Origin of the sequence: Thioclava atlantica, from assembly GCF_000737065.1 — a bacterium.
Classification (GTDB): domain Bacteria; phylum Pseudomonadota; class Alphaproteobacteria; order Rhodobacterales; family Rhodobacteraceae; genus Thioclava; species Thioclava atlantica.
On the sequence record NZ_AQRC01000006.1, the window covers coordinates 1 to 54,978 of the forward strand.

Here is a 54,978-nt window from a genome sequence, read left to right on the forward strand (position 1 = left end):
GACCACGGAAGGCGCGTTTTATCGGCTTAGCGTAGGATTTAGCACCGTCCGGCAGCAGACCCCATGGTATCGTCGGCAGGCCGCGAGGGTCTGGTTCGTGCCTGAGGTCTGTCCATTCGTGCAATGGGTCTTTGCAGGTTTCGTCAATTCTCGTGCGAAAACGGACAGCCTATGTCTATCCCAAGCCCGGCGGCGTCTGTCGATGCCCGCCGCGGCCAGAACCACTTGGCAGATACAGGAGATCACTATGCGGACTGTAAAATCTTTCACCACCGTTGCTGTCGCTCTCGCCCTCGCGCTGGGGTCAGCTGGCATTGTCGCCGCGCAATCCCATGATCATGACAGCCATGGCTCGGGGGCTATCGAGATCACGCTGAACGATGGCGCCAAATGGCAGGGCGATCAGAACATGATCACCGGCATGACCGCGATTCACGGAACCATGGCCGCGAACCTGGACGCGATCCACAACGGCACCCTGCCTGCCGATGCCGCGAATGGGGTCGCTGCCGATGTCCAGAAGCAGGTCGATTTCATGGTCGAGAACTGTGTGCTGGAACCCGAGGTAGACGAGCAGTTCCATATCGTCCTTGGTGAGGTGATGACCGGCATCTCGGCATTGGAGGCCGGCGAGGTCGAGACTGGCGCGGTGACGATTGTTCAGGCGTTGAACGCCTATGGCGAGCATTTCGAGCATCCCGGCTGGCAGATGATCGACTGACGCCACGGGCGCAGGCATGGGCCGGCGCGGGCGTCACGCCTGCGCCGGCCTTGTCTTGCACGGGCAGCGCCCCTCCAGCAGGTCGGCATCGGCCGCCAGGGCCGTCGCCATGAAGTCCAGAAACAGGCGGATGCGCGCGGTTTGGCGCAGATCCTCGTGAATCAGCAACCACAGGTCCAGCATGAAGTCCTCGGGCAGCGCGGCGGCGCGGATCAGGCTGGGGTCGCAATCGGCGATCACGCAAGGCAAGGCGGCAAGTCCGATCCCCGCCTTCGCACCGGCATGGGCGGCGATGATCGAGTTTGTCCGGTAAACCTGTCGCGCATCCGGCCACCAGCGGGCCAGGCGGCGGCTGAGCGGACCATGGGCCGAGCCGTAGCCGATCCAGTCGCCATCGGCCGGATCGTCCGCCCCCCGCGCATGAAGGCCCGCCGCACCATAGACAGCGAAGGCAAGCCGCCCGACACGCCGCCCGACCAGCGTTTCCTGCCCCGGATTGCCCAGCCGCAACGCGACATCGGCCTCACGCCGGGTCAGGTCCAGCACCGTATCCGCCACCACCACCTCGATCTCGATCTCGGGCCATTCGGCGCGGAAGGCGGCGACGTGGCGGGGCAGCACACCCACCGCCAGCAGGTCGGTCGTGGTGATGCGGATCGTCCCAGTGGGCCGCTGGTCCTGTCCGGTAACCTTCAGCCCCAGCGCGGTGATTTCTTCCTCGATGCGGATGACGGAATCGCGCATCTCCTTGCCCGCCTGGGTCAGAGCATAGCCGCCGGGCAGCCGGTCGAACAGCCGCACCCGCAACCGCGCCTCGAACGCGCCGATGCGGCGAAAGACGGTGGAATGGGTAACGCCAAGGCTGCGCGCCGCCCCTGAAAGCGACCCCGCCCGCGCCACGGCCAGAAACAACCGCAGATCGTCCCAATCCTGCGCCTGTGCATTCATGCAATGATCCCTTGTCGAAATTGCCACTCCTGATCCTGAAAGGACAGCATATCTTGAGTTCACAAGCAATGACCGCCCCACCGGGCGGCGACATGAAAGGAACCAGCCATGACCAAGACCATCCTGCGCAGCGACGAATTTTCCTGCCCCTCCTGCGTCACCAAGATCGAGAAGGCGCTGGCGGCAACTCCCGGCGTGACCGCCGCCAAGGTGCATTTCAACACCGGCCGCATCGAGGTCGAGCATGACCCCGCATCCGCCCCGGTCGAGGCCCTTGTCTCGGTGGTGAAATCCACCGGCTACGAGGCCCGCCCCGCCGCATTCTGACCCATCCCTTCCAGCCCGGCCGTGCCTGCCCGCGCGGCCGGGCCTTCACATCACGAGGCCCCGCATGTTGACCCCTATCCTGACAATTCTTCACCAGTCGGCCAGCCGCAGGAAGTGGCTGACCATCATCAGCGGCAGCCTGATCGTGCTGGGCCTGATCGCCCTTTACGGGTTCGGCCTGCGCGGGCTCTGGGCGGCATCTATGCTGGCGGCGGCCTTTATCGCCGGCTCTGACATCGCCTGGCGGGCGTTCCACGCGCTGCGAATTCGCCATTTCTCGATCGAGTTGCTGGTGACCGTTGCGGCTATTGGCGCGCTGTTCATCGGCGAATATTGGGAATCGGCCGCCGTTACTTTCCTGTTCAGCTTCGGCGCCTGGCTTGAAGCCCGCACCCTGCGCCAGACCCGTGGCGCGCTGGCCGATCTGCTGAAGGCCGCGCCCGAGGTCGCCACCGTGATCCGCGACGGCCAGCCGGTCGAGATTGCCGCCAGTGCCGTCCAGCCGAATGAGGTCGTGCTCGTGCGCGCCGGAAACCGCATCCCCGTCGATGGCGAGGTGATCGACGGTAACGCCGCCGTGTCCGAGGCCGCCATCACCGGCGAGCCGATCCCGGCCGAGAAAGCCCCCGGCTCCCACGTCCATGCCGGCACCATCGCGGAAAATGGCGTGCTGCGCATCCGCGCCACCGGCATCGGCGCCGATACCACGCTGGCCCGGATCATCCGCCGCGTCGAAGAGGCGCAGGAGGAACGCGCCCCCAGCCAGCGCATGATCGAGCGTTTCGCCCAATGGTATACGCCCGGCATCATGGTGCTGGCGCTGGGTGCCTGGGCGGTGACGCAGGATATTCGCCTCGCGCTGACCCTTCTGGTGGTGGCCTGTCCGGGCGCCCTGGTGATCTCGACGCCGGTCTCCATCGTCGCCGGCATCGGGCGGGCGGCGCGCTCGGGCATCCTCATCAAGGGCGGGCAGCATCTGGAAAGCGCCGGCCGCATCGACATGCTGGCGCTGGACAAGACCGGCACCCTGACCGAGGGCCGCCCCAGCCTGGTCGAGATCGTGCCTCTTGGCGGCATCGATCGTGCCGAATTGCTGCACTGGACGGCGATCGCCGAATCCGGCTCGGACCACCCGCTGGGCCGCCCGATTATCGAGGCCGGCCGTGCCGAGGGCGAGATTCCCGCGCCCGAGACGGTCGAGGAAGTGGCTGGCATGGGTCTGGTGGTCCACCACGACGGGCGGCAGGTCGCGGCCGGCAACCGGCGGCTGTTCGACCGGCTGGGCATCGGTTTCGACGCCGAGGCCGAGGCCGCGCTGGCCGGGGTTCTGGGCCGCGGGCGCACGCCGATCATCGTGGCGCTGGACGGGCGCATCGCGGGCATCTTCGGGCTGTCCGACCAGCCCCGGCTTTCGGCCCAAAGCGCCATCGCCCGGCTGCGCGATATCGGGGTGGGGCGCATCGCCATGCTGACCGGCGACCAGCCGCAGGCCGCCCACGCCATCGCCGCCGAAATCGGCATCGACGAGGTTCATGCCGGGCTGCTGCCCGAGGACAAGCTGGAGTTGATCCGCCACTTTCAGGCCGAGGGCCGCCATGTCGCCATGATCGGCGACGGCATCAACGACGCCCCGGCGCTGGCTGCCGCCGACACCAGCATCGCCATGGGGGCCGTGGGCTCGGACGTGGCGATCGAGACCGCCGACATTGCGCTGATGGCCGACGATCTGGAGAAACTGCCCGAGGCCATGGCGATTTCCCGCGCGACGCTGCGCAATATGCGCCAGAACTTGGCCATCGCGCTGCTGACTGTGGCCGGGCTGCTGGCGGGCGTGTTCAACGGCGATGTGCATATGGCCGAGGGCATGCTGATCCATCAGCTTTCGGTACTGGTGGTGATCGCCAACGCCATGCGCCTGCTGCGCGTCCCGCGCGGTCCCGGCGGACGCCGGCCTGCGCAGGCAGCGGTGCCCGCGACCGCCTAGGCGCTTGTGCCTCATCGACAATTCCGCTCCCGTGTCCATGGCGCGGGGGCGTTTTCATGGGGGATGACATGACCGATAGCAATGATGTTCGGGACATCCGCGAGGTTCTGGATTTCTGGTTCCCCGAGGGCCGCGCGCTGGACATCGACCCCGACCGCCATGCCAAGCTGTGGCGCTGGCGGATGCATGGCGGCGCGGACGGTGAGATTGCGGCGCGGTTCGGCCCGCTGACCGAACGCGGCGCGGCGGGGGCGCTGGATCATTGGGCGGCAACGCCCGGGGGCAGGCTGGCGCTGATCGTGGTGCTGGACCAGTTCCCGCGCTCGCTGTGGCGGGGCAGCGCGCTTGCATATGCGCAAGACCCGGCAGCACTGGCGCAGGCGCTGGCGGGGCTGGAAAACGGAGACTGGGCGGCACTTGGCCTGCCGTGGTTCCAGATCGCCTTCACCCAGCCTCTGGGCCATGCCGAGGGGCCGGACCATCTGGCCCGGATCGACCGGCTGATTGCCCTGCGGCGCGACATTGCCGCCCGCGGGCCGTCGGCCTTGCGCCCGCTCTATGCCTCGCTGGTCGATCAGGCCGGCAAGGTGCGCCGCGTCATCGCCAGCTTTGGCCGCCACCCGCATCGCAACGCCACCCTTGGCCGCAACTCGACGCCCGAGGAGGAGGCGTATCTGCAAAGGGGCGATTTCCCCCATCTGCGCGCCTTTCGGGACTAATGCCCCGCCGGTCAGGCCGGCAGCGCCGCGCCCGGCAATGCCTGTCCGCCCGCCGGTGCCTTGGGCCGGCGGATCGGGTCCGACAGCAGCCGCAGCCCGTTCAGCACCACCAGCACCGTGCCGCCTTCATGGCCGATCACCACCAGCGGCAAGGGCAGGTCGAAGAACAGCCCGCCGATGACCAGAACCACCATGGCGCCGATGGCAAAGGTCAGGTTCTGCCGGATCACCCTTGAGGTTCGGCGCGACAGGCGCTGCGCATCGGCCAGCCGCTCCATATCCTCGGAGAGCAGCGCCACATCGGCGGCCTGAAGCGCCACCTCGGACCCCGCCGCGCCCATGGCGATGCCGATATCGGCGCGGGCCAGCGCCGCGGCGTCGTTCACCCCGTCGCCGACAAAGGCGACCTTGCCGCTGTCGGTCAGCGCACCGACCGCGCGAACCTTGTCCTCGGGCAGCATTTCGGCGTGGATCTCGTCGGGGGCAAGGCCAAGCTGCGTGCCGATGCGCAGTGCGACCGGGCGGCGGTCGCCGGTCATCATCACGATGCGGCGCACGCCCCCCTTGCGTAAAGCCGCCAGCGCCGGGGCCGAACTGCCGCGCGGCGCATCGGCGACGGTGACCGCGCCCAGCACCTGCGCGCCACGGCCCAGATATACCACGGTGTCCGCGCCTTCGGCCAAGGATTGCAGGGCGGGGTGATCCAGCGGGGCGCCCATCGCCTGCGCAAGATAGGGGTTGCCGGCCCAGACCGGGCCAGAGGCATCGCGGCCTTCGATGCCGATGCCGGGCCTTGCGTTCACATCCGTCACCGCGACCGGCTGCAAGTCGCGGGCCAGGGCCTCGCGGTGGATGGCGGCGGCGATGTGGTGTTCGGAATGCGCCTCCAGCCCGGAAAGCAGCGACAGGAAGCCGGCCTGATCGCCGTCCAGCGCGACCAGCCGCGTCACCGCAGCGCGGCCGGTGGTCAGGGTGCCGGTCTTGTCGAAGGCGAAGATATCGACCTCGGCCAGCGTCTCCAGCGCGCCGCCGCCCTTGAACAGAACACCGCCCCGCGCCGCCGCCGACAGCGCCGACAGGATGGCGGCGGGAACCGAGATGACGATGGCGCAGGGGCTGGCCGCGACCAGCAATGTCGCAGCCCGGTAAAGCGCCTGTTCCCAGTCGTGTCCCAGGAAATAGAAGGCGGCGAAGGCGAGCATCGCGCCCGCCATGACGGCGACCGTGTAGCGTTGCCCGAACCATTCGCTGAACCGCTCGGACGGGGCGCGGGCGGCCTGCGCCTCGGTCACCAGCCGGATCATGCGGGCGATGGTGCTGTCGCTGACGCTACGCGTGACCTCGACATCCAGCACGCCATCCAGATTGATCGTGGCCTCGAACACTTGCGCGCCGGCCTCTTTCGACACGGGCATGGATTCGCCGGTGATATTGGCCTCGTCGATGCCACCGCGCCCGGTGACGACCACGCCATCGCTGGGCACCCGCGCACCGGGGCGCAGCACCACCACATCGCCGACGGCCAGCACCTCGGCGGGCACCTCCTCGACGGTGCCGTTGGCGGTCTTGCGCAAGGCGGTCTCGGGGCGCAGCGCCATCAGCGCCTCGATGGCGCGGCGCGCCCGGCCAAGCGCGCGCTCCTCCAGCGTGGTCGAGATGCTGAACAGCGTCAGCAGCACCGCGCCCTCGAACGGGGCACCGACGATTGCGGCGGCAATGGCGGCGGCGATCATCAGCAGGTCGATGTCCAGCACCCGCTCGCGCCACAGGGTCGAAAGCGCGCGCCAGCCGGTCGGCAGGCCACCAGCCAGATAGGCAAGCACCAGACCCGGAAGCTCGATGGGTGCCCATGCCTCGCCCGGCAGCCACCGCCCGGCAGCCGCCATTGCGAGGCCCAGCACGGTGGCCAGCGAAAGGGCCATGGACAGGTCGATGGAAGAGGATTTGGTCATGTCAGGGTCCTGGCTGGCACGACTGCGGCATGGGGCCGCAGTCGCTGGCTGGCTTGGGTTTATGCCTTGATCAGTGGGTGCGGCGGCCGCGAAAGGCAAGTGCGGCAATCGTGATCCAGATGCTGCTGCGCAGGATCATCGCGCCCATGGTGCGCGCCTCCCATGCGCCCCCCGAGACCACATGCCACAGAAAGGCGGTAAAGACCGCCACTGTCGCCAGCGCGATGCCCAGCGACAGCATCGGTGCCCAGCCCGCGCCGCGCCACAGGCCGATTCCAGCCAGAACATAGGCGAACCCGGCAAGGAAGTTGAACCACAGAACGAAGGGCACCGCTGCACCCATATCGACGCCGCCGAACAGCGCCCTGCCGCCCGAAACGATGGTCAGGAGGCCAAAGACCGTCGCCACGGCGGCGGTAATGGTCAGGGTGCGCGATCTTGTCGTCATGTCTTCCTCCGGGGTTTGGGGATCGGCCGGGTGGGTGTGACCCGGCCCGCCATGGGTCATGGGGTGCGATACGCGGAACGGACCGCGCCTCAGGGCCGGCCAAGCATGCGCCGCAGCACATCGGTCTTGAGCCAGAAATGATGGTAAAGCGCCGCGAGGATATGCAGGATGACCAGCGGAACCAGGACCAACCGCGCGATGGAATGGGCATCGCCGATTGCCTCGATGCCGGTCATCCAGGCGGCCGCGCCGGAAAGCACCATCAGGATCAGCAGGAGGTTGAGGGCCGCATGCGTGCCCGTTGCCAGAGCCTTCAGGGCCGGGTGCTCGCCTTCCGGCAGGCCCGGAACGCCGCGCCGACGGCGCAGCACCAGCCGCCACAGGACGAGAACCAGGATCAGCGCGCCGGCAACGGCATGGGGATTGATCGTCGGCTGGTTCGGCAGCGTGCCGTCCATCCGCCCGTCCCATGCCCCGACGATGCCGTCATGCATGAAGATCTGGAAAAAGACGAGGGTTGCAATGACCCAATGCAGGATGATCTGGGGTCTGGAATAGGATGTCGGTTGCATCTTGGTTGTGCCTTTTCAAGGACGGGTGAAGTTGCAGGATCGGGGTGCAGGGTCTTGTGGTCATGTCTGCCTCCCCGCAAGCCCGTCACGCGCTGACCAGATGGCCGTCGCGCAGGTGGATCAGGCGGTCGAAGCGGTCGAAGATCTTTTCGTCATGGGTGACGGTGACGATGCAGGCCTCCTGCTCGACGGCCAGTCGGCGCATGAGGTCCATCACCAGCCCGGCGCGCGCGCCGTCCAGCGCGGCAGTGGGCTCGTCGGCAAGGATGATGCGGGGGCGGTTGGCCAGCGCGCGGGCAATCGCCACGCGCTGCGCCTCGCCCCCCGACAGCAGCGCGGGCTTGACCATCGCGCGATGGCCGACCTCCAGATAATCCAGCAATTCACGCGCCCGTGCCCGGCCTTCGTCAGGGGGCCAGCCGGCAAGGTCCAGCACCACCGAGACGTTTTCCTGCGCGGTCAGGAAGGGCAGCAGGTTATGCGACTGGAAGATGAAGCCGATCTTGTCCAGCCGCAGCCGGCGCAGATCACGCCGCAGCCATTTGCCGTCGAACACCGGCTCGCCATCCAGCACCACGCGGCCCGCCGAGGGGGCAAGGATGCAGCCGATGACGTTGAGCAGCGTCGTCTTGCCCGACCCCGATGGCCCCAGCAGGGCGATCACCTCGCCGGCGCGCACCGTCAGATCGACCGCGCGCAGGGCATCGACGCGGGTTTCGCCCTCGCCGAAATGCTTGGCCACGCCTGTGACTTCGATCAGGGTGTCGCCAAGCGCCATCTCAGCCCCCCAGCGCGGTGGCCGGATCGACCTTCATCGCCGCCCGCACGCCAAGCGCCGAGGACAAGAGGCAGACGGCGGCGATGATCCCGGCTAGGACCATGGCGTTGAACGGCTCCAGCACGACGCGGCGGGGGAAATAGTCCTTGACCGTCAGGATCAGCAGCAGCCCGATCCCCCAGCCCGAAGCGCCAAGGATCATCGCCTGCTGCACGATCAGCCCGATGATGGTGCGGTCGGGCGCGCCGATCAGCTTCAGCGTGGCGATCTGCTTCAGCTTTTCCATGGTCATGGTGTAGATGATGAGGGCGATCACCACGGCGCTGACGGACAGCAGAATGCCGAGGAACAGCCCGATCTGGCGGCGCGCCTTGTCGACGACCGAGGCCAGCAGCAGTTCCTCCTGTTCGGCCTGGGTCATGGCGGCGAGGTGCTTCCATTGGCGCACGGTCGCGGTCAGCAGATCGACATCGGCGCCCGGTGCCATGCGGGCAATTATGGCGGCGACCGATGCGGACTTGACGGAGACAGCCCCGCGCGCGGCCTGCACCCGCTGGGCGGCGGGGTCGAGTTCAGTCTGAAGCGCCATCGCGTCGGCCAGCGTCACATAGACCGCCGGATCCCCGCCCGAGTTCATCGCCCCTTCGACCAGCCCGACCACGGTAAAGCGGTTGCGCCCGAGCCGGATCGTCTCGCCGGGCAGCAGGCCGGTCTTGCGGTCGGCCACCAGTTCGAAATGACCGGCGCCGATGCCGCGCCCCTCGGCGATCGCCTGCGGCCCGCCGGGGCGGCCCGGCTCGTAGCCGACGACATAGAGTCGCAGCGTGCGCCCGGCATGAGGCGCTTCGAGGTTCTGATAGTTGACCGCGCCGGCCTCGGCCACGCCGGGCATCCGCGCCACCGCGTCGCGCGTGTCGGCGGGGATGCTGGAGGCTTCCGCGAACGGTCCCTTGGTGCCGGCCTCCACCACCCAGACATCTGCGGCAGGTGCCTTTACCACCGCCAGCGCGTCCGAGACGAGGCCGTTATAGATACCGATCATCGCCAGCACGACCGTCATCAGCAGCCCCAGCCCGAAACAGGTCAGCACGAACCGGAACAGGCCATGGCGGATGTCCTTGAGCGCGAGGTTCATGGCGCCTCGCTGGTACGGGCGCGCCGGCCCTCGGCCGCGCCTTTGGGCGGGCCGGCGACGATGGTGGCACCTTCGGGCAGGCCGCCGGTGACCTCGACCCGGCCGCGGTCATCGCGGGCGCCGAAGGTCAGCCCCACCCGCGCAAGGCGGCCGTCCTGCACCGTCCAGACCATGCCGCGATGGCCGTCGAAGCCGGTGATGGCGACTTCGGGAACCATCAGCGCGCTGTCCCTGTTGCCGGTGGTGATGCGCACCTCGGCCTGTTCGCCGAGGAACATCTCGGCGGGGCAGTCGGAGCAGGTCAGCCAGACGCGGCGCTCCTCGTTCACCCGGTCGCTTTCGATGCCGATGCGGGCGATGGAACCGTGGAACTCGGCCGAAGGCTGGGACCGTAGCCGGATCGTGCCCGGCTGGCCTATGGCAAGCTGGCCGGCGCGCTCCTCGTCGACATAAGCCTGGATCCAGATGGTGGCCGGGTCGATCAGGGTGAAGATCGGATCGCCGGCCTTCACCACCGTGCCCGCCTCGGCATGGCGGGTCACGACCTGTGCATCAAAGGGCGCGACCAGCCGGTGGTGGGCGAGCAAGGCTTCCTCCTGCCGCAGGGCCGCCGCCGCATCCGCGCCTTGCGCCTGGATCACTGCGACATCCGCCTCGGCCACCGCCAGATCGGCGCGGGCCACGTCCTCGTCGCGCTGCGTTTCCTCCGCGCGCTGCGCCGAGGCGACATCCCGCTGCACCAACCCTTGCTGGCGCCGGTTCGCCGCCTCGCGCTCGGCCAGCACGGCGCGGGCGCGCACCACCGCCGCGCCGGCCTTGGCAAGATTGGCCTCGTTCGCCGCCACCGCCGCGCGGGCGCGCGCCACGCGCGCTTCCTGCTCTGTGGAATGAAGTACGGCAAGCTCCTGCCCTTTAGTCACGCTGTCCCCAGCATCGGCGGAAAGCCGGGTCAGCGCGGCGCCCACCTCGAAGCCGACACGGCTGAGGATGCGCGCCTCGACGGTGCCGAGCCCGTAGATGCGAAGGGTCACATCGTGTACGGGCTGAACGACCGTCACCGTCAGCGGGCGCTCCGTGAAGAACAGGAAGCCGACCCCAACGGCGGCCGCCAGCACCACGCCCAACAACGAGATGCGCCGCATCGTCTATTCTCCTCGCACAGCCAGAAGCCGGCATTGCACGTCGAACAGCCGCAATCCCTCCTCGCGAAGGTTGAAATCGCGCGCGCCGAGCGCCCAGCGGATTGCCACCCCCTGCACGAGTGCGGTCAGCAGCACCGCCACATCGTTTGCGGCGACGTCGTCCCAAAGCACGCCCGCCTGCTGCCCGGCGCCGACCTCCCGCGCAAGCAGGCCACGAAAGGCCGTGAGCCTGCCGTGAAACGTGGCGCGCAGTTCCGCATTGGTGACGTTCAGTTCACGTGAGAACAGCAGCATCGGCAGGGCGGGGGTCGCAGCGATCTGCGCGAATTGCGCGGCAATCAGTGCGCGCAACCGGATAACCGGCGCGTTGCCGAGGTTGAGAGCTTCGTCCCAGGCCGTTGTCATCCGCTCGGCGACATGCTCGGCCACGGCCTGCCACAGCGCCGCCTTGGTCGGAAAATGCCGAAACAGCGCCGCCTGCGTGACGCCGATCTGCGACGCGACGGCGCCTGTCGTCACCCGGTCCGGCCCGATCCGGTCGGTCAGATCGAGCACGGTGGCCACGATCTCGGCCTTGCGGAGTTTTGCTGACTTGCGCACGGGGCGCCTCTTTGGTTAGTAAGCGATCACAAACAAATTTAAGCGGACTCACGCGATGCGTCAATTATCGGGCGTCACTTTCTGCATGTATTGATTGTCACGACACTGGGGGCCAGATGGGAAGCTCGTTTCAGAGCATCCTCCTCTGACAAATCATAGATCGACGCCGATCAGCAAACCCACCGATGTTTAGCCGGGACTAACCGGCAACCCTACGATAGTAGTTTTCTGCTTTCTCCGCTTTTTAAGAGGGCGCATGTTCATCCGTGACCGCAAATGAACGAACAGCCTAGACGCTCGCTGACCGTGACTGAAGAACGCTGCCGCATCTAGTCACCCAGTCACCGCGTGGTACCCAACGCGAGGAGACCATCATGGCAGACAACAGATTTCTTACACCCGAGGAGGTTTCTCAGCGCTATCGCGGAACAGTTTCGCCCGGAACCCTGCGGAACTGGAGATCCATGAAGATTGGTCCATCGTTCGTCAAGATTGGCAAAGCGGTACTCTATCCTGAGAGCGAGCTCGATGCCTGGGACGAAAAGAACAAAGTGAACTGCCGTGTTTTGGCTCGAACCGACGTGCAGGTAGAGGATCAAGCGTGATGATCATACTAGAGCACGACCTACATACCCCGAACGACGTCCCCACCTACTCTCAAAAAGTATTAATATATAGCATATTCAATATAATAGTAGATTAAAATGGGTGATGCACAATCATCCCTCGGGCGACCCGACGCCTTCGCAGGTCGATATCACGCTCACGCAGCAGATCGCGCAGGCGGCGGACCTGTTCGGCATCGTTCTGCACGACCACCTGATACTGGGAAAGGAAACCGAGGTCAGCCTCCGGGCGGAAGGCTATGTCTGAGCGTCATTGCGCCGCGGTCATCTCGCGGGAAATGCCCCGAAGCGGAAGCATCATGAGGCCTCCGTCGGCGGGGCAATCGGGCAGCGCGAGCGTGACCGGTGTGGCGCTTTGCGCGATCCCGCCGGTCACGTTCCAGATACGGCCTTTCTGCTCGGTCCCGCATGTGTCGGGACGCACGGAGGCCTGAACCTCGAGTTGCAGATCGCCGAGCGAGGCGGGCGCCGTGTAGATCTCGAGCCGCTGATCATCATCGGTGAGATAGCTCAGCATATAGCCCCCGAGCGGCGTGTCGGGCGTGCGTGGCGCGGTGATATTGACCGGGCTTGCCGCAGCCGGCGCGGTGCCGTTCTCGTAGACATTGAGATTGAGGCCACCTGCCGCCGCAGTTTCCAGAATGGTGCGGTTGACCTTGTCCACGCCGGAGACTGTCACCGCCTCATGGGCAATTTCGCGCCCCTGCGCGCGGATCGAAATCTCCAGATCGCGCGAGAAGGCGGGCAGGACCGAGGACCACTGCCCCGCCGCATCGGTCTTCGCGCGGATTTTCAAAGACCCGGCATGAACCGAAAGCGTGGTGTCGCTCTGGCACGGTGCCGAAACCGAGAGCAAAACGCGCCCCGCTCCGACGCTCGACGCGCTCAGATCGGCCGGTGCGCAAGTGGCACTCGGGCTGGCGGACGGCATCGGCTTGGTCGTCATCGCGGCGAGGAGGAAACGATCGGCGGAGCCTTCCTCGGCCACGGGGATCGCACCTACGCCCCGGTCACTGGCGATATTCGGCGCCGGAGGGTTCGTGAGGTAGGTCTTGTTGATGAGCTGCACGCGGACAGGCGTCGCGAGCGGCTTGGGAGCCTCCACTTCCGCGCGCACCCGCAGCAGCCCCGCCAGCTCGCCCTTCGGCGGCGGCGTCGGTCCCACCGACTGCATCACATGCCCGGTCGCTGCCGCGAGAAAAAACGTCGCGCCGATCATGATAATCTTGCGAATGTTCCGCATTGCCGCCCCTGAACTCTCCTCCGCAAAAGAGAGTTAATGGCAGAAAGCGGCAAAGCTGCGGCGCGAATGGGGAAATGTATCTGAAATGTGAAAGCCTTGCCCCGCGCCGATCTCGCAGCATTGCAAGGGCTTGGGACAAGATATGGAAAAGGCGGCCGAAGCCGCCTCATCTTCGCCGTATTCTGGTCAGACGAGCTGACCGTGGCAATGCTTGAACTTCTTTCCCGAGCCGCAGGGGCAGGGGTCGTTGCGCGACGGAGCGCCCCAGGTGGCCGGGTCGTTCTCGTCGAAACCCGGCAGCGGTTCGCCCGCCACGACCGGTTCGGACGGTGCCTCTGGGGCCGCTTCCTCGGGCGCCATCTGCGCCTGCATCTGCTCCTGTTCCTCGGCGGTCAGGGGGCGGATGCGCGAGAGCTGCTGGGTCACGTCGGCGCGCAGACCGTCGAGCATGATCTCGAAGAGCTGGAAGCTCTCGGTCTTGAATTCCGACAGCGGATCGCGCTGCGCATAGCCGCGGAAACCGATGGTCTGGCGCAGCTGGTCGAGCGTGACGAGGTGCTCGCGCCACTTCGCGTCGATGATGTTCAGCAGCACCTGCTTCTCGATCATCTGCATCGTCTCGGCGCCGAAAGCCTCGGCCTTCTCGGCCATCACCTTGTCGCTCTCTTCCTCGAGGCGCTCGGCGACGACATCCTGATCGACGCCCTCTTCCTCGGCCCATTGCGCGATCGGCATGTCGATGTTGAGCTGCTCCATCACCGCATCATGCATGCCCTGCACGTCCCACTGATCGGCGTAGGTCTTGGCGGGCATGTAGCGGTCGACGAGATCCTCGATCACCTGCACGCGCATGTCGCGGGTGATCTCTCCGACCTCTTCGCTCTCCATGATCTCGCGACGCTGGCTGAAGACAGCCTTCCGCTGGTCGTTCATCACGTCGTCGAATTTCAGGAGCTGCTTGCGGATGTCGAAGTTGCGGCCCTCGACCTTCGCCTGCGCACGTTCGAGCGACTTGTTCACCCAGGGGTGGATGATCGCCTCGCCTTCCTTCATGCCGAGCTTCGAGAGCACGGAATCGAGCTTGTCGGAGCCGAAGATCCGCATCAGGTCGTCTTCGAGCGACAGGAAGAACAGCGAGCGGCCCGGATCGCCCTGGCGGCCCGAACGGCCACGCAGCTGGTTGTCGATGCGGCGGCTTTCGTGACGCTCGGTGGCCAGAACGAAGAGGCCACCGGCGGCGAGAACCTTTTGCTTCTCCTCGGCCGTCTCCGCCTCGATCCGCTTGCGGACCTCCTCGGGATCGGCTTCGGGATTGGCGGTCAGCTCTTCGTGGACGCGCATCTCGACATTGCCGCCGAGCTGGATGTCGGTGCCGCGGCCGGCCATGTTCGTCGCGATGGTGACGGCGCCCAGACGGCCCGCTTCGGCGACGATATAGGCTTCCTGCTCGTGCTGGCGGGCGTTGAGCACGTTGTGCTTGATCCCCGCCTTGTTGAGCAGTTCCGAAAGCATCTCGGACTTCTCGATCGAGGTGGTGCCCACGAGGATCGGCTGACCCTTTTCGTGCCCCTTCTGGATCGCCTGGATCACCGCGTCGTATTTTTCCTTCGCGGTACGGTAGACGCGGTCATGCTCGTCCTTCCGCGCGATCGGGCGGTTGGTCGGGATCTCGACGACGCCGAGCGAGTAAATCTCGGCGAATTCCTCGGCCTCGGTCGCCGCCGTACCGGTCATGCCGCCGAGCTTGCCGTAAAGGCGGAAATAGTTCTGGAAGGTCACCGAGGCGAGCGTGACGTTCTCCGGCTGGATCTGCACGCCTTCCTTGGCCTCGATCGCCTGATGCAGGCCCTCCGAGAGGCGGCGGCCCTTCATCATCCGGCCGGTGAATTCGTCGATCAGCACGACCTCGCCCTGCTGCACCACATAGTTCTGATCCTTGAAGAACAGCTTGTGGGCGCGCAGCGCCTGGTTCACGTGGTGAACGATCGTAGTGCTTTCCGGATCGTAGAGCGACTGGTCCTCGGGCAGGACACCGGCCTCGTGCAGGATCTGCTCGAGGAACTCGTTGCCCTCTTCGGTGAAGGTCGCGGTGCGCGCCTTCTCGTCGATCGTGTAATGCTCTTCGCTCAGACGCGGGATGAACTTGTCGAGCGTGACATACAGCTCGGAGCGGTCGTCGGAGGGCCCCGAGATGATGAGCGGCGTGCGCGCCTCGTCGATCAGGATCGAGTCCACCTCGTCGATGATCGCGAAGAAATGCCCGCGCTGCATCATCTGGTCGACCGAGGTCTTCATGTTGTCGCGCAGGTAGTCGAAGCCGAGCTCGTTATTCGTCGCATAGGTGACGTCGGCATCGTAGGCGAGCTTCTTCTCGGGCTCCGGCTGGAACGGCACGACGACGCCGCAGGTCATACCGAGCGCGTTATAGACCTTGCCCATCCATTCCGAGTCGCGGCGGGCGAGGTAGTCGTTGACGGTCACGACATGGACGCCCTTGCCCGCGAGCGCGTTGAGATAGGCCGGGAAGGTCGCGACGAGGGTCTTGCCTTCGCCCGTCTTCATCTCGGCGATGTTGCCCTGGTGCAGGAAGATCCCGCCGATCAGCTGCACGTCGAAGGCCCGCAGGCCGAGTGCGCGCTTGGCGGCTTCGCGGCAGTTCGCGAAGGCTTCGGGCAGGATCTTGTCGAGGCTCTCGCCCTCTTCCTGGACGCGACGCTGGAATTCCCGGGTCTTCTCGATCAGACCCTCGTCGCTGAGCGCCTCGAATTCTGGCTCGAGCGCGTTGACCTTGGCGACGAGCGGACGCACCGACTTGACTTGACGGTCATTCGAGGAGCCGAAGACCTTCTTCGCGAGTGTTCCGATGCCTAGCATGTCTTCTCCGCCGATTACTGACCAGATCGTGTACCCAAGCGCCTTGCCGCGCTGCCCGCCCCTGCCCTAGAACGGCAAGCGAAACAAGGCCGGAACGCCTCTTACAGACCCTTGGCGATGTAAGCGGAGGCCGCCTGAGTGTCAACGCCGCTGGAATATGCGGCCCAAAGGGAGTGGCAAGGATGCCGAATCTGACGAAACTTCTCGCAAGCGTGGCGATCTGCGCGATGGCTGCCGGCGCCGTTCAGGCGCAGGATGCCAAGACCACCGCCGATGCGAGCAAGACCGAGACGCCGGCCAAGCCGCGCACCGATCTGAGCGCCGATACGGTCGTTGCCACCGTCAACGGTCAGGACATCACGCTGGGCCAGATGCTCACGGTGCGCGACGGGCTTCCCGAACAGTACCAATCGCTGCCCGACGACAAGCTTTTCAACGGCATTCTCGAACAGCTGATCCAGCAGACCGCGCTCGCCCAGCTCGAGGAAAAGCGGATCACCAAGCGCGACAAGATCGCGCTCGAAGTGCAGAAACGGTCCTATCTCGCGGGGGCGCTGCTCAACTACACCGCCGACAAGGCGGTGACCGACGAGGCGGTGCAGAAAGAGTATGACGCGAAATACGCGAATGCCGCGCCGACCAAGGAATTCCACGCTGCTCATATTATCGTGAAGACCAAGGAAGAAGCCGAGAAGATCAAGAAAGAGATCGACGGCGGGGCCGATTTCGCGGCCGAGGCGAAGAAATATTCGACCGACGGGGCCGCGGCCAATGGCGGCGATCTGGGCTGGTTCAAGCTCACCGACATGGTCAAACCCTTCGCCGACGCGATTTCGGAAATGAAGGACGGCGAGGTCAAGGGCCCGATCCAGACCCAGTATGGCTGGCATGTCGTGAAGCTGATCGGCACGAAGACGGTCGATGCGCCGAAACTCGCGGATGTCCGCAAAAAGATCGAAGGCGATATCCGTCAGGCCGCAGTCGAAAAGCGCGTCAAGGATGTTGTGGACGGCGCGAAAATCGACAAGATGACGGACGGGATCGATCCGACCGTGCTGAAGGATCAGTCCCTCCTGGGGAGCAACTGATCGAAACAGGCGGGCGCGATGGCGAAGAAGAAAGACGACGACAAGCTTAAGGCGAAGGTCAAGAAGCTGCGCGCCAAGGTGAAGGCGCTGAAATCCGATCTCGCCGCCGCGCCCGCCGCCACCAAGGCCAAGACCGTGATGGTCTCGCCGCTCGCCCCCGAAAGCTTTCCGGCGCTGCCGGAGATCGACGGGGTCGAGTTCGCCTCCGCCGCGGCGGGGGTGAAATATGCCGGCCGCACCGATGTGATGCTGGCGAAGGTCGCGCCCGGCTCCTCGATCGCGGGCGTGTTCACCACCTCATCGACCCGTGCCGCCTGCGTCCTCGATTGCCAGGACAAGCTGAAAATGCGCGTGCCGGCCGATGCGGGTGCCGCGATCATCGTCAATTCCGGCAACGCGAACGCCTTCACCGGGAAGAACGGGCAGACCGCCGTCGACGCGGTGACCGGCGCCGTGGCGGCAGCCCTCGACATGCCTGCGAGCCGGGTCTTTTCCTCCTCGACCGGGGTGATCGGCGAACCGCTCCCCTATGACAAGATCGTCGCCGCGATCGACACGCTGAAGGACCGTCTCTCCCCGGCCGGGATCGAAGACGCCGCGCGCGCGATCATGACGACCGACACCTATCCGAAAGGGGCGAGCGCCGAGGTCGAAGGCGAGGGCGGCACGATCAGGATCGCCGGGATCGCGAAAGGCTCGGGGATGATCGCGCCGAACATGGCGACGATGCTGGTCTATATCTTCACCGATGCGAAGATCGCCCCCGCCCGGCTGCAGAAGATGCTCTCGCGGCAGGTGAACGACACCTTCAACGCGATCACTGTCGACAGCGATACCTCGACATCGGACGCGCTGATCGTCGCGGCGACGGGCAAGTCCGCGGCGGCCGAGATCTCCGACCTGCGCTCGGGTGCTGCGAAGGCCTTTGAGGCCGGGCTGCGCGCGGTGATGATGGATCTCGCCCATCAGGTGGTGAAGGACGGCGAAGGCGCGACGAAATTCGTCGAGATCCGCGTGACCCGCGCGGCGAGCGCGGAAGACGCCCACAAGGTCGCGATGTCGGTGGCCAACTCGCCGCTCGTGAAAACCGCGATCGCGGGCGAGGATGCGAATTGGGGCCGCGTGGTCGCGGCGGTCGGAAAATCCGGCGCGCAGGCCGATCGCGACAAGCTGACGATCTCCTTCGGCGACATGGTCGTGGCCGAGAAGGGCTGGCGCGTGCCCGATTACTCCGAAGAGGAGGCGAGCGCCTACATGAAGAACCAGGAACTGGTGATCGGCGTCGATCTCGGCCTCGGCCGGGCATCGAAATCGGTCTGGACCTGCGATCTCACCCATCGTTACATCGACATCAACGCGGATTACCGCTCGTGAAGATGGTCCTGGTCTCCGCCGTGGCGCTGATCGACGCGGACGGGCGCGTGCTTCTGGCACAGCGCCCCGAGGGCAAGTCGATGGCGGGGCTGTGGGAGTTCCCCGGCGGCAAGGTCGAGACAGGCGAAACCCCCGAGGCCTGCCTGATCCGCGAGCTCGAGGAAGAGCTTGGCATCCACACCCGTGAGAGCTGCCTCGCGCCGCTCACCTTCGCGAGCCACGCCTACGCGGATTTCCACCTCCTGATGCCGCTTTTCGCCTGCCGGAAATGGGAGGGTATCGTGACGCCGCGCGAGGGTCAGCAGCTGGCCTGGGCCCGTGCGCGCGAGTTGCGCGACTATCCGATGCCGCCTGCGGATGTGCCCTTGATCCCGATCCTGCGCGACTGGCTCTGACGCCCACGGCCTCTGGACCGTCAAGACGCCGCTAACCGACATTCGAAACGCATCAATTGCATTTGCATTTTCGAAAGGAGTCGGTGTTTACTCTCGTTCAAGTGAAGGGAGGGTGACAGATATGCTCAGGACTATTCTCATTGGCAGCTGCGTCTCGATTCAGGGCGTGTACGAGCGTCAGCTCGAATGCGGGCGCATCCTCGTGCGCGTGGGCGACAACCTGTTCGCCGGACGCCCGGTCGGCGCCTGACCGGCGCGCCGCAAGACCTGCCGAAATGCGAAACGGGGGCCTTTCGGCCCCCGTTTTCTTTTTCCGTGGCGGTCGGGATCAGAGCGTGCGCTCGATCTCCTCGCGCTCGAAGATCTCGATGACATCGCCGGGGCGGATATCGTCGTAATTCTCGAACGCCATACCGCATTCCTGACCCGAGATGACTTCCTTCACCTCGTCCTTGAAGCGCTTGAGCGTCTTGAGCGTTCCTTCGTGGATCACCACGTCGTCGCGCAGCAGACGCACGCCGGCGGAACGCCGCGCCACGCCTTCGGTAACAAGACAGCCCGCGACCTTGCCGACGCCGGTGACCTTGAAGACCTCCTTGATCTGCGCATAGCCGATGAAGCGCTCGCGGATCTCGGCCGAGAGAAGGCCGGAGGCGGCCGCTTTGATGTCGTCCACCAGATCGTAGATGATCGAGTAGTAGCGGATCTCGACGCCCTTCTGGTTCGCGGAATTGCGCGCAGGCGCGTTGGCGCGGACGTTGAAGCCGATGACCGGCGCGTTCGACGCCTCGGCCAGCGTGATGTCGGATTCGGTGATGGCGCCCACCCCCGAATGGATCACGCGCACGCGGACCTCTTCGTTGCCGACCTTCTCGAGCGCCTGAACGATCGCCTCGGTCGAGCCCTGCACGTCCGCCTTCACGATGACCTGCAGCTCGGTCACGCTCTCGTCGGCCTTGGCCTTCGCCATCAGCTGTTCGAGCGTGGTCGCGGCACCGGCGGCGGCGCGCTTGTCCTTCGCGGCCTGCTCGCGATACTCGGCGATCTCGCGGGCCTGCGCCTCGGTCTCGACGACGTTGAGCACGTCGCCCGCCTCGGGCGTGCCGTTGAGGCCCAGAACCTCGACCGGAACCGACGGGCCGGCATCCTCGACGCGCTCACCCTTGTCGTTGATCAGCGCACGGACCTTGCCCCACTGCTCGCCGACGACGAAGATGTCGCCCCGATGCAGCGTGCCGTGCTGGACGAGAACCGTCGCGACCGGGCCGCGGCCCACGTCGAGCTTGGCCTCGATCACCGCGCCTTGCGCCGCGCGCTCGGGGTTCGCCTTGAGTTCGAGCAGTTCGGCCTGAAGCGCGATCGCTTCGAGCAGCTCGTCGAGCCCCTTGCCGGTCTTGGCCGAAACCTCGACGTCCTGCACGTCGCCCGACATCTCTTCGACGACGACCTCGTGCTGGAGAAGCTCGGTGCGGACCTTCTGCGGGTTCGCGTCGGGCTTGTCGCATTTGTTGATCGCGACGATCATCGGCACCTTCGCCGCCTTGGCGTGGTTGATCGCCTCGATGGTCTGCGGCATCACCGAATCGTCGGCCGCAACGACGAGCACCACGATATCGGTGACGTTCGCACCGCGTGCACGCATCGAGGTGAAGGCCGCGTGGCCGGGCGTGTCGAGGAAGGTCAGCGTCGCGCCGCTCTCGGCCTGCACCTGGTAGGCGCCGATATGCTGCGTGATGCCGCCAGCCTCGCCGGAGACCACATTGGCGTGGCGAAGCGCGTCGAGCAGCGAGGTCTTGCCGTGGTCGACATGGCCCATGATCGTGATGATCGGCGGACGCGACTCAAGGTCTTCGGGATTGTCGTCAACCGTATTGATGACCTGCTCCACATCCGCATCCGACACGCGCACGGCCTTGTGGCCGAATTCTTCGATCACCAGTTCCGCGGTGTCGGCGTCGAGGGTCTGGTTGGCCGTGACCATCATGCCCATCTTCATCAGCGACTTGACCACGTCGGCGCCGCGTTCGGCCATCCGGTTCGCCAGTTCGGAGACCATGATGGTCTCGGGCAGCTGGACTTCGCGCGATTGCTTCTCGGCGCGGTTCGCACCGCCCATCGCCTTCTGACGCTGGCGTTCCTGCTTGCGCTTCATCGCGGCGAGCGAGCGTTGACGACCTTCGCCACCCGCGAGCGCGTCGCTCAGCGAGAGCTTGCCCGAGCGGCGGTTGCCGGCATCCTTGCCCTTGCCGCCGCGGGTGTCGCGCTCGTTGCGGGTATCGCGCTCGCGATCCGTCTTGCGCGGACCGGAAGAGGCGACGCCCTTGGTTTCGGCGCGCACGGCAGCGGCCTCGACGGCGGCCTGATCGACCGGCTCGTCCTTCTTCGGCCCGCCCTTGCGGATCTCTTCCTTCTTCTTGTCGCGCAGCTCGGCCTCGCGCTTCTTGCGCTCGTCCTCTTCCGCCTTCGCCTTCAGCGCGGCTTCGCGCTCGCGCTCTTCGCGTTCCTTGGCCTCGGCCTCGGCGCGACGGCGATCGCGTTCCTCCTCGCGGGCCTTTTCCTCGGCCTCGCGGGCGGCGGCCTCTTCGACCTCGCGCGCTTTCGCTGCCTGAAGCGCCTTCAGGCGACGCTCCATCTCGGCATCCGAGATCCCGGCCGGGCGTTTCGAAGGGTCACCGAGCGCAGGTTTTCCGCCCGCGGACTTTCCAGCCCCGGCTCCCGGCTTGTTCAAGATCCGCTTCTTGCCCTTCGTCTCGACCACGACGTTCTTCGTGCGCCCGTGGGAGAAGCTCTGCTTCACCTGCCCGGGGCGCGAACCGCCAAGTCCGAGAGTCTTTTTGCCGTCCGTATCGCTCATGCCGTCTTCGTATCCTTCATGGCGGTCTGGCCGCCGTCCTGCTTGCGCAATCCCGCAAGCCTCGATGCGTCTTCAATCACGCGCGGGGTGAGGCCACCAGCTGCAAGCGCGCCGTGTATCGCACGATCGCGCCCGAATGCCAAACCCAATTCCTGAGAGGTGAGGCAGCCGAACCATCGTCCGCCCTCGGGCGTCCACAGCTTGCCCTTGCCCCTGTCCGAGCCGTCACTCGCCTGAAGCAGCACTTTTGCGCGCCCTTCGGCCAGCCAGCCCTTGACCTTTTCGAAGCCGACAACCGCCTTGCCGGCCTTCCGCTCCAGAGAAATAAGCTCTACGACGCGCGCGGCAAGGGCCTGTTCGACCATTTCCACCAGATTTTCCGGGGTTTTCGCCGGCGCCTTGGCGCCCCGGGCGAAAAGTCCCTTCTTCATCGCGGTCTCGATGGTGCCGCGATCCGCGGTGACCCAGATCCCCCGGCCGGGCAGCTTGCCCACCACGTCCGGGTAGATCAAGCCATCCGGGCCGAGCACGAAACGGATGAGCCCAGCCTTCGGCTGAACATCGCCGGTGACGATGCAGCGCCGTTCGGACTCATCCCTATCTTTCGGCTTTCCGCCGCGACTCATCTGCGATCCTCTCCGGTCGGGGCCGGGCTTACGCCTCGGCCTCCTCCTCGTTCTCTTCCGCGCCTTCCAGTTCGTCGCCCTCGGCCTCATCGGCCTCAAGCTCGGACGGGTCCACCCAGCCAAGCTGGATGCGCGCGGTCATGATCAGGGTCTGCGCCTCTTCGAGGCTGACGTCGAACTTCTCGAGCAGGCCGTCGTCCTTCACGCGCTGGCCGTCGACGGTGGTCCAGCCACCGGCAAGTTCCCAGTCCGCGCAGGTCGCGAAATCCTCGAGCGTCTTGATCCCGTCCTGGGCGAGCGCCTCGACCATTTGCGGGGTCAGCCCCTCGAACGCGATCAGGCTGTCCTCGACACCCAGCTCGCGCGCGGCTTCCAGAGCCTTGCGGTTCTGCTCCTCGATCACGTCGCGGGCGCGGGCTTGCAGCTCTTCGGCCGTGCTCTCGTCCACGCCCTCGATCGAGAGAAGCTCGTCCATGTCGACATAGGCCACTTCCTCGAGCGAGGTGAAGCCTTCGGCGACCAGAAGCTGGGCGAAGAATTCGTCCAGATCCAGCGCATCGACGAACAGCTTGGTCCGCTCGGCGAATTCGGCCTGACGGCGCGCCGACTCCTCGGCCTCGGTCAGGATGTCGATGTCGAGCCCGGTCAGCTGCGAGGCCAGACGCACGTTCTGACCGCGGCGGCCGATCGCGAGCGAGAGCTGCTCGTCGGGCACGACGACCTCGATCTTCTGCGCCTCTTCGTCGATCACGACCTTCGAGACCTCGGCCGGTTGCAGCGCGTTCACGAGGAAGGTGGCCTGATCCTCGTTCCACGGGATGATGTCGATCTTCTCGCCCTGAAGCTCGCCAACGACGGCCTGCACGCGCGAACCGCGCATGCCGACACAGGCGCCGACCGGATCGATCGAGCTGTCATGGCTGATCACGCCGATCTTGGCGCGCGACCCCGGATCACGGGCGACGGCCTTGATCTCGATGATGCCGTCATAGATCTCCGGCACTTCCATCTTGAAGAGCTCGGCCATGAATTGCGGGTCGGTGCGGCTGAGGAAGACCTGCGGACCGCGGGTCTCGCGGCGCACATCCTTCACATAGGCGCGGATGCGGTCATTCGGGCGATAGCTCTCGCGGCCGATCTTCTCGTTGCGGCGCAGGATCGCCTCGCCACGACCGATATCGACGATGATATTGCCGTATTCCTCGCGCTTGACGACGCCGTTGAGGATCGTGCCCACGCGGTCCTTGAACTCTTCGTACTGGCGATCGCGCTCGGCCTCGCGGACCTTCTGCAAGATCACCTGCTTGGCCGATTGCGCGGCGATCCGGCCCAGATCGACGGGCGGCACCTCGTCGACGATCTCGTCGCCGACCTGCGGGTTTTCCATGTATTGCTTGGCCTGCTCGACGGTCAGCTCGGCCTGGTAGTTCTCGAGCTCTTCGTCGGCGACGACGGTACGCACGCGGGTGAAGGTGGCCTTGCCGGTCTTGCGGTCGATCGAGACACGGATGTCCATCTCCGCGCCGTAGCGCGACTTGGCGGCCCGCGCGAGGCTCTCTTCCATCGCCTGGATCACCAGATCCGGGTCGATCATCTTCTCGCGCGCCACCGCCTCAGCGGTCTGCAACAGTTCAAGCTGGTTGGCTGCAGTGATGGCCATCTCAGGTGTCCTCCTCGGGGGATTCGTCGATATCGTCAAAGTCGGTTTCGTCGATGCTGTCGGTGGCCTTCTTCTGGCGCAGCATTTCGGCGATGAGTTCATCGGTCAGCACGAGCTTCGCATCCGCGAGCCAGTCGAATTGCAGGCCGATCACGACCTGTTCGCCCTGTTCCTCGATCTCGATCAACACCTCGGAGCCCTCGGTGCCGCGCAGGATGCCCTTGAAGCGCTTGCGCGTGTCGATCATCTCGGAGGTTTCGATCTTGGCCTCGTAGCCTTCCCAGATGTCGAAATCCTTGAGCCGCGTCAGCGGCCGGTCGATGCCCGGCGAGGACACTTCGAGATTGTATCTCTCCTCGATCGGGTCCTCGACGTCGAGCGCCGCCGAAACGGCGGTGGAAATCTCGGCGCAGTCATCCACGACGATCCCGCCCTCGGGACGGTCGGCCATGATCTGGAGCGTGGCGTTCTTGCCGCCCTGCAGCCGCAGCCGCACGAGCTCGAAGCCCAGCCCCTCGATCACGGGGGTGACGATCTCGGCCAGACGCCGGTCGATGGCGGTCTTGGCGATCAGGTCGGTCATCTTTCTTTCCGATCCTTCAAAAACAAAAAACGGGCCCTCGCGGCCCGTCACACTTTTCCGGTGGGCGTCGGGTTTGGACCCCGGCGCGCCGCTGTTGCAGGGGATATACGCTCCCGCCACGGATTCCGCAAGTCAAACTTCAGATGCGGTTGTCGCGCCAGACGCGCCAGTTCAGCGCGGCCGCCAGACTCAGCCAGACGAGATAGGGCAAGACCAGAAGCCCCGCGATCGGATCGAGCCTCAGGAAGGCCGCGCCCATCGCCGCCACCGCGAGCCAGAGCAGGACGAGAACCCCCATCCCCAACCCGAGCCGATGCGCGCCGAAGAAGACCGGCGTCCAGAGCGTGTTGAGCGCGATCTGCACCGCAAAGAGCGCCAGCGCGACCTGGCTCCCCTCGAGCGGAGCGACACGCGCCGCGGCATAGGCGACCGAGAGGTAGAGATAGGTCCAGGCGACGGGGAACACCCAGTTCGGCGGGGTGAAGCCTGGCTTGCGCAAATCCTCGTACCAGCGGCCCGGGCGGAAGATCACGCCGGTCGCGGCCGCCGCCGCGGAGGCCAGAAGAAACAGCAGGAAATAGCTCAGCACCATCATCCGGACTCCGGTCGTCTTCGCTCCGGGTCAGGATCTAAGCCCATCCATCGTCCGGACAAGCCCCGCCGTGATCCCCGGCTCGCTCAGCGCATGGCCCGCCATCGGCACCAGATCGAGTTTCGCGCGCGCCCAGCCCCGCGCAAGCCGATAGGCCGAGACCGGCGGGCAGATCATGTCGAGCCGCCCCTGCACGATCACCGTCGGGATATGCTCGATCCGGGGCCGGTTGCGCAGGATCTGGTCGTCCTGCTCGAGGAAGGCGCCGTTCCGGAAATAGTGGTTCTCCAGCCGGGCGAACGCGCGGGCGTAATCGGGCGAGGCCTCGCCGGGCGGCCCGTCATAGCTCACCGAAGCGAGCGCGTTCTCCCACATCGCCCAATGCCGCGCATAGCGCGCCTCGGCCATGTAATCGCCCGAGAACAGCCGCTTGTGATAGGCGCCGATCAGATCGTGATGCTCGTCCTCCGGGATCGGCCTGCGGAAATTGGCCCAGAGATCGGGATAGAACTGCCCCGCGCCGCCACCGTAGAACCAGTCGAGCTCGGCCTTCGTCGCCAGGAACACGCCGCGCAGCACCAGCGCCTGCGCCCGGTCGGGGTGGGCCTGCGCATAAAGCAGCGCGAGGGTTGCGCCCCAGCTGCCGCCGAACACGATCCAGCTCTCGATCCCGAGCGCGGCGCGGATCTTCTCCATATCCGAAATCAGGTGCCAGGTCGTATTGGCGGTCACGCTCGCATGGGGCCGCGACAGGCCGCAGCCGCGCTGATCGAAGAGGATGATGCGGTAATGCGCGGGATCGAAGAAGCGCCGCATCGTCGGCGAACAGCCGCCCCCCGGCCCGCCATGACAGACCACCACGGGCTGCCCCTGCGGATGGCCCGATTGCTCGACATAGAGAACATGGCCGTCGCCGACATCGATCCGGCGCTGATCGAACGGTTCGACCGGCGGGTAGAGATGCGCGCCCGATGCGCGCTTTTGCCCTGCTGTTCTGTCCATATCCGGACTATATAGAGCAAAGACACGGCCCGCCATGGGCGTGATGCAAATCAGTGCGAGGAGAGCGATGGCAACCCCGGCAAACAGCATCGACCCGTCCGAAGTCGCGAAATTCGAGGCGATGGCGGCGGAATGGTGGGACCCGAACGGCAAGTTCAAGCCGCTGCATATGCTCAATCCCTGCCGGCTCGACTACATCACCACCCAGATCGCGACCCAGTTCGGCCGCGACCTGACGGCACCGCGCCCCTTCGAAGGCCTGCGCCTGCTCGATATCGGCTGCGGCGGCGGGCTCCTGGCCGAGCCGATGGCGCGGCTGGGCGCGACGGTCGTGGGGGCCGATGCGGCCGAGCGCAACATCCCGGTGGCGCAGCTCCATGCCGAGCAATCGGGTCTCGAGATCGATTACCGCCATTGCGCGGCCGAGGACCTTGCCGCGCAGGGCGAGCAGTTCGACGTGGTGCTCGCGATGGAGATCATCGAGCATGTCGCCGATCCGCAGGGCTTCGTGAACACGATCGAAAGCCTGATGAAGCCGGGCGGGCTGATGATCTGCTCGACGCTCAACCGCAATCCGAAAAGCTACATGGTCGCGATCATCGGCGCCGAGCGGGTGATGCGCTGGCTGCCGGTGGGCACGCATGAATGGTCGAAATTCATCACGCCCGACGAGCTCTACGCGCTGGCGGGAAATGCGCGCCTCGACCCGGTCGACCGCCGCGGCATGGTGTTCAACCCGTTAAGCTGGCGCTGGTCGCTTTCGGAGCGCGATCTGAGCGTGAATTACGTCATCTCCGCGGTGAAGACCTAAGGGGGGAGGGGCTCTGCCCCTCTTCGCATTCGCGAATTCACCCCGGGATATTTCGGTCAAGAGGAAGACCAAAACCTCAGCTTCCCCTTGGTCAAAATATCCCGGGGGGCCCGCAGGGCGGGGGCAGAGCCCCCTGCTCGGCCAGTATCTGTCGCCCTCCGGCGACGGGGGCAGCGCCCCTCTTACTTCTTTTTCGGGCGGAACGCCTCGATCCGCGCGGGATCGGTGTCGATCCGGGCCGCGCCGATCAGGTCGAGGCAATAGGGCACGGCGGCGAAGACCGCATCGAGGCAGGTCGCGATGGCCGAGGGCTTGCCCGGGACCATGATGATCAGCGACTTGCCCGCGATGCCCGCCGATTGGCGCGACAGGATCGCGGTGGGAACCTCGAGAAGCGAGGCGCGGCGCATCTCTTCGCCGAAGCCTGCGAGTTCCTTCTCGATCACATCGGCGCAGCCTTCGGGCGTCTCGTCGCGCGGCGCCGGTCCGGTGCCACCGGTCACCAGGATCAGATCGGCCTCGGCGGCAACGAGTTCGCGCAGTTTTTCGGCGACCGATTCACGCCCGTCGGGGATAATGTGACGTTCGATCTCGAGCGGCGAGGTCACCACGCCGCGCAGGTAGTCCTCGCAGCCCGGACCGCCCTTGTCCTCGTATTCGCCGCGGCTGGCGCGGTCGGAGACGGTGACGATGGCGGCCTTGGGCTGCGAGAGGCTCATTTCTTCACCCGTGCGTTGCGGGTCGCGATCAGCTTCAGGCGCAGCGCGTTGAGCTGGATGAAGCCCGCCGCATCCTTCTGATCGTAGGCGCCCGCATCTTCCTCGAAGGTGACGTGCTTCTCGGAATAGAGCGAGGACTCCGACTGCCGCGCGACGGTCCGGGCCGCACCCTTGAAGAGCATCAGCTTCACCGTGCCGGTGACATATTCCTGCGTCTTGTCGATCAGCGCCTGCAGCGCCTCGCGCTCAGGGCTGAACCAGAAGCCGTTATAGATCAGCTCCGCATAGCGCGGCATGATCGAATCCTTCAGGTGGCCTGCGCCGCTATCGAGCGTGATCTGTTCGATGCCGCGATGCGCCTCGAGCAGGATCGCGCCGCCGGGGGTCTCGTAGACGCCGCGCGATTTCATGCCCACGAAACGGTTTTCCACGAAATCCAGACGGCCGATGCCGTGTTTCTTGCCGTATTCGTTGAGCTTGGTGAGGATCGTCGCGGGGCTCATCGCCTCGCCATTGATCGACACCGCGTCGCCCTGTTCGAAGCCGATCTCGATATATTCGGGCTCGTCGGGGGCCTGCGTCACCGGGTCGTCGGTGCGCTGATAGACGTAATCGGGGGCCATCTCGCCCGGATCTTCCAGCACCTTGCCCTCCGACGAGGTGTGCAGCAGGTTCGCATCGACCGAGAAGGGCGCCTCGCCGCGCTTGTCCTTGGCGATCGGGATCTGGTTCGCTTCGGCGAATTCCAGCAGCTTGGTGCGCGAGGACAGATCCCATTCGCGCCACGGCGCGATCACCTTGATCGCCGGGTCGAGTGCATAGCAGGCCAGCTCGAAGCGGACCTGATCGTTGCCCTTGCCGGTCGCACCATGGGCCACCGCATCGGCACCGGTTTCCTTGGCGATCTCGACGAGGCGCTTGGAGATCAGCGGCCGCGCGATCGAGGTGCCGAGAAGGTACAGACCTTCATAGACCGCATTGGCGCGGAACATCGGGAAGACGAAGTCGCGCACGAACTCTTCGCGGATATCCTCGATATAGATGTTCTCGGGCTTGATGCCGAGCATCTCGGCCTTCTTGCGCGCCGGGTCCAGTTCCTCGCCCTGGCCGAGATCGGCGGTGAAGGTCACGACCTCGCAGCCATATTCGGTCTGCAGCCATTTCAGGATGATCGAGGTATCGAGGCCGCCCGAATAGGCAAGCACAACTTTCTTGGGCGCGGTCATTCGGCAACTCCCGTAATTTTGTTCCGCGACGGGATAGAGCGTTTTTCTGAAATGGACAAGGGCCGCCCAATGGACGGCCCTTTCCGGATCTGCATGGGGTCAGGCTCAGCCCGAGCTGCCCGTATCGGTCGTGACAGCGGGCTCGGTGGTGGCCGTAACCGGCTCGACGGTCGCATCCCCGGCGCTCGCGTCGGGCGCGGACAGACCGAGCAGCTCGTTGAGATAGGCCAGTGCCTCGGGCGAGAGTTCACGCCCGTTCGAGGCCGACAGAAGCGCATCCTGCTGATCCTGCGTCGCGGTCGAAACCTCGGTCTCGAGCTGGCTCACCGATTGCTGCGCGCTGGCGAGCTCGGTCTGGTAGGTCTGCGACGCCTCTAGCTCGGCCTGCAAGGCGGCGATCTGATCGGCATTGGCAGGATCGGTCGCATCGAGCGCGTCGAGATCGGCCTGGATGGCGTCGGGCGAACGGAGGGTCTGCGACTGCAGATCGCTCAGCGATTTCTGTGCCTGCGCGAGCTGCTGATCATAGGTTTGCGCTCCATCGAGTTCCGATTGCAGCGCGGCGAGCTGGGTCTGATAGTCCGCCGCGGTCGGGTCGAGCGCGGCGATATCCGCCTGGATATCGGAGGGGGCGCGGTAATCACCGCCTTGCGCCTCGAGATCGCTCACCGCCTGCTGGGCGGAGGCCAGTTCGGACTGGTAGGCGGTCGAGGCGTCAAGCTCGGACTGAAGCGCGGCAAGCTGATCCTGGTAATCGGGCGCGGTCGGATCGAGCGCATCGATATCGGCCTGGACCGCGTCCGGCGTCCGGATGACCTGCGACTGAAGCTCGGAAAGCGTCTGCTGCGCATCGGCGAGCTGCTGGTCGAGCGCGCCTGCGGCCAGCACCGCCGCCTTGTAGGTGGCGATCCGGCCGACCTGGCTGTTGGGCGCGGCATTCGCGAGCGCGGTGGGGCTCGCATGGGCGGCATTCAGGCCCTTGAGCTCCGAGGCGAGCGCCCCCTGCTTGGTGAAGGAGGCCTTGGTCAGCTTGGGCTTGCCATTGGGCCGGGGCGACTCCGCGACGGCGTAATCGGTCGGGGTGGTCGAGCGAACGCGGGTCTTGGCCGGCTTGGCGGTGACCTTCGTCGTCGCATTGCCGCCCTTCTTGCTGCCGCCGGAGAAGAGATCGTTGAGGAATTTCACCGGGCCGCCGGTAGCGGCATGTGCGGCGCCGGACTTTCCGGGGCTCGACGGCTTGCCATGCGAGGCGGATTTTCCGCCGGCATTGCCGCCGCCGTGGTTGCCGGAATTGCCGCCGCCGTTTCCTCCGCCGTTGCCGCCTCCATTGCCGCCACTGTTGCCACCGCCGTTTCCGCCGCCATTGCCTCCCTTGGCGAAGGCCATGTCATAGCCGGTGAAGTGGCTCGAGGCGACCGGCGCGAAAACGAAGCTCGCTGCCACGAGCGTCACGAACGAGGTTCTCTTGAGGCTCATGAAGCCCTCCCTTGATCGGTTGATCGATTGTTGCGACTTTTGTTCCAATTAGTTCCGGAATGCGGCCAAATCGAGGCAGCCTTGGGCCATGCGCGCCGGCTTGCCGAACCGTCTCCGGCCGTGGCAGCGTTTCGCCAATGCCCGATAATTCTTGCAACAATGCCGCCGCTTCGGCATGGCTTTCATATGAGTGAATTTGCCCTTTCCGCCCTCGCCGCGACCCGTGCCCTGCGCGCCCTCTTCGAGCCGACGCCGTTGCAGCGCAACGATCATCTTTCGGCGCGATTCGACGCCGATATCTGGCTCAAGCGCGAAGACCTGACGCCGGTGCGCTCCTACAAGCTGCGCGGCGCCTTCACGGCGATGCGCAAGCTGCGCGAACGGGACCCGGAGGCCGCGCATTTCGTCTGCGCCTCGGCGGGCAACCATGCGCAGGGCGTGGCTTTCGCCTGCCGCCATTTCGGCGTGAAGGGCACGATCTTCATGCCGGTCACGACCCCGCAGCAAAAGATCGACAAGACCAAGACCTTCGGCGGGGACGCGATCGAGATCGTGCTGACCGGCGACTATTTCGACGACACCCTCACCGCGGCGCAGGCGTTCTGCGCCCAGGCCGAGGCGCATTTTCTCGCGCCCTTCGACGATGCCGACGTGATCGAGGGGCAGGCGTCGGTCGGCGTCGAGATCCTCGACCAGCTGGGCGATCCGCCCGATCTGGTGATCCTGCCGGTCGGCGGCGGCGGGCTGGCGGCCGGCGTCACCGGATATCTGCGCGCGACCGCGCCCGACACGCGGTTCCGCTTTGTCGAGCCTCTGGGCGGGGCGAGCCTGCGTGCGGCGGTCGAGGCAGGGCATCCGGTCACGCTCGAGTCGGTCAACAGCTTCGTCGATGGCGCCGCGGTGGCGCGGATCGGCGCGCGGCCCTTCGAGGAACTTCGCTGGGTCACTCCCGAGATGATCCGCCTCGCCCCCGAGGACCGGATCTGCATCACCATGCTCGAGATGCTCAATGTCGAGGGGATCGTGCTCGAACCCGCCGGAGCGATGTCGATCGACGTCCTTCCCGAACTCGCCGAGGAGATCCGCGGCAAGCGCGTGGTCTGCATCACCTCGGGCGGCAATTTCGATTTCGAGCGGCTGCCGGAAGTGCGCGAGCGGGCGCAACGCTATTCGGGTCTGAAGAAATACTTCATCCTGCGGCTGCCGCAGCGCCCCGGCGCCTTGCGCGATTTCCTTCAGATGCTGGGGCCCGATGACGACATCGCGCGGTTCGAATATCTCAAGAAATCGGCGCGCAACTTCGGCTCTGTCCTGATCGGGATCGAAACCAAGCGCGCCGAGAACTTCACCGAGCTTTTCGATCGGCTCGACCGCGAGGGCTTCGTCTGGCGCGACATTACCGAAGACGAGACGCTCGCCGAGTTCCTGATCTGAGGGGCGGTGTCACGCCGCTTCGGTGAACTCCGCCAAACGTCCCATGAAAAGGGTCTTCGATTCGCTGTAGACTTCGAGGATCGCGGGCACGTTGACCTCGCCGCCGGCACCTGCAGCGGCGAGACGTTCGCCCTGCTGGCAAAGCCCGCCGAAGTCGCGAAACCCGAGATTCCATGCCGACCCCTTGAGGAAATGCAGATCTTCCTCGAGCCGGGCGGGGCGTTGCCCCAGGCTCATCACGACGCTCTCGACCTCATCGAGAAAGAGGTCCACCACCTCCGCGAACCCGTCCGCGCCGATTTCCGAGCGCAATTCGCGCACACGATCCCAATCGATCATTGGACCCTCCGGCCACCCGTTCCTACTTCACCGGCTACCGACCGTAGCGAGGAAAGATTTCCGAAGGCTTAAACACGCTCGGCTGCGGCTTTTCACCGAATCTTAGGCCCTCCCCGTCTTTGATGAAGCCAACGCAACCCGGATGACGAGATGGCGAGAACAAGCGCGGCCGAGAGGTTCGACACGCAGAGGCCCGGCCGCAACCCGCGCGGCGGGAATGCCCGCAATGTCCTCGTCGTCGATGACAGCCGGATGCAGCGGCGTATCCTTTCGGCGCAACTGTCACGCTCGGGCTATCGCGTGACCGAAGCCGGCAGCGCCGAGGAGGCGCTCGAGATCTGCGCCGCGACCGAGCCCGACATCGTGATCTCGGACTGGATGATGGCGGGGATGAGCGGACCGGAATTCTGCCGCAGCTTCCGCGAGATGCAGCGCCGCAGTTACGGCTACTTCATCCTGCTCACCTCGAAGACGGAAAAGACCGACGTCACGCATGGGCTCGAAAGCGGGGCGGATGATTTCCTTTCCAAACCCGTCAACGGGGAGGAATTGCGCGCCCGGCTGAGTGCGGGCACGCGCATCCTCTCGATGCAGGAGGAACTGGCCGCGAAGAACCGCCTTCTGCACGAGGCGCAGGAGGTGATCGAACGCGATCTGCAGGAGGCGCGCAAACTCCAGCAAAGTCTGGTACGCGAACGATTCCGCGATTTCGGCTCGGCGGAGGTGGCGCTGACGCTGCGTCCCTGCGGCCATGTCGGCGGCGACCTGGTCGGGTTCTTCCCGATCAACGCGCGTCGCATCGGGCTCTACGCGATCGACGTATCGGGCCACGGCATCACCTCGGCGCTGATGATGGCGCGCGTCGCCGGCTATATCTCGGGCAGCCTGCCGACCCAGAATATCGCGCTCGTCGACACGCCCGAAGGCGGCAAGGAGGGCCGCCCGCCCGCCGAACTCGCAGCGCTGTTGAACCATCTCGTGCTCGAGGAAATGAAGACCGAGAGCTATTTCACCCTCGCCTATGCCGATATCGACCTCGAAACGGGACGCGCGGAACTCGTGCAGGCGGGCCATCCCTACCCGATGCTGCTGCGCGCGGGCGGGGCGGTGGAATTTCTCGGGGAGGGCGGTTTGCCGATCGGGCTGATCCCCGACGCCCGCTATGAAAGCGTCTCCGCCCGGCTCGGCCCGGGCGACCGGCTGGTGCTCGTGTCGGACGGGCTGACCGAGGCGACCGATCCGGAGGGACGAATGATAGACGAGGCCAGGCTGGCCGCGATCATGCGCAAGTTCTCACGGCTCGAGGGCCGGGCCTTCCTCGACGCTTTGCTATGGGAGATCGACGACTACACCGAAAGCGCGATCAATGACGACGTGTCGGCTGCCTCTTTCGAATTCCACGGCCCGGCTGCCCCGACACCCTGAACGCGCGTCCTTGCTGCGCCGCCCTCGGTCAGAGGGTCCGGAGCGCCTGCCAGAGGAAATGCCGGTCGCCCTCGTTGGCGAGCGCGTCGAGCGCTTCGCCCGGCGCCATCCAATGCGCGCTATGTCCCGGCTCGCTCGGCGCGCCCCGGCGCAGGACCGGGCGGGCCGTCCAGATCGAGCAGAGCTTCTCGGCCCAGAACTCGTATTCCGGCATGTAGGTAAAGCGCCGATAGGCGCCGAGACGGCGCAGCCCGGTGATCGCCCAGCCGGTTTCCTCGCGCACCTCGCGATGCAGCGCATCGATCGCGCCCTCTCCGGGATCGATGCCCCCGCCAGGCAGCTGGAACTCGGGCAGTGGCGCCTCCTGATGGGTCACCAGCACGCGGCCGTCGCGGATCAGCACCGCATAGGCGCCGGGGCGCAAGCGGTAGTTTTGGCCGGGTTTCACGCTTTCTCCGAACCGCGCGATCATGGCTGCTCCTTGGGTCTGCGGTTGCTCCGCCTATATAGGGGCTGTATGGCAGGCCGAGCGCCGCCCGAAAACCCCTCAGGAGCCCTGCAGGAGCACCATGTCCAAGCTATCCCAAATCGCATGGGACGATACCGTTCTGCCCTTCCAGCTCGACCGTTCCGACATTCGCGGCCGCGTGGCGCGGCTCGATGGCGTGCTCGAGAACGTGCTTTCGCAACATGACTATCCGCGCGCCGTGGAGATGCTCGTGGCCGAGGCCGCGCTGCTCACCGCGCTGATCGGCCAGACCGTCAAGCTGCGCTGGAAGCTGTCGCTGCAGATCCGCGGCAATGGCCCGATCCGGATCATCGCCACCGATTACTACGCCCCGGCGAAAGAGGGTGCGCCGGCGCGCATCCGGGCCTGGGCCAGTTTCGATGCCGAGGCGCTCGATCCCGCCGCCGACCCGTTCGGGCAGATCGGACAGGGCTATTTCGCGATCCTGATCGACCAGGGCAAGGGGACCACGCCCTATCAGGGGATCACGCCGCTCGCCGCGGGCTCGCTGCGCGCCTGCGCCGAGGCCTATTTCGCCCAGTCCGAGCAGCTTCCGACCCGGTTCGAGCTCTCCTTCGGCCGCTCCGTCCTGCCGGGCCAGGCCGAGACCTGGCGCGCCGGCGGGGTGATGCTGCAGCACATGCCGCCCGCCTCGCCCTCGGTCGCGGCCTCCGAAGGCTCGGGCGATGGCGGCCTGCTCACGCCCGACGACATCCTTGACGGGGAAGAGGGCGAGAACTGGGCGCGCGCGAATATCCTGCTCGACACGGTCGAGGACATGGAACTGATCGGCCCCACGGTTCAGCCGACCGAGCTGCTGGTGCGCCTGTTCCACGAGGAAGCCCCGCGCGTCTTCGATCCGCAGCGAGTGGAATTCGGCTGCACCTGCTCGGCGGACCGGGTGCGCCAGTCGCTCTCGATCTACTCCGCGCGCGACATCGCACATATGACGACCGACGAGGGAATCGTCACGGCCGATTGCCAGTTCTGCGGCGCGCATTACGAGTTCGACCCGCTCACGCTCGGCTTCGAAGCGCAGAAGAACCCCGATGGCAGCCCGCGCGAGGACAGTGATGGCTGATCCGCTCGCCCCGGTTCTGGCCGCGCTGGCGCGACCGGGGCGGCCCTCTTCGGATTACGACCTGAACCCCGACATCACCCTCCCCGAGGGTCGCAGCCTGCGCCCCGCCGGCGTGCTCGTGGCCTTCGACTGTTTCGGCCCCGAGCCGCGGCTGCACCTGACCAAGCGCAGTTCGCATCTGCGCCACCATCCCGGACAGATCTCCTTTCCCGGCGGCAAGGTCGATCCCGAGGATGAGGGGCCCGTGGGTGCAGCCCTGCGCGAGTCGCGCGAGGAAATCGGCTTGCCGCGCGAGCATGTCGAAATTCTCGGCACGTTCGAGCCGCATGAGACCGTCACCTCCTTCCTGGTCACGCCCGTTCTGGCGCGGATCCACACGCCCTTCGAGGTGATCCCGGAAGCCGGCGAGGTGGCCGAGGCCTTCACCGTCCCGCTCTCCCATATCGCCGATCCCGCCAATTTCAGGGTCGAATCGCGCCGCTGGCGGGGCGTGCGGCGGCACTATTTCGTGGCGCCTTACGGCCCCTATTACATCTGGGGCGCCACCGCGCGTATATTGCGGGCATTGGCGGACCGGATGGCGGAATGAAACTGACCGGGGACTGGATCGAGGCGGCCCATACCCAGCAAGTCCTTGCAATGCTCGAGGCGGGGGGGCATCAGGCGCTGCTCGTGGGCGGTTGCGTGCGCAACAGCGCGCTCGGCCAGCCCGTCCACGATATCGATATCGCGACCGATGCTCGGCCCGAGCGGGTGATCGCGCTCGCCGAGGCGGCGGGGCTCAAGCCCGTGCCCACCGGCATCGATCACGGCACGATTACCGTCGTCGCCGATCACAAGCCGCACGAGATCACCACCTTCCGCCGCGATGTCGAGACCCATGGCCGGCATGCGACGGTCGCCTTTTCCGATGATATCGCGGAGGATGCGGCGCGGCGCGATTTCACTATGAACGCGCTTTACGCCCGCGCCGACGGCACCGTGATCGACCCGCTCGAAACCGGGCTCGAGGATCTCGCGGCGCGCCATGTCCGTTTCGTCGGCGACGCGCAGGCGCGGATCCGCGAAGATTACCTGCGCATCTTGCGGTTCTTCCGCTTCACCGCCTGGTACGGGCGCGAACTCGATGCCGACGGATTGGCGGCCTGCGCCGAGAATTGCGCTGGAATAGAGACGCTTTCGCGCGAGCGGCTCGGCGCGGAGATGCGTAAGCTCCTCGCCGCTCCCGATCCGTCGCGGGCGGTGGCGGCGATGGCGCAGGCGGGGGTGCTGACCGCCGTGCTGCCGGGCGCCGATGCCCGCGCGCTCGCGCCGCTCATCCATCTCGAGGACCGGCCCGCCGATGCGATCCGGCGGCTTGCGGTGCTCGGTGGCGATGGGGTCGCCGAACGGTTGCGGCTGTCCAACCGCGATGCGCGGCGGCTCGAAACCTTCAAGGAGGCAATCTCGGGCAGCGGCGATCCGGCGGTGCTCGGCTACCGGTACGGGGAGGAAGACGGTGCTTCCGCCCTTCTGCTGCGTCAGGCCCTCATGGGGCAGGAAATGCCGGACGGGTGGCAGAAAAGGCTCTGTTTCGGCGCAAAACAGGAATTTCCGCTCCGCGCAGCCGACCTGATGCCCGACTATCAGGGCAAGGCGCTCGGTGAGCGCCTGCGCGCTCTGGAGCTGCGCTGGATCGAGTCCGGCTTCTCCCTCGATCGCGCTGCGCTCTTGCGCTGACGCTTCCCCTTGCAGGGGGACGGGCTATATCCTGTCCCTGAAAGCGAGAGAGCATGATCGACCCGTTTGAACCTTCCTCCGGTCCGCCGCCGCAACGGCTGGGCGCGTTCCTGAACTGGTGCCTTGCAGGCGCGGGCAGGGTGATCGCCATCGCGGGCGCCGCTTCGGTGATCGCCGGTTCGATGGAAGTGGTCTCCGCCTGGCTTCTGGGGCGCGTGATCGACGCGGCGCTGGCCTCGGGGGCCGAGCGCGTTCTCGCGGCGAATGCCGGGCTTCTGGCGCTTTTCGTCGGCTTCTATCTGCTCCTGCGCCCGCTGGCCTTCGCGGCGAGCTCGGCCACGACGAACCTGCTGGTCCAGCCCAATATCCTGCCGCTGGTGCTGTCGCGGCTGCATCGCTGGACGATGGGGCAGGACGTGACTTTCTTCGACAACGATTTTGCGGGACGCATCGCGCAAAAGCAGATGCAGACGGCGCGCGCCGTGACCGACACGGTCGCCGAGACGATCAACACCGCGCTCTTCGCCGCGGCCTCGGTGCTGGGTTCGATCATCCTGCTTCTGGGGATCGACCGCTGGGGCGCGCTCGGGCTCGTGCTCTGGGCGATCGGCCTCGGGTTCCTGATCCGCGCCTTCCTGCCCCGGGTGCGCGGGCGGTCCAAGGCGCGCGCGGCGGCACGCGCCATGGTGACGGGGCAGGTCGTGGACACGATCACCAATATCAAGACGGTCAAGCTGTTCGCCCATTCCGATCATGAAGACCGCGCAGCACTTGCCGCGATGGAGGCGTTTCGGGCCAGAACAGTCTCTTTCGGCAAGGTCTCGAGCCTCTATCGCACCGTTCAGATGGCCTATTCCGGGCTCTTGCCGGTGATGCTGGTGGGCGGCGCGATCCTGCTCTGGTCGCGCGGAGCGGCGAGCGCGGGCGATATCGCCGCCTCGGGTGCGATCGCGATACGGCTGGCGCAGATGTCGGGCTGGGTCTCGACGGCGCTGATGGGGCTCTGGACCCATATCGGCGAGGTCGAGGACGGGATGCGGACGCTGGCGCGCGCGCATGGCCTGACCGATGCCCCCGATGCGCGCGAGCTTGGGCATGTGGCGGGCGCGATCCGCTTCGACGATGTCGCCTTCGCCTATGGGCGCCAGAGCGGGGGCGTCGCGCGGATCGATCTCGACATCCGCGCGGGCGAGCGGATCGGGATCGTCGGCGCCTCGGGGGCGGGGAAATCGACGCTCGTCGCCCTGCTGCTCAGACTCTATGACACCGAAAGCGGCCGCATCCTGATCGACGAAACGGATATCCGCGACGTGACGCAGGAGAGCCTGCGCCGCCAGATCGCGATGGTCACGCAGGAGACCGCGATGTTCAATCGCTCTGCGCGCGAGAACATCCTCTATGGCCGGCCCGATGCCAGCGAGGAAGATCTGATCGCCGCGGCGAAACAGGCCGAGGCGCATGAGTTCATCCTCGATCTCGTCGATCACGAGGGCAATCGCGGCTATGCGGCAAAGCTTGGCGAGCGGGGGGTGAAGCTCTCGGGCGGGCAGCGGCAGCGGATCGCCCTGGCGCGGGCCTTCCTCAAGGATGCGCCGATCCTGGTGCTCGACGAGGCGACCTCGGCGCTCGATTCCGAGGTCGAGGCCGAGATCCAGCGCGCTCTGCACCGGGTGATGGCGGGCAAGACCGTGCTTGCCATCGCGCATCGGCTCAGCACGATCGCCGAGATGGACCGGATCGTGGTGCTCGACGCGGGACAGATCGTCGAACAGGGCAGCCACGAGGAACTGCTCGCGGCGAACGGGCTCTATGCGCGCTACTGGTCGCGGCAGTCGGGCGGGTTCCTGACCTGCGACGAGACAGAGAACGCGGCGGAATAGGCTCTTTTTCAAACACGCGAGGCGGGGTAGAGGACGGCATGACCTATGTGATCGAACGACTCTCCGTACATGCCGACGGCGTGGCCCATGGTCCCGAAGGGACCGTGCATGTCGCGATGGCCCTGCCCGGCGAGGAAGTGTCCGGCGAGGTCATGGGCGGCCGGATCGCCGCGCCGAAGATCCTCACCCCCTCGCCCGAACGCGTGAAGGCGCCCTGCCCGCATTACCGCTCCTGCGGCGGCTGCGTCTTGCAGCACGCCTCGGAGGATTTCACCGCCGCATGGAAGATGGATGTGGTGCGCCAGGCGCTCGCGGCGCGCGGCCTCGATTCTCCGGAGATGACGATCACGACCTCGCCGCTCGGCGCGCGCAAACGCGCGACCCTGTCGGGGCGGCGCACGAAGAAGGGCACGCTGGTCGGGTTTCACGCGCGCACCTCCGGTACCGTGGTCGAGGTGCCGCATTGCCTGATCCTGCGGCCCGAACTGATCGCGGCGCTCCCGGCCCTGCACGAGGCGACGGCGCTTGCGGGATCGCGCAAGGGCGAGATCGCCTTCGCATTGACCCTGTCCGAGGCGGGTCTCGAGATCGCGGCGACCGGTGGAAAAGAGACTGATCCGGCGCAGTTCGAGGCTTTGTCGCAATTCGCCCGCAGCCATGACCTCGCCCGGCTCAGCTGGAACGGCGAGGTGATCGCCGCCCGCCGCCCGGCTCTCCAACGCTTCGGAAAGGCCCAGGTCGTCCCGCCGCCCGGCGCCTTCCTGCAGGCCACCGATCACGGCGCGGCGGCGCTGGTCGCCTTCGCCAAGGCGGCGACCGGCGGGGCCGGCCGCGTGGCCGATCTCTTTGCCGGCTGCGGCACTTTCGCGCTGCCGCTGGCCGAGCAGGCCGAGGTGCATGCGGTCGAGGGCTCGGCCGAGATGGTCGCGGCGCTCGATCAGGGCTGGCGCCAGGCCCAAGGGCTCCACCGCGTCACGACCGAAGCGCGCGACCTCTTCCGCCGCCCGCTCCTTCCCGACGAGCTTGCGAAGTTCGACGCCGTGGTGCTCGACCCCCCGCGCGCCGGGGCGCAGGCGCAGATCGCCGAGATCGCGGCTTCCGATCTCGCGCGTCTCGTCCATGTCTCGTGCAATCCGGTCACCTTCGCGCGCGATGCACAGGTGCTGATCGGAGCCGGTTTCGCGCTGACGAAACTTCTCGTCGTCGATCAGTTCCGTTTTTCCGCTCATGTGGAGCTTGCGGCGCTGTTCACCCGTGGAAGCTAGAGCGAAAATCCGCTAAAAGAGTCGGAAAAGAGCAGCTCAATCCGAACAGGTCCAAAAAATGAACCGTCGAACCCTCCTTCTGGGCGCGAGCGCCCTCGGTGCCCTCGCCGCCTGCGGCGATTCCGGCAAATTCGTTGCCTATAAAGGCCCCCCCGTCACCCAGGTCCAGGTCTACAAATCGAAGCGGATGATGTACCTGCTTTCGGGCGACAAGGTGCTCGAAAGCTACAAGATCGGCCTTGGCGGCGATCCGGTCGGCCCCAAGCATTTCGAAGGCGACGGCAAGACGCCCGAGGGCTTCTATTACATCAACCGGCGCAACCCGAACTCGGCCTATTACCTCTCGCTCGGGATCAGCTATCCCAACACTCAGGACATGGCCTTCGCCGAGGCGCAGGGGAAGTCCCCCGGCGGCGACATCTTCATTCACGGCCGCGACGGCAAGAACAAGGGCAAGGGCAGCGACTGGACGGCGGGCTGCATCGCCGTGAAGGACAAGGAGATCCGCGACATCTACGCGATGGTCCGCGACGGGACGCCGATCTTCATCTTCCCCTGAACGAAGAAGGGCCCCGCGAGGGGCCCTTTTCACGATCAGTTCCCGGTGACCATCGTCCACCAGATCTTGCCCGAGGGCTCCTGATACCAGGAGAAGCCCATCTGGGTGGCGGCCGGATTCAGGATCACGTCGCGGGTCTCGGGAACCTTCATCCAGGCCGCGAGCGTATCCATCTCGGTCTCGTAGGTCTCGGAGATGTTCTCGCCCAGAACGGTTCCGGAATACCCTGCGCGCTGCGCCCGGTCGAGCGGCGAGGAGCCGTCCGAACCCCAATGCCAGGGCCGGTTCTGCGACGCCATGTCCTTCGAATGGGCAAGCGCCGCGGTGGTCAGCGCATCGTTGAGCACCAGCGGCGCGGCGCCGCGGGCCGAGCGCAGGCTGTTGACTGCCTCGAGAACCCGCCCGGGGATGACCTGCGCATCGCGCCCGGTGATGTTGTAGACCTTCGGCAGCGGCAACCCGTCGGGGCCGAGCTTCGGCTGTTGGTCGGTCGGCTGGCACGCAGCCAGAGCAAGAACCGCAGAAATCGCGAAAGTAGTGGCACGCAACATGTCTTCTCAGCCTGTTGTTAACCCGTCATACTGCCTTACACGCTTGCTTTTGCGGGCGCAAACCCTCTCGTGGAGACGAGACGCTTTCATCGCCGGTTTGATTTGCGCGACGGTATCGCTCTCCCTATAGTCAGTGATCATGCCGAAGCCGTGATCACGGAGGGTGCCATGGCCAAGTCGCGCAGCAGTTTCGGCCGCCGCAGATTTCTGGGCGGGATCGCGTCGATCGGGGCGGGACTGGCGATGCCGGTCGTCGCACAGACCCCCGATGCCGGCCTCGAACAGTTCGAGACCAGCGCCTTCACCAACCAGCGGCGCAACATCTCGAGCTTCCAGAACCGCGACTGGAGCGAGTATTTCTCGACGCTCCGCTACGGCGCGATCCTCGTGGACACGCAGTCGCGCGCACTTCACTTCTGGTCCGAGGACGAGACGATCTATCGCCTCTATCCGACCTCGGTGCCGGTCTCGGAGGAGTTGACGCGGCGGGGCCGCACCGAGGTCGTGCGCAAGGTCGAAGGGCCGAGCTGGGCGCCCACGCCCTCGATGAAGCGGCGCAACCCCGAATGGCCCGATTACGTGCCGCCCGGCCCGGACAATCCGCTGGGGACGCACGCGCTCTACCTGTCCTGGCGCTATTACAGGATCCATGGCACCCACGACACGCGCAAGATCGGGCGCAAGAGCTCCAACGGCTGCATCGGGCTCTATAATGAACATATCCGGGAACTGTTCGGCTACGCCAAGATCGGCACCCAGGTGCTGCTGATCTGAGCCAGCGAAGGGGCGCTGCCCCTCGGCCTGCGGCCTCACCCCGGGATATTTTATCCAAGGGGAAGGGGACTTCCTCTTGACCCAAATATCCCCGGGGGTGAATTCGCGGATGCGAAGAGGGGGCGGGCAGCCCCCTCCCCCCCGTTCGTCAGTCGAGCCAGCCCGCGAGGTTTTCCTCGACCACGTCCATCAGCGCCTTGATGTGCAATTCGTCGTCGTTGAGGCAGGGGATATAGGTGAAGCTCTCGCCGCCGGCCTCCTCGAAGGCCTCGCGGATCTCGCCGTTGATCTCTTCCAGCGTCTCGATGCAATCCGCGCTGAAGGCGGGCGAGATCACCGCGATGTTCTTCTTGCCCTGTTTGGCCAGCTCGGCGACATGTTCGACGGTGTAGGGCTTGAGCCATTCCTCGGTGCCGAAGACGGACTGGAAAGTGGTGTCGATCGAACCCTTCTCCCAGCCCAGCCGCTCGCGCAGCAGGCGCGAGGTCTTCTGGCACTGGCAGTGATAGGGGTCGCCCTCCATCAGGTAGCGCTTGGGCATGCCGTGATAGGAGGCCACGAGCACGTCGGGCTTGGTGTCGAGCGTCGCATAGACCCGCTCCACCGAGTTTGCCAGCGCCTCGATATAGGAGGGGCGGTCGAAATATTCGGGGGCCACGCGCGCGGCGGGCTGTCGCTTCTGCGTCATCAGCGCGCGGAAGAACTGATCGTTCGCGGTGGCCGAGGTGGCGCCTGCATATTGCGGGTAGAGCGGCACGAACAGGATCTTCTCGCAGCCCTGCTTCACCATCCGGTCCACGACGGACCGGGTGGAGGGATTGCCGTAGCGCATGCAGTAATCGACGATCACCTCCTGTCCGTAGCGCGCCGCGACGGCCTCGCGCAGCTTGGCCACCTGCTGCTTGGTGATCGTCATCAGCGGGCTTTCATTCGCCTCTTCGTTCCAGATCGTCTTGTAATTCGCGCCGCTGGTGAAGGGGCGTTTCGCGAGGATGATGAGCTGCAGGAGCGGCTGCCACTTCCAGGCCGGGTAGTCGATCACCCGCTTGTCCGAGAGGAACTCGTTGAGGTAGCGGCGCATCGACCAGTAATCGGTGGCGTCCGGTGTTCCGAGGTTGGCGACGAGCAGGCCGATCTTGGCTTCGGGAACGGGCGGGTGATCCGCCGGGGCGTGGGCGAGGCGCGCGGTCGCGTCATTCGTCATGTTTCACTGTCCTGTCATCGTTTCTTCGGAACCTCATCCCGACTTAACGGGTTTCCCGATCAGGTCAATGCGGCCTATTCAACCGGGACAGGATCTCTTACGTTGTTCGCATGGCAATGGATGACATGACCGGCAACAAACCGGCCCCTCCCGCGATCGAGCTGGCGAGGGACGCGGTTTTCCTCGATTTCGACGGCTGTCTCGTGGAGATCGCCCCCCGCCCCGATGCGGTGGTGATCCCGCCCGACCTTCCAGCAATGCTCACGACGCTCGCTGAGGCGCTCGATGGCGCGCTTGCCGTGGTGTCGGGCCGGTCGCTGAGGGATCTCGAACATTTCCTGTCCGGCTATGCGGGCCCGATGGTCGGCAGCCACGGGGCGGAGGCGCGCGGAATGGATCCTCCGCTGGCGGAAAGCCCGGCCGAACTGACAGCGTTGCAGGCGGAACTGGCGCGCTTTGCGCAGACACAGGGTCTGCTCTACGAGGAAAAGAGCCATGGCGGCGCGCTTCATTTCCGCGCCGACCCGACGCGCCAGCAGGAGGTCGAGGAGTTCACGGCCGCGCTGGCGGATCGTTTTCCAGCCTTCGCGATACAGCCGGCGAAGATGGCGGTGGAACTGCGTCCGGAGGGCTATTCGAAGGACGGGGCGCTCGCCTTGCTTTCGGAACTGCCCGATTTCAGCGGGCGGCGGCCCGTCTATGCGGGCGACGACCGGACCGACGAACCGGCGCTGGCCTGGGCCGAGGCGAATGAGGGTTACGGGATCAAGATCGGCGAGGGAGAGAGCGCGGCGCGCTTCCATCTGCCCGAGCCGGAAGACTTGCGCGCCTGGCTGGCCGCGGCAGTGAGAGGGTGAGCATGGGGCGTCTGATCTGCCTGTCGAATCGCATTCCGACCGGGGCCAATCCGTCGGGCGGGCTCGTGGTCGCGCTTGGCGACGTGCTGACCGAGACCGGCGGGATCTGGATCGGAACCTCGGGAGAGATCGCGAAACGCCCCGGCACGAAATTGCGCGAGATCGAGGGCGGCCCCTTCAAGCGCCTGTGTTTCGACCTCACCGAGCAGGAGCAGGAAAACTACTACGCGGGCTATTCGAATTCCGTGCTCTGGCCCCTCTTTCACGGCCGCGCCGACCTGATGGAGATCCATCAGGAATATCTCTCCTCCTACAAGCAGGTGAATCGCCGGCTCGCCAAGATGGTCGCCGCGATGATCGAACCCGAGGACCGGATCTGGGTCCATGACTTCCATCTCCTGCCGCTCGCCTACGAGCTGAGGGTCCTCGGCATCCAGAACCTGATCGGTTTCTTCCTGCACACGCCCTTTCCCGGCCCGACCTCGATGCAGGCGCTGCCCAACGGGCGCGAGATCTGCCAGTGGCTGGCGAATTACGATCTGATCGGGCTTCAGGCGGAACGCGACGTCCGCGCCTGCCTCGCCTCGATGGTCGAGATCGGCGGGGCGAGCGACCTGGGCAACGGTTTCGTCCATCTCTCGCCGCGACAGAGCCGAATTGCGGCCTTCCCGATCGGCATCGACGCCCGCGAATTCACCGAGCTGGCCGAGCGCGAGATCGAGAAGCTTCCTCCGGGCATTCTCAAACCCGAGCGGCGCCTGGTGATCGGGGTGGACCGGCTGGACTATTCCAAGGGTGTGCCGCAGCGCTTCCGCGCCTTCGGGGAATTCCTCGAGCGCCACGAAGACTGGCACCGCTTTGTCTCGCTGCTCCAGATATCGCCCCCCACGCGCGAGGGTGTTCAGGCCTATGACGATATCCGCGAGGAGACCGAGCATCTCTCGGGCCGGATCAACGGTCAGTTCGCCGATATCCAGTGGGCCCCGATCCGCTTCATCAACCGCCCGGTGCCGCGCGAGGTGCTCGCCGGGCTCTACCGCGCGTCGGACGTCGCCTTGGTGACGCCGCTGATGGACGGGATGAACCTCGTCGCGAAGGAATTCGTCGCAGCCCAGGACCCGCGGGATCCGGGCGTCCTGATCCTGTCGCAATTCGCCGGGGCGGCCGAGCAGATGACCGAGGCGCTCCTGGTGAATCCCCATGACACCGAGCAGATGGCGACCACGATGATCACCGCGCTGATGATGTCGCATTCCGAGCGGCGCGAGCGTCATGCCGCGCTGATGAAAGGGCTCGACCGGCACGACGTGCATTGGTGGTCGAACGCGTTTCTCACCAGCCTCGGCTGATCACGCCCGGCCCGGCTTGTCCCCGGTGGGACGTTCCGGGACGCCCAATGCATCCGCGAGCCTCTGCGCCGCCGATCCGGGGCGAAGCGGTTTCTGCTGATCGGGATGGGGTTTCCACCCGGTCAGCCAGACCATCTCGAAACTCGCGCGGATCCGGCCATCGGGTTCCTGATAGCTCTCCGAATAGAGCCGCAGCGCCTCTGCCAGAACGTCGCGGCGCAGGAAGCGCCGGTTCCGCGACGCCAGCGCGTTTGTCTCGCCCATCGCGCGCAGATCCGAGAGCAGCCGCAGCGGCGTCTCGTAGGTGACCTTGCGCATCACCGCATCGGCCACCGGCAAGGCAAATCCCGCCCGCTGGATCAGCGCGCCCAGGTCGCGGATCTCGCCCATCGGCAGGATCCGCGGGCTGAGCCCCCCGGTGATCGCCGCCTCGGCCTGTGCAAGTGCTGCGCGCAACTCATTGAGCGTCTGGCCGCCGAACAGCACCGCAAGGAACAGCCCGTCGGGTTGGAGCGCGCGCGCCGCCTGCACCATCTGGCCGACCGGATCATTCGCCCAGTGCAGGCACATCGCATGCACCACGAGGTCATGCGCGCCTTCCTCCAGATCCAGCACGTCGTCGTCGCGGACCAGCTTGGCGCCGGGCAGACTGTCGCGCCAGGGCTCGGGGAAAGCCGTGATCAGGGCGGGGGCCGTAAAGGTTCTGTTAACCTCGAGCAGTCTTTCTGAAAGCTCCGCCGCGGCGTCCTCGTGCAAGAACAGCTCGGGGGCGCGGGCGGCGCGCATCCTGTGGCGCTCGAGCGCCTCGCGATCGGTCAGAAGGGGCGGTGTCGTCATGTCGGGAACGATCCTTACTGCGCTTCGCGCGCGGATGCTAGCGGTCGGAACGATCGGGCTGCGCGCCGTCTTCCCGCCGCTCTGTATCGCCTGCGACACCGAGATGGGAAGCGAGTCGGGCCTCTGCCCCGCCTGCTGGGCCGAAACGGAATTCGCCCGCGGGACCTCCTGCGACAGCTGCGGCGTGCCGCTTCCGGGCGCAAGCGACGGTCAGACCCTGCGCTGCGACGACTGCCTTGTCCATCCAAGGCTCTGGGATCAGGGGCGCACGGTGATGCTCTATTCCGGCACCGGGCGCCAGCTCGTGCTCGCGCTCAAACATGGTGACCGGCTCGATCTCGTCCCGCCATTGGCGCGCTGGCTTGCGCAGGCCGCCGCGCCGCTTCTCGGCCCCGACACCGTTATCGCGCCGATCCCGCTGCATCGCTGGCGGCTGATCCGCCGGCGCTACAATCAGGCCGCGCTCCTGTCGCGGGCCCTGGCCCGGCTGGGCGGACATGCGCATTGCGCCGATCTCTTCACGAGGCTGCGCGCGACGCCCCGGCAAAAGGGTCTGACACGCCCCGAACGGCAGACCAATCTCGAGGGCGCGATCGCGATTTCGGCCAAGCGGGCCGCATTGATCGATGGCCGCCCGCTGCTCATCGTGGACGATGTGATGACCTCGGGGGCGACGCTGAGTGCCGCGACGCGGGCCGCGCGCGAGGCAGGCGCATCGCGGGTTTGCGTTGTGACACTGGCACGCGTTGCGAAGGCGCCCTAAATCCCTATAGTCTTGCCGACAAAAGGGAATGAACAGAGCATGAAACGCGTCGAAATCTACACCACCCGCACCTGCCCCTTCTGCATCGCGGCCAAGCGGCTGCTCGACCAGAAGGGCATCGCCTATGAGGAAACCGATGTGGGTGCCAATCCGAGCCTGCGCGCCGAGATGATGCAGCGCGCCAATGGCCGCCGCACCGTGCCGCAGATCTTCATCGGCGGCGAAGGCGTCGGCGGCTGCGACGAGTTGCATGCGCTCGAGCATGCCGGCAAGCTCGACCAGATGCTGGCAGGGTGAGCGATGAAGGCGGCTCTGGTTCAGCTCTCCGTCACCGACGACCCGGCACAGAACCTGCCGGTCACGCTGGACTTCATTCGCGAGGCCGCCTCCCGCGGGGCGCAGCTGATCGCAACGCCCGAATGCACCAACATGATCTCGTCGGACCGCGCGCATCAGAGCGCGGTCCTGCACCATGAGCATCACGACCCCACGCTCGAGGCGATCTGCGCCGAGGCGGAAAGGCTCGGGGTCTATGTCCTGATAGGCTCGCTCTGCCTGAAGACCGAGGATGACGACGGGCGCTTCGCGAACCGGTCCTTCCTGATCGGGCGCAAGGGCAACATCAAGGCCCGCTACGACAAGATCCACATGTTCGATGTCGACGTGTCGGAAACCGAGCGCTACCGCGAATCCGAAGCCTACCGGCCGGGGCGCGAGGCGGTTCTCGGCCCGACCAAATACGCCCAGATCGGGATGACGGTCTGCTACGACCTGCGGTTCCCGCATCTCTACCGGTCGCTGGCGCAGGGCGGCGCGCAGATCCTGTCGATCCCCGCCGCCTTCAACGACACGACCGGCCGCGCCCATTGGGAAGTATTGGTCCGCGCCCGGGCGATCGAGAACACCTGTTTCGTTCTGGCGCCCGCGCAATGCGGCACCCATGCCGCGCATGGCAACCGGCCGCGCCGGACCTGGGGGCATTCGCTCGCGGTGGGCCCGTGGGGCGATGTGCTCACCGATGGCGGGACCGAGCCGGGGGTGACGCTGGTCGATCTCGACCTCGCGCAGGTCGATGCGGTGCGCTCGCGGCTGCGCTCGCTCTTTCACGACCGGAGCTTCGAGGGACCGTGAGCAGCCCGGAAACCGACCCGCTTGCCGCGACGCTGTTCGCCGAGGTCTTCATGGCCGATCAGCTCGCGCGCAACGTCGTCAGCCGGGCGCTGCCCAAGGGGATGGAGATCTCGCATTTCTCGGTGCTCAACCATCTCGCGCATATCGGCGAGGAGCGCACACCCGCGCAGCTCGCGGCCTCGTTCCACGTCACCCGCGGCGCGATGACGAACACGCTCGCGAAGCTGGAATGGGCAGGCCATGTCCATATCCGTCCCGACTGGGACGATGCGCGGCGCAAATGGGTCTCGCTCTCGCCCTCGGGACGCCGGGCGCGCGACGCCGCGCTCGCCTCGCTGATGCCGATCATCGGCGGCATCGTGCGCGATCTCGGCCCCGAGAAGGTCCGCGCGACGCTGCCCGTGCTGCGCGAACTGCGCGCGCGGCTCGAGGAAAGCTGAGGGGCAGGAGGGGCGCTGCCCCTCTGGCCTGCGGCCATTCACCCCGGGATATTTCGGGCATTTGGAAGCGTGCCTGTCGCGGGCTTCCAAATGCCTGAAATATCCCGGGGGAGCCTGCCGAAGGCGGGCGGGGGCAGCGCCCCCCTTTCCACGCCGGAGATGCGAAAAGACCCCGCCGTTCCATGCACGGCGGGGCAAGGCTGTATCCGGGGGGTAGCCCCCGGATACTGGCGGTAACTGGGAATTCGGAGGTGCCGGCGCGCTCAGTTCATCTCGGCGCGGATCTGCTGGCGCAGCAGGTCGATCGGCACCTGCTTGCCGTCGCGCTTGAAGGTCCAGTAGGTCCAACCGTTGCACGAGGGCGCGCCTTCGAGATGGGCACCGACCTGGTGGATCGAGCCCTTCACGTCGTCGCCGATCAGCGTACCGTCCGCCCGCACCTTGGCCTTGTAGCGGCCGTTGAGCGAGTAGAGTTCTTCGCCCGGGCGCAGCAAGCCACGCTCAACGAGCTGGCCGAAAGGCACGCGGGGCTCGGCGCGCTTGGAGGTCGAGACCTCGAGCGCCTCCTTGTCGAATTTCCGGATCTTCGACAGGCGCTTGCGGGCCACCACGCGATAGCTTTCCTCGCGCTCGATCCCGATGAAGTCGCGGCCCAGCATCTTGGCCACCGCGCCGGTCGTGCCGGTCCCGAAGAACGGGTCGAGCACCACGTCGCCCGGATTGGTGGTGCCGACGAGGATGCGGTGCAGCAGCGCCTCGGGCTTCTGGGTCGGGTGGGCCTTGTCGCCATTGGCGTCCTTGAGACGCTCGCCGCCATTGCAGATCGGCAGCACCCAGTCCGAGCGCATCTGCACGCCCTCGTTGAGCGATTTCAGCGCCTCGTAGTTGAAGGTGTATTTCGCGCCTTCGGATTTCGACGCCCAGATCAGGGTCTCATGCGCGTTGGTCAGGCGCTTGCCGCGGAAATTCGGCATCGGGTTCGATTTGCGCCATACCACGTCGTTGAGGATCCAGAAGCCCTGGTTCTGCAATTCCGCGCCCATGCGGAAGACGTTGTGATAGGAGCCGATCACCCAGAGCGCACCGTTCGGCTTGAGAATGCGGCGCGCGGCCGCCAGCCAGTCGCGGGTGAAATTGTCGTAATGCGCGAAGGAGCCGAACTGGTCCCAAGCGTCGTCGACCGCGTCGACCTTGGAATTGTCGGGGCGATGCAGATCGCCGCGGAGCTGAAGATTGTAGGGTGGATCGGCAAAGATCAGGTCCACGCTTGCCTCGGGCAAGCTGTTCATCATCTCGATGCAGTCACCTTCAAGAATCTGGTTCAGGGGCAGCGCCGCCTGGCCCGCCTGCGTCTTCGTCTTGGTCATTTTCGCCTCTTTAATGCCCGCCTCACGGGAATGCCGGCTTGTGCCGATCTATGCCGTCAAAGATGAGTCAAAGGCGATTCCGCGTCAATTTCTTTTTTGAATCAAGGGGTTATACTTTTCGCTTGGCACAAGATATTGTGGACTGGCTTGAAGCTTCGTCTATGAACGGGGGTCACCCCTAGATCTAGAAGCGCCTGCAAATGATCTCGCGTCGGGTAGCCCGCATTCCGCTCCCAGCCGTAGCCCGGATACTGTTGCGCCAAGTCCACCATGAGCCGGTCGCGAGCCTCCTTGGCCAGGATCGAGGCCGCCGCGATCGAGAGCGAGCGGGCATCGCCCTTCACGATCGCCTCGGCCGAGACGCCCAGATCCCGGGGTATCCGGTTGCCGTCGACGAGGACATGATCGGGTCCGGCGCGAAGGCCGGCGACCGCCCGGCACATCGCCAGATGCGCGGCGTGGTAGATATTGAGTGCGTCGATCTCCTCGACCGAGGCATGGGCGATGCACCACTCGCTGCATTCCATGATCTGTAAGGTCAGGTCGGCGCGACGCTTCGCGGTGAGCTTCTTCGAATCGTTGAGGCCCTCGGGGATCCGCGCCGGATCGAGAATCACGGCCGCCGCGGTGACCGGGCCGCAAAGCGGGCCGCGACCGACCTCGTCGACCCCGGCAATGCGGGCCAGGCCGCGCTCCTGGGCGGCCTCTTCGAAGGAAAAATCGGGTGCGTTCGACATGGCACGGGGATGCACCGGTTCGCCGATGCGATCAACGAAAAAGCGGGGGCCCGAAAGCCCCCGCCCTGCTCGTTGCCTCATGTTCTTGTTCTGGACGGATCAGCGCCGCGAGAAGCGGACCCCCCGATCCTCGAGGCAATTGCGGCCATAAACCTCTTCATAGCGGTTCCGGCCGGTCTTCATGTCGAAGGAACAGCGGTCGGGCAGACGTGCGCGGGTGTGGCGGTCGAGACAGTCGGCCGAGACGACCTCGCTCCAGCCGGTGCGGGTACGAACCTGCTGCACGCATTGCTGCGGCAGGGAGATCCGGTCGCGGTCGTGGCGCTCCCGGCGGTCGCGCGCCTCGCGGCGTTCGCGCTCGCGGCGCTCCCGTTCGAGCCGGGTCTGGCGCTGCTGCCAGGTTTCGTTCGTATAGTGGCGCGGCGCCGGCTGAGCGCGCTGCCGGTTCGAATTGTTCACCGAGTCGAGGATCAGTGCGGCGGCTCCGATGCCCAGCAGAACCTTCAGCGCGTCACGGTCCTTCTTGCCGAGGGCGGCCGCCGGCGTGGCAGTGGCGGCCACTGCGCCGAGCGCGATAGTGGTGGCGGTGATCAGCGCCGTCGCTTTGGTCTTGAACGTCATCTTTTCGCTCCTTCCGGTGGGGCAGCCCCGAAAGGCCGCGTCATCTCGATGCATCCACCCTCGGCCGAGGGGCAAAAGACAGGCAATAACGCGGCGCGGCTATCGGATAGCAGGGCTGCAAGGCGCCTTTGTTATTGAATAGCAGCCGGTTCCCGCGCAGCGTGAGCGCATGAAACACGCATTGATCATATTGGCGTTTCTCGCCTCTGCCTCGGCGGCCCAAGCGGCGTGCTATGCCGATTACAAGGCCAAGCGCGACAATCCGTTGCAGCTGCAATACGGGGTGGCGCAGGTCTCGGACGAGGCATGCACGAAAGAGGCCGCCGCGCGCGAATTGGCGCCGAGGCTGAATGCTGCGGGCTGGACCTTGCTGACGGTTCTCTCCACATTCGGGCCCGAAGGTTTGGAGCAGAGGAAAGCCAGTGCCGGACAATACTTCCTCCGTTACTGACAGCCTCCGGCTGGGGTCGCGGGCGGTCGTCGGCGGGGTCATCGCGGTGGTCGCGATTCTCGCGATTGCGGCCGCGTTTCTCTTCGCGAAGCTTCCCGATGCCGATGCGTTCAATGCGCGTGTCGAACATATCTTCGTGCAGAACGACAACCTGACCTCGCAGGCCGAGATCAAGCTGCTCGAGGTTCTGGCGCAATCCGCCACGGCGTTCTCGGACGTGCTGGCGAGCTACCGGGTGATCATCTTCATCCTGCTGATCTTCGCCGCCGCGCTTCTGATCGCCGCGATGGTCTTCCTGCTGCTGCTGATCGGCCTCAACCGGCGCATGACCGAGATCCGCCGCGCCGGGATCGAGGTGCAGAGCCTGCGGATCCTGCGCGCCGAGAATGCGGTGCTGCTCAACGACATGGCCTTCACGCTGACGCCCGCGGCGATCGAGACGCTCTCGGTTCTGGCCGAGGCGCGGATGGATGACGACGTGCTCACCGGCGCACAGATCGAAGGCGTGATCTCGGGGCGCGACGCGGCCGAATGCGAGGAGGCCGCCGGCGCCACCCGGATCAAGCGGCTGCGCGACGCGCTCGGCAACCAGCTCGTGGCGGAACTGCTGGTGCGCAACATTTCCCGCAAGGGATATACGCTTGCGGTCAGCAAGGACGCGATCCGCGTCGATTGACCGACCCTTGCGTGGCAGGGCTATGGGCCCTATATCGCGGCTTCACTTTGCCGTCCGGGGGGGATGAATGATTCCGACACCCTTTTACCTGATCGACGAAGCGCGCCTTCTCGAGAACATGCGCAAGATCGAACGCCTGCGGGAGCGCTCCGGCGCCAAGGCGCTTCTGGCGCTCAAATGTTTTGCGACCTGGTCCGCCTTCGACATCATGCGTCCCTATATGGACGGAACGACCTCGAGCTCGCTTTTCGAGTTGAGGCTTGGGCGCGAGAAATTCGGCCGCGAGACCCATGCCTATTCCGTGGCCTGGTCGGATGGCGAGATCGACGAGGCGATTTCCTATGCCGACAAGATCATCTTCAACTCGCTGAGCCAGCTCGACCGGTTCGGCGAGAAGGCCGCGCATATCGAGCGCGGTCTGCGGCTCAATCCCCGTTTCTCGACCTCCGGCTTCGATCTGGCCGACCCGGCGCGGCCCTTCTCGCGTCTCGGCGAGTGGGATCTGGCGCGCCTGGAACAGGCAATGGACCGGATCTCGGGGGTGATGATCCATTACAATTGCGAGAACGCGGATTTCGCGCTCTTCGATCAGCAGCTGAGCCGGATCGAGGCGGAATTCGGTGAGGTCCTGAAACGGCTGGACTGGGTGAGCCTGGGTGGCGGCATCCATTTCACCGGCGAAGGCTATCCGCTCGACGATCTGGCCGACCGGCTCAAGCGGTTCTCCGAGACCTATGGCGTGCAGGTCTATCTCGAACCGGGCGAAGCCTCGATCACGCAATCGGCCAGCCTCGAGGTCTCGGTGCTCGACATTCTCGACAACGGCAAGAAGATCGCGATCGTCGACAGTTCGATCGAGGCGCATATGCTCGATCTTCTGATCTATCGGGAAACCGCGAAACTGCCGCAGACCGGCACGCATGACTACCAGATCGCGGGCAAGACCTGCCTGGCGGGCGACATCTTCGGCGATGCGCGCTTCGAGGCGCCGCTGCAGATCGGCGACCGGATCTCGATCGCGGATGCCGCCGGTTACACGATGGTCAAGAAAAACTGGTTCAACGGCGTGAACATGCCCGCCATCGCGATCCGCCGGGCCGATGGTAGCATCGACCGGATTCGCGAATTCACCTACGAGGACTACCTTTCCTCATTGTCCTGAGGGCCTGCGCGCCCCCTTCCCCTGTCCAGCCAGAAGGAGACAGCCGAAGTGAAGAAGAACGTGCTCATCATCGGAGCGGGCGGCGTGGCCCAGGTCGTGGCGCATAAATGCGCACAGAACAACGATATTCTGGGCGACCTGCATATCGCCTCGCGCACCAGGTCGAAATGCGACGCGATCCTCGAGAGCGTGCATGAGAAAGGCGCGATGAAGGTCGAGGGCACGTTCGAAGCGCATCAGCTCGACGCGATGGACACCGCCGCCACCGCCGATCTGATCCGCAAGACCGGGGCGCAGATCGTGATCAATGTGGGCTCGGCCTTCGTGAACAAATACGTGCTCGACGCCTGCATCGAGACCGGCGCCGCCTATATCGACACCGCGATCCACGAAGAGCCCGACAAGATCTGCGAAACCCCGCCGTGGTATGCGAATTACGAGTGGAAGAAGCGCGATCTCTGCGCCGAGAAGGGGATCACCGCGATCCTCGGCGCGGGCTTCGATCCCGGCGTGGTCAACGCCTATGCGCGTTTCGCGGTCGACATGATGGACGAGGTGAAATCCATCGACATCGTCGATATCAACGCGGGCTCGCATGGCAAGTATTTCGCGACCAATTTCGACCCCGAGATCAACTTCCGCGAATTCACCGGCACCGTCTATTACTGGGAAGACCGGCAATGGAAGGAAAAGGCGATGTTCGAGACCGGCAAGACCTGGGATCTCCCGGTCGTCGGCCCGTCCAAAGCCTATATGTCGGGCCATGACGAGGTGCATTCGCTCGCGGCCAATTACCCGCAGGCCGATGTGCGGTTCTGGATGGGCTTCGGCGATCACTACATCAACGTCTTCACCGTGCTGAAGAATATCGGCCTTCTCTCGGAGCATCCGGTCAAGACCGCCGAGGGTCAGGAAGTGATCCCGCTCAAGGTGGTCAAGGCCTGCCTGCCCGACCCGGCCTCGCTGGCGCCGAACTATACCGGCAAGACCTGCATCGGCGATCTGGTGAAGGGCACCAAGGACGGCGAGGAGTTCGAGGTCTTCGTCTACAACGTCGCCGATCACAAGGACGCCTATAACGAGGTCGGCTCGCAGGGCATCTCCTACACCGCGGGCGTTCCACCGGTCGCCGCTGCGATCCTGATTGCCGAAGGCGACTGGGATGCGAAGGAAATGAAGAACGTCGAGGAACTGGATCCCAAGCCCTTCTTCACCGTGCTCGACCGGATCGGCCTGCCGACCCGCTTGCAGATCGGCGGACTGGGCGGCGAGGACAAGGCCTGGACGGAAGCCTGAGCGGCTTGCCAGAGACATGAAAGGCCCGCCAATCGGCGGGCCTTTTCACATGGGGACTTCACACGGGGAAGTGGCGA

Annotated in this window: 57 protein-coding genes and 1 tRNA gene (1 of these 58 only partly in view); 30 read left to right on the forward strand and 28 right to left on the reverse strand. The window is 65.8% G+C overall.

All coding sequences use genetic code 11. From position 1 onward, the window contains the following. The coding region (locus tag DW2_RS08695) for a hypothetical protein (RefSeq protein ID WP_238321298.1) at window positions 1-721 on the forward strand (721 nt) is incomplete at its 5' end. Between the two features lie 33 nt (window positions 722-754). Here DW2_RS08695 and DW2_RS08700 read toward each other — a convergent pair. Beyond that, window positions 755-1,669: a LysR family transcriptional regulator gene (locus DW2_RS08700; protein WP_038145497.1), complete on the reverse strand. Its 915-nt coding sequence runs from the start codon at window positions 1,667-1,669 to the stop codon at window positions 755-757. Between the two features lie 108 nt (window positions 1,670-1,777). On the opposite strand from DW2_RS08700, the gene DW2_RS08705 reads away from it, so the two are divergent. From DW2_RS08705 to DW2_RS08715, 3 genes are all read left to right on the forward strand, one after another. Then, on the forward strand, window positions 1,778-1,996 hold the full coding sequence (locus DW2_RS08705; protein WP_028714023.1) for a heavy-metal-associated domain-containing protein: 219 nt from the start codon (window positions 1,778-1,780) through the stop codon (window positions 1,994-1,996). A gap of 64 nt (window positions 1,997-2,060) precedes the next feature. After that, on the forward strand, window positions 2,061-3,980 hold the full coding sequence (locus DW2_RS08710) for a heavy metal translocating P-type ATPase (RefSeq protein ID WP_038145501.1): 1,920 nt from the start codon (window positions 2,061-2,063) through the stop codon (window positions 3,978-3,980). 68 nt (window positions 3,981-4,048) lie between these two features. Then, window positions 4,049-4,699 carry a DUF924 family protein gene (locus DW2_RS08715; protein WP_038145502.1) on the forward strand — a complete coding sequence of 217 codons (651 nt, stop codon included), beginning with the start codon at window positions 4,049-4,051 and terminating at the stop codon, window positions 4,697-4,699. 11 nt (window positions 4,700-4,710) lie between these two features. Here DW2_RS08715 and DW2_RS08720 read toward each other — a convergent pair whose 3' ends face one another. The 7 genes from DW2_RS08720 to DW2_RS08750 all read right to left on the reverse strand — a co-directional run bounded on the left by DW2_RS08720 (window position 4,711) and on the right by DW2_RS08750 (window position 11,326). Beyond that, on the reverse strand, window positions 4,711-6,651 hold the full coding sequence (locus tag DW2_RS08720) for a heavy metal translocating P-type ATPase (protein WP_038145504.1): 1,941 nt from the start codon (window positions 6,649-6,651) through the stop codon (window positions 4,711-4,713). A gap of 70 nt (window positions 6,652-6,721) precedes the next feature. Then, window positions 6,722-7,099: a hypothetical protein gene (locus DW2_RS08725; RefSeq protein ID WP_038145505.1), complete on the reverse strand. Its 378-nt coding sequence runs from the start codon at window positions 7,097-7,099 to the stop codon at window positions 6,722-6,724. 89 nt (window positions 7,100-7,188) lie between these two features. Beyond that, window positions 7,189-7,671 (reverse strand): cytochrome b, encoded by a 483-nt coding sequence (locus tag DW2_RS08730; protein ID WP_038145508.1) that lies wholly within the window; start codon window positions 7,669-7,671, stop codon window positions 7,189-7,191. An 85-nt stretch (window positions 7,672-7,756) separates the two neighbouring features. Beyond that, entirely contained in the window at window positions 7,757-8,449 is a 693-nt protein-coding gene (locus DW2_RS08735; protein ID WP_038145510.1) for an ABC transporter ATP-binding protein, read from the reverse strand. A gap of 1 nt (window position 8,450) precedes the next feature. Continuing rightward, window positions 8,451-9,584, reverse strand: a complete 1,134-nt coding sequence (locus tag DW2_RS08740) for an ABC transporter permease (protein ID WP_038145513.1) — start codon at window positions 9,582-9,584, stop codon at window positions 8,451-8,453. Next, window positions 9,581-10,702, reverse strand: a complete 1,122-nt coding sequence (locus DW2_RS08745; protein WP_238321305.1) for an efflux RND transporter periplasmic adaptor subunit — start codon at window positions 10,700-10,702, stop codon at window positions 9,581-9,583. Before DW2_RS08745 ends, DW2_RS08740 begins: the two co-directional genes overlap by 4 nt. A gap of 27 nt (window positions 10,703-10,729) precedes the next feature. Further along, window positions 10,730-11,326: a TetR/AcrR family transcriptional regulator gene (locus DW2_RS08750; protein ID WP_051855734.1), complete on the reverse strand. Its 597-nt coding sequence runs from the start codon at window positions 11,324-11,326 to the stop codon at window positions 10,730-10,732. 374 nt (window positions 11,327-11,700) lie between these two features. Between DW2_RS08750 and DW2_RS08755 the strand changes: the two genes are divergently transcribed. Together DW2_RS08755 and DW2_RS19365 are read left to right on the forward strand one after the other, a co-directional pair. Beyond that, entirely contained in the window at window positions 11,701-11,931 is a 231-nt protein-coding gene (locus tag DW2_RS08755) for a helix-turn-helix transcriptional regulator (protein WP_038145517.1), read from the forward strand. Between the two features lie 106 nt (window positions 11,932-12,037). Continuing rightward, a complete protein-coding gene (locus tag DW2_RS19365; protein WP_081874920.1) occupies window positions 12,038-12,199 on the forward strand; it encodes a JAB domain-containing protein in 162 nt (53 codons plus the stop codon). Window positions 12,200-12,202: 3 nt separating this feature from the next. Here DW2_RS19365 and DW2_RS08760 read toward each other — a convergent pair whose 3' ends face one another. Both DW2_RS08760 and secA read right to left on the reverse strand, forming a co-directional pair. Continuing rightward, window positions 12,203-13,195 carry a hypothetical protein gene (locus DW2_RS08760; protein ID WP_038145518.1) on the reverse strand — a complete coding sequence of 331 codons (993 nt, stop codon included), beginning with the start codon at window positions 13,193-13,195 and terminating at the stop codon, window positions 12,203-12,205. A gap of 186 nt (window positions 13,196-13,381) precedes the next feature. After that, entirely contained in the window at window positions 13,382-16,069 is a 2,688-nt protein-coding gene (gene secA / locus DW2_RS08765) for a preprotein translocase subunit SecA (protein WP_038145520.1), read from the reverse strand. A gap of 182 nt (window positions 16,070-16,251) precedes the next feature. Here secA and DW2_RS08770 point away from each other — a divergent pair, with 182 nt between their 5' ends. From DW2_RS08770 to DW2_RS20295, 4 genes are all read left to right on the forward strand, one after another. After that, window positions 16,252-17,157: a peptidylprolyl isomerase gene (locus DW2_RS08770; protein WP_038145521.1), complete on the forward strand. Its 906-nt coding sequence runs from the start codon at window positions 16,252-16,254 to the stop codon at window positions 17,155-17,157. A gap of 18 nt (window positions 17,158-17,175) precedes the next feature. After that, window positions 17,176-18,531 (forward strand): bifunctional glutamate N-acetyltransferase/amino-acid acetyltransferase ArgJ, encoded by a 1,356-nt coding sequence (gene argJ / locus DW2_RS08775; RefSeq protein ID WP_081874921.1) that lies wholly within the window; start codon window positions 17,176-17,178, stop codon window positions 18,529-18,531. Next, window positions 18,528-18,926, forward strand: coding sequence for an 8-oxo-dGTP diphosphatase MutT (gene mutT / locus DW2_RS08780; RefSeq protein WP_038145523.1), 399 nt, complete (start codon window positions 18,528-18,530; stop codon window positions 18,924-18,926). Before argJ ends, mutT begins: the two co-directional genes overlap by 4 nt. Window positions 18,927-19,047: 121 nt before the next feature. After that, window positions 19,048-19,176: a hypothetical protein gene (locus DW2_RS20295; RefSeq protein ID WP_272944422.1), complete on the forward strand. Its 129-nt coding sequence runs from the start codon at window positions 19,048-19,050 to the stop codon at window positions 19,174-19,176. Between the two features lie 78 nt (window positions 19,177-19,254). Here DW2_RS20295 and infB read toward each other — a convergent pair whose 3' ends face one another. The 6 genes from infB to pip all read right to left on the reverse strand — a co-directional run bounded on the left by infB (window position 19,255) and on the right by pip (window position 26,243). Beyond that, a complete protein-coding gene (gene infB / locus DW2_RS08785) occupies window positions 19,255-21,780 on the reverse strand; it encodes a translation initiation factor IF-2 (protein ID WP_038145524.1) in 2,526 nt (841 codons plus the stop codon). Continuing rightward, a complete protein-coding gene (locus DW2_RS08790) occupies window positions 21,777-22,406 on the reverse strand; it encodes an RNA-binding protein (RefSeq protein ID WP_038145525.1) in 630 nt (209 codons plus the stop codon). The genes infB and DW2_RS08790 overlap by 4 nt, the downstream gene beginning before the upstream one ends. A 28-nt stretch (window positions 22,407-22,434) precedes the next feature. Continuing rightward, window positions 22,435-24,066, reverse strand: a complete 1,632-nt coding sequence (gene nusA / locus DW2_RS08795) for a transcription termination factor NusA (RefSeq protein WP_038145527.1) — start codon at window positions 24,064-24,066, stop codon at window positions 22,435-22,437. 1 nt (window position 24,067) lies between these two features. Next, window positions 24,068-24,649, reverse strand: a complete 582-nt coding sequence (gene rimP, locus DW2_RS08800) for a ribosome maturation factor RimP (RefSeq protein WP_038145528.1) — start codon at window positions 24,647-24,649, stop codon at window positions 24,068-24,070. A gap of 139 nt (window positions 24,650-24,788) precedes the next feature. Next, entirely contained in the window at window positions 24,789-25,244 is a 456-nt protein-coding gene (gene tspO, locus DW2_RS08805) for a tryptophan-rich sensory protein TspO (RefSeq protein WP_337588239.1), read from the reverse strand. Between the two features lie 27 nt (window positions 25,245-25,271). Then, window positions 25,272-26,243: a prolyl aminopeptidase gene (gene pip / locus DW2_RS08810; RefSeq protein ID WP_038145529.1), complete on the reverse strand. Its 972-nt coding sequence runs from the start codon at window positions 26,241-26,243 to the stop codon at window positions 25,272-25,274. Window positions 26,244-26,310: 67 nt separating this feature from the next. Here pip and ubiG point away from each other — a divergent pair, with 67 nt between their 5' ends. Next, a complete protein-coding gene (gene ubiG / locus DW2_RS08815; protein ID WP_038145531.1) occupies window positions 26,311-27,054 on the forward strand; it encodes a bifunctional 2-polyprenyl-6-hydroxyphenol methylase/3-demethylubiquinol 3-O-methyltransferase UbiG in 744 nt (247 codons plus the stop codon). A 182-nt stretch (window positions 27,055-27,236) separates the two neighbouring features. Here ubiG and mog read toward each other — a convergent pair whose 3' ends face one another. The 3 genes from mog to DW2_RS20060 form a co-directional block, all read right to left on the reverse strand. Then, window positions 27,237-27,773, reverse strand: coding sequence for a molybdopterin adenylyltransferase (gene mog / locus DW2_RS08820; RefSeq protein WP_038145533.1), 537 nt, complete (start codon window positions 27,771-27,773; stop codon window positions 27,237-27,239). Continuing rightward, complete coding sequence (locus DW2_RS08825; protein ID WP_038145534.1) at window positions 27,770-28,999, reverse strand: argininosuccinate synthase; 1,230 nt, start codon at window positions 28,997-28,999, stop codon at window positions 27,770-27,772. Before DW2_RS08825 ends, mog begins: the two co-directional genes overlap by 4 nt. Before the next feature lie 105 nt (window positions 29,000-29,104). After that, the gene (locus DW2_RS20060; protein WP_051855737.1) at window positions 29,105-30,475 is read right to left on the reverse strand and encodes a hypothetical protein; all 1,371 of its coding nucleotides are present in this window, start codon (window positions 30,473-30,475) and stop codon (window positions 29,105-29,107) included. A 186-nt stretch (window positions 30,476-30,661) separates the two neighbouring features. Here DW2_RS20060 and ilvA point away from each other — a divergent pair, with 186 nt between their 5' ends. After that, a complete protein-coding gene (gene ilvA, locus DW2_RS08835) occupies window positions 30,662-31,909 on the forward strand; it encodes a threonine ammonia-lyase IlvA (RefSeq protein WP_038145873.1) in 1,248 nt (415 codons plus the stop codon). 9 nt (window positions 31,910-31,918) lie between these two features. On the opposite strand, the gene DW2_RS08840 is transcribed toward ilvA, so the two are convergent. Next, window positions 31,919-32,248: an Hpt domain-containing protein gene (locus DW2_RS08840; protein ID WP_038145538.1), complete on the reverse strand. Its 330-nt coding sequence runs from the start codon at window positions 32,246-32,248 to the stop codon at window positions 31,919-31,921. Between the two features lie 150 nt (window positions 32,249-32,398). Here DW2_RS08840 and DW2_RS08845 point away from each other — a divergent pair, with 150 nt between their 5' ends. Continuing rightward, entirely contained in the window at window positions 32,399-33,673 is a 1,275-nt protein-coding gene (locus tag DW2_RS08845) for a PP2C family protein-serine/threonine phosphatase (protein ID WP_038145539.1), read from the forward strand. A 28-nt stretch (window positions 33,674-33,701) separates the two neighbouring features. On the opposite strand, the gene DW2_RS08850 is transcribed toward DW2_RS08845, so the two are convergent. Next, window positions 33,702-34,145 (reverse strand): NUDIX domain-containing protein, encoded by a 444-nt coding sequence (locus DW2_RS08850; protein ID WP_038145542.1) that lies wholly within the window; start codon window positions 34,143-34,145, stop codon window positions 33,702-33,704. 97 nt (window positions 34,146-34,242) lie between these two features. Between DW2_RS08850 and hslO the strand changes: the two genes are divergently transcribed. Genes hslO through DW2_RS08880 form a run of 6 tightly spaced genes read left to right on the forward strand, consistent with a single transcriptional unit; the run spans window position 34,243 to window position 40,685 of the window. Then, window positions 34,243-35,262, forward strand: a complete 1,020-nt coding sequence (hslO, locus tag DW2_RS08855; RefSeq protein WP_038145544.1) for an Hsp33 family molecular chaperone HslO — start codon at window positions 34,243-34,245, stop codon at window positions 35,260-35,262. Beyond that, complete coding sequence (locus tag DW2_RS08860; protein ID WP_038145547.1) at window positions 35,255-35,851, forward strand: NUDIX hydrolase; 597 nt, start codon at window positions 35,255-35,257, stop codon at window positions 35,849-35,851. Before hslO ends, DW2_RS08860 begins: the two co-directional genes overlap by 8 nt. Next, the gene (locus tag DW2_RS08865) at window positions 35,848-36,981 is read left to right on the forward strand and encodes a CCA tRNA nucleotidyltransferase (protein WP_038145551.1); all 1,134 of its coding nucleotides are present in this window, start codon (window positions 35,848-35,850) and stop codon (window positions 36,979-36,981) included. Before DW2_RS08860 ends, DW2_RS08865 begins: the two co-directional genes overlap by 4 nt. 53 nt (window positions 36,982-37,034) lie before the next feature. Further along, complete coding sequence (locus DW2_RS08870; RefSeq protein ID WP_038145553.1) at window positions 37,035-38,861, forward strand: ABC transporter ATP-binding protein; 1,827 nt, start codon at window positions 37,035-37,037, stop codon at window positions 38,859-38,861. A gap of 38 nt (window positions 38,862-38,899) precedes the next feature. Further along, window positions 38,900-40,126 (forward strand): class I SAM-dependent RNA methyltransferase, encoded by a 1,227-nt coding sequence (locus tag DW2_RS08875; protein ID WP_038145556.1) that lies wholly within the window; start codon window positions 38,900-38,902, stop codon window positions 40,124-40,126. A 58-nt stretch (window positions 40,127-40,184) separates the two neighbouring features. Further along, the gene (locus DW2_RS08880) at window positions 40,185-40,685 is read left to right on the forward strand and encodes a L,D-transpeptidase family protein (protein WP_038145559.1); all 501 of its coding nucleotides are present in this window, start codon (window positions 40,185-40,187) and stop codon (window positions 40,683-40,685) included. Between the two features lie 35 nt (window positions 40,686-40,720). Here the strand turns inward: DW2_RS08880 and dalA are convergent, their stop codons facing one another. Beyond that, complete coding sequence (gene dalA, locus DW2_RS08885) at window positions 40,721-41,236, reverse strand: divisome-associated lipoprotein DalA (RefSeq protein ID WP_038145561.1); 516 nt, start codon at window positions 41,234-41,236, stop codon at window positions 40,721-40,723. Window positions 41,237-41,404: 168 nt separating this feature from the next. On the opposite strand from dalA, the gene DW2_RS08890 reads away from it, so the two are divergent. Beyond that, window positions 41,405-42,010 (forward strand): L,D-transpeptidase, encoded by a 606-nt coding sequence (locus DW2_RS08890; RefSeq protein ID WP_038145563.1) that lies wholly within the window; start codon window positions 41,405-41,407, stop codon window positions 42,008-42,010. Window positions 42,011-42,158: 148 nt separating this feature from the next. Here DW2_RS08890 and hemH read toward each other — a convergent pair whose 3' ends face one another. Further along, the gene (gene hemH / locus DW2_RS08895) at window positions 42,159-43,214 is read right to left on the reverse strand and encodes a ferrochelatase (RefSeq protein ID WP_038145567.1); all 1,056 of its coding nucleotides are present in this window, start codon (window positions 43,212-43,214) and stop codon (window positions 42,159-42,161) included. Window positions 43,215-43,339: 125 nt separating this feature from the next. On the opposite strand from hemH, the gene otsB reads away from it, so the two are divergent. Together otsB and DW2_RS08905 are read left to right on the forward strand one after the other, a co-directional pair. Continuing rightward, the gene (gene otsB, locus DW2_RS08900; protein WP_038145874.1) at window positions 43,340-44,071 is read left to right on the forward strand and encodes a trehalose-phosphatase; all 732 of its coding nucleotides are present in this window, start codon (window positions 43,340-43,342) and stop codon (window positions 44,069-44,071) included. A gap of 2 nt (window positions 44,072-44,073) precedes the next feature. After that, the gene (locus DW2_RS08905) at window positions 44,074-45,420 is read left to right on the forward strand and encodes an alpha,alpha-trehalose-phosphate synthase (UDP-forming) (protein ID WP_038145570.1); all 1,347 of its coding nucleotides are present in this window, start codon (window positions 44,074-44,076) and stop codon (window positions 45,418-45,420) included. Here the strand turns inward: DW2_RS08905 and DW2_RS08910 are convergent, their stop codons facing one another. After that, window positions 45,421-46,257, reverse strand: a complete 837-nt coding sequence (locus tag DW2_RS08910; RefSeq protein WP_038145573.1) for a methyltransferase domain-containing protein — start codon at window positions 46,255-46,257, stop codon at window positions 45,421-45,423. Here DW2_RS08910 and DW2_RS08915 point away from each other — a divergent pair. Genes DW2_RS08915 through DW2_RS08930 form a run of 4 tightly spaced genes read left to right on the forward strand, consistent with a single transcriptional unit; the run spans window position 46,256 to window position 48,591 of the window. Further along, window positions 46,256-47,020 (forward strand): ComF family protein, encoded by a 765-nt coding sequence (locus tag DW2_RS08915; RefSeq protein ID WP_238321299.1) that lies wholly within the window; start codon window positions 46,256-46,258, stop codon window positions 47,018-47,020. The genes DW2_RS08910 and DW2_RS08915 overlap by 2 nt on opposite strands. Before the next feature lie 39 nt (window positions 47,021-47,059). Beyond that, a complete protein-coding gene (gene grxC, locus DW2_RS08920) occupies window positions 47,060-47,317 on the forward strand; it encodes a glutaredoxin 3 (protein ID WP_038145576.1) in 258 nt (85 codons plus the stop codon). A 3-nt stretch (window positions 47,318-47,320) separates the two neighbouring features. Then, on the forward strand, window positions 47,321-48,151 hold the full coding sequence (locus DW2_RS08925) for a carbon-nitrogen hydrolase family protein (RefSeq protein ID WP_038145577.1): 831 nt from the start codon (window positions 47,321-47,323) through the stop codon (window positions 48,149-48,151). A 50-nt stretch (window positions 48,152-48,201) separates the two neighbouring features. Next, window positions 48,202-48,591: a MarR family winged helix-turn-helix transcriptional regulator gene (locus tag DW2_RS08930; protein WP_051855804.1), complete on the forward strand. Its 390-nt coding sequence runs from the start codon at window positions 48,202-48,204 to the stop codon at window positions 48,589-48,591. Window positions 48,592-48,854: 263 nt separating this feature from the next. Here DW2_RS08930 and DW2_RS08935 read toward each other — a convergent pair whose 3' ends face one another. The 3 genes from DW2_RS08935 to DW2_RS08945 form a co-directional block, all read right to left on the reverse strand. Next, window positions 48,855-49,958 carry a site-specific DNA-methyltransferase gene (locus DW2_RS08935; RefSeq protein WP_038145579.1) on the reverse strand — a complete coding sequence of 368 codons (1,104 nt, stop codon included), beginning with the start codon at window positions 49,956-49,958 and terminating at the stop codon, window positions 48,855-48,857. Between the two features lie 101 nt (window positions 49,959-50,059). Next, a complete protein-coding gene (locus DW2_RS08940; RefSeq protein ID WP_038145581.1) occupies window positions 50,060-50,695 on the reverse strand; it encodes a ribonuclease HII in 636 nt (211 codons plus the stop codon). A 99-nt stretch (window positions 50,696-50,794) separates the two neighbouring features. Beyond that, window positions 50,795-51,316, reverse strand: a complete 522-nt coding sequence (locus tag DW2_RS08945; RefSeq protein WP_038145583.1) for a hypothetical protein — start codon at window positions 51,314-51,316, stop codon at window positions 50,795-50,797. Window positions 51,317-51,485: 169 nt separating this feature from the next. Here DW2_RS08945 and DW2_RS08950 point away from each other — a divergent pair, with 169 nt between their 5' ends. The 4 genes from DW2_RS08950 (at window position 51,486) to DW2_RS08965 (ending at window position 54,901) form a co-directional block, all read left to right on the forward strand. Continuing rightward, entirely contained in the window at window positions 51,486-51,767 is a 282-nt protein-coding gene (locus DW2_RS08950) for a hypothetical protein (protein ID WP_038145586.1), read from the forward strand. Next, window positions 51,739-52,443 (forward strand): histidine kinase, encoded by a 705-nt coding sequence (locus tag DW2_RS08955; RefSeq protein WP_038145588.1) that lies wholly within the window; start codon window positions 51,739-51,741, stop codon window positions 52,441-52,443. The genes DW2_RS08950 and DW2_RS08955 overlap by 29 nt, the downstream gene beginning before the upstream one ends. Window positions 52,444-52,510: 67 nt before the next feature. Continuing rightward, window positions 52,511-53,605: a carboxynorspermidine decarboxylase gene (nspC, locus tag DW2_RS08960; RefSeq protein WP_038145591.1), complete on the forward strand. Its 1,095-nt coding sequence runs from the start codon at window positions 52,511-52,513 to the stop codon at window positions 53,603-53,605. 48 nt (window positions 53,606-53,653) lie between these two features. After that, the gene (locus DW2_RS08965; protein WP_038145593.1) at window positions 53,654-54,901 is read left to right on the forward strand and encodes a saccharopine dehydrogenase family protein; all 1,248 of its coding nucleotides are present in this window, start codon (window positions 53,654-53,656) and stop codon (window positions 54,899-54,901) included. 71 nt (window positions 54,902-54,972) lie between these two features. On the opposite strand, the gene DW2_RS08970 is transcribed toward DW2_RS08965, so the two are convergent. After that, a tRNA-Arg gene (locus DW2_RS08970) sits at window positions 54,973-54,978 on the reverse strand (it continues 71 nt past the right edge of the window).

Excerpts from the sequence above, each read along its gene's own strand:
- DW2_RS08715 (WP_038145502.1), top strand. The coding sequence starts at position 4,049 with ATGACCGATAGCAATGATGTTCGGGACATCCGCGAGGTTCTGGATTTC.
- DW2_RS19365 (WP_081874920.1), top strand. The coding sequence starts at position 12,038 with ATGCACAATCATCCCTCGGGCGACCCGACGCCTTCGCAGGTCGATATC.
- nusA (WP_038145527.1), bottom strand. The coding sequence starts at position 24,066 with ATGGCCATCACTGCAGCCAACCAGCTTGAACTGTTGCAGACCGCTGAG.
- infB (WP_038145524.1), bottom strand. The coding sequence starts at position 21,780 with ATGAGCGATACGGACGGCAAAAAGACTCTCGGACTTGGCGGTTCGCGC.
- DW2_RS08880 (WP_038145559.1), top strand. The coding sequence starts at position 40,185 with ATGAACCGTCGAACCCTCCTTCTGGGCGCGAGCGCCCTCGGTGCCCTC.
- DW2_RS08860 (WP_038145547.1), top strand. The coding sequence starts at position 35,255 with ATGGCTGATCCGCTCGCCCCGGTTCTGGCCGCGCTGGCGCGACCGGGG.
- DW2_RS08930 (WP_051855804.1), top strand. The coding sequence starts at position 48,202 with ATGGCCGATCAGCTCGCGCGCAACGTCGTCAGCCGGGCGCTGCCCAAG.
- DW2_RS08915 (WP_238321299.1), top strand. The coding sequence starts at position 46,256 with ATGTCGGGAACGATCCTTACTGCGCTTCGCGCGCGGATGCTAGCGGTC.
- nspC (WP_038145591.1), top strand. The coding sequence starts at position 52,511 with ATGATTCCGACACCCTTTTACCTGATCGACGAAGCGCGCCTTCTCGAG.
- DW2_RS08790 (WP_038145525.1), bottom strand. The coding sequence starts at position 22,406 with ATGAGTCGCGGCGGAAAGCCGAAAGATAGGGATGAGTCCGAACGGCGC.
- tspO (WP_337588239.1), bottom strand. The coding sequence starts at position 25,244 with ATGATGGTGCTGAGCTATTTCCTGCTGTTTCTTCTGGCCTCCGCGGCG.
- DW2_RS08725 (WP_038145505.1), bottom strand. The coding sequence starts at position 7,099 with ATGACGACAAGATCGCGCACCCTGACCATTACCGCCGCCGTGGCGACG.
- DW2_RS08740 (WP_038145513.1), bottom strand. The coding sequence starts at position 9,584 with ATGAACCTCGCGCTCAAGGACATCCGCCATGGCCTGTTCCGGTTCGTG.
- rimP (WP_038145528.1), bottom strand. The coding sequence starts at position 24,649 with ATGACCGACCTGATCGCCAAGACCGCCATCGACCGGCGTCTGGCCGAG.
- DW2_RS08870 (WP_038145553.1), top strand. The coding sequence starts at position 37,035 with ATGATCGACCCGTTTGAACCTTCCTCCGGTCCGCCGCCGCAACGGCTG.
- DW2_RS08755 (WP_038145517.1), top strand. The coding sequence starts at position 11,701 with ATGGCAGACAACAGATTTCTTACACCCGAGGAGGTTTCTCAGCGCTAT.
- DW2_RS08845 (WP_038145539.1), top strand. The coding sequence starts at position 32,399 with ATGGCGAGAACAAGCGCGGCCGAGAGGTTCGACACGCAGAGGCCCGGC.
- DW2_RS08940 (WP_038145581.1), bottom strand. The coding sequence starts at position 50,695 with ATGTCGAACGCACCCGATTTTTCCTTCGAAGAGGCCGCCCAGGAGCGC.
- DW2_RS08700 (WP_038145497.1), bottom strand. The coding sequence starts at position 1,669 with ATGAATGCACAGGCGCAGGATTGGGACGATCTGCGGTTGTTTCTGGCC.
- DW2_RS20295 (WP_272944422.1), top strand. The coding sequence starts at position 19,048 with ATGCTCAGGACTATTCTCATTGGCAGCTGCGTCTCGATTCAGGGCGTG.
- DW2_RS08825 (WP_038145534.1), bottom strand. The coding sequence starts at position 28,999 with ATGACCGCGCCCAAGAAAGTTGTGCTTGCCTATTCGGGCGGCCTCGAT.
- hemH (WP_038145567.1), bottom strand. The coding sequence starts at position 43,214 with ATGACGAATGACGCGACCGCGCGCCTCGCCCACGCCCCGGCGGATCAC.
- otsB (WP_038145874.1), top strand. The coding sequence starts at position 43,340 with ATGACCGGCAACAAACCGGCCCCTCCCGCGATCGAGCTGGCGAGGGAC.
- DW2_RS08875 (WP_038145556.1), top strand. The coding sequence starts at position 38,900 with ATGACCTATGTGATCGAACGACTCTCCGTACATGCCGACGGCGTGGCC.
- ubiG (WP_038145531.1), top strand. The coding sequence starts at position 26,311 with ATGGCAACCCCGGCAAACAGCATCGACCCGTCCGAAGTCGCGAAATTC.
- DW2_RS08905 (WP_038145570.1), top strand. The coding sequence starts at position 44,074 with ATGGGGCGTCTGATCTGCCTGTCGAATCGCATTCCGACCGGGGCCAAT.
- DW2_RS08945 (WP_038145583.1), bottom strand. The coding sequence starts at position 51,316 with ATGACGTTCAAGACCAAAGCGACGGCGCTGATCACCGCCACCACTATC.
- DW2_RS08770 (WP_038145521.1), top strand. The coding sequence starts at position 16,252 with ATGCCGAATCTGACGAAACTTCTCGCAAGCGTGGCGATCTGCGCGATG.
- hslO (WP_038145544.1), top strand. The coding sequence starts at position 34,243 with ATGTCCAAGCTATCCCAAATCGCATGGGACGATACCGTTCTGCCCTTC.
- DW2_RS08760 (WP_038145518.1), bottom strand. The coding sequence starts at position 13,195 with ATGCGGAACATTCGCAAGATTATCATGATCGGCGCGACGTTTTTTCTC.
- ilvA (WP_038145873.1), top strand. The coding sequence starts at position 30,662 with ATGAGTGAATTTGCCCTTTCCGCCCTCGCCGCGACCCGTGCCCTGCGC.
- dalA (WP_038145561.1), bottom strand. The coding sequence starts at position 41,236 with ATGTTGCGTGCCACTACTTTCGCGATTTCTGCGGTTCTTGCTCTGGCT.
- DW2_RS08735 (WP_038145510.1), bottom strand. The coding sequence starts at position 8,449 with ATGGCGCTTGGCGACACCCTGATCGAAGTCACAGGCGTGGCCAAGCAT.
- DW2_RS08925 (WP_038145577.1), top strand. The coding sequence starts at position 47,321 with ATGAAGGCGGCTCTGGTTCAGCTCTCCGTCACCGACGACCCGGCACAG.
- DW2_RS08850 (WP_038145542.1), bottom strand. The coding sequence starts at position 34,145 with ATGATCGCGCGGTTCGGAGAAAGCGTGAAACCCGGCCAAAACTACCGC.
- DW2_RS08950 (WP_038145586.1), top strand. The coding sequence starts at position 51,486 with ATGAAACACGCATTGATCATATTGGCGTTTCTCGCCTCTGCCTCGGCG.
- DW2_RS08720 (WP_038145504.1), bottom strand. The coding sequence starts at position 6,651 with ATGACCAAATCCTCTTCCATCGACCTGTCCATGGCCCTTTCGCTGGCC.
- pip (WP_038145529.1), bottom strand. The coding sequence starts at position 26,243 with ATGGACAGAACAGCAGGGCAAAAGCGCGCATCGGGCGCGCATCTCTAC.
- DW2_RS08865 (WP_038145551.1), top strand. The coding sequence starts at position 35,848 with ATGAAACTGACCGGGGACTGGATCGAGGCGGCCCATACCCAGCAAGTC.
- mog (WP_038145533.1), bottom strand. The coding sequence starts at position 27,773 with ATGAGCCTCTCGCAGCCCAAGGCCGCCATCGTCACCGTCTCCGACCGC.
- DW2_RS08890 (WP_038145563.1), top strand. The coding sequence starts at position 41,405 with ATGGCCAAGTCGCGCAGCAGTTTCGGCCGCCGCAGATTTCTGGGCGGG.
- DW2_RS08730 (WP_038145508.1), bottom strand. The coding sequence starts at position 7,671 with ATGCAACCGACATCCTATTCCAGACCCCAGATCATCCTGCATTGGGTC.
- DW2_RS08935 (WP_038145579.1), bottom strand. The coding sequence starts at position 49,958 with ATGACCAAGACGAAGACGCAGGCGGGCCAGGCGGCGCTGCCCCTGAAC.
- DW2_RS08840 (WP_038145538.1), bottom strand. The coding sequence starts at position 32,248 with ATGATCGATTGGGATCGTGTGCGCGAATTGCGCTCGGAAATCGGCGCG.
- DW2_RS08710 (WP_038145501.1), top strand. The coding sequence starts at position 2,061 with ATGTTGACCCCTATCCTGACAATTCTTCACCAGTCGGCCAGCCGCAGG.
- secA (WP_038145520.1), bottom strand. The coding sequence starts at position 16,069 with ATGCTAGGCATCGGAACACTCGCGAAGAAGGTCTTCGGCTCCTCGAAT.
- DW2_RS08705 (WP_028714023.1), top strand. The coding sequence starts at position 1,778 with ATGACCAAGACCATCCTGCGCAGCGACGAATTTTCCTGCCCCTCCTGC.
- argJ (WP_081874921.1), top strand. The coding sequence starts at position 17,176 with ATGGCGAAGAAGAAAGACGACGACAAGCTTAAGGCGAAGGTCAAGAAG.
- DW2_RS08910 (WP_038145573.1), bottom strand. The coding sequence starts at position 46,257 with ATGACGACACCGCCCCTTCTGACCGATCGCGAGGCGCTCGAGCGCCAC.
- grxC (WP_038145576.1), top strand. The coding sequence starts at position 47,060 with ATGAAACGCGTCGAAATCTACACCACCCGCACCTGCCCCTTCTGCATC.
- DW2_RS20060 (WP_051855737.1), bottom strand. The coding sequence starts at position 30,475 with ATGAGCCTCAAGAGAACCTCGTTCGTGACGCTCGTGGCAGCGAGCTTC.